At 72.1% G+C, this 57352-nt stretch carries 53 protein-coding genes and 1 pseudogene (2 of these 54 cut by a window edge); 38 read left to right on the plus strand and 16 right to left on the minus strand.

The features are described from left to right. Nucleotides 1-1465: the 5' portion of a C40 family peptidase gene (locus JQX11_RS15915; protein WP_204925741.1), read on the minus strand. Its footprint begins 104 nt before the window's first position; only the first 1465 of its 1569 coding nucleotides appear in the window; its start codon is at nt 1463-1465; the stop codon falls past the left edge of the window. Nucleotides 1466-1712: 247 nt separating this feature from the next. On the opposite strand from JQX11_RS15915, the gene mqnE reads away from it, so the two are divergent. The 3 genes from mqnE (at nt 1713) to JQX11_RS15930 (ending at nt 3785) form a co-directional block, all read left to right on the plus strand. Further along, nucleotides 1713-2882 carry an aminofutalosine synthase MqnE gene (mqnE, locus tag JQX11_RS15920; protein WP_204925742.1) on the plus strand — a complete coding sequence of 390 codons (1170 nt, stop codon included), beginning with the start codon at nt 1713-1715 and terminating at the stop codon, nt 2880-2882. Between the two features lie 23 nt (nt 2883-2905). Beyond that, a complete protein-coding gene (locus JQX11_RS15925; RefSeq protein WP_204925743.1) occupies nt 2906-3346 on the plus strand; it encodes a hypothetical protein in 441 nt (146 codons plus the stop codon). Nucleotides 3347-3512: 166 nt separating this feature from the next. Beyond that, nucleotides 3513-3785 (plus strand): DUF4229 domain-containing protein, encoded by a 273-nt coding sequence (locus tag JQX11_RS15930; protein ID WP_204925744.1) that lies wholly within the window; start codon nt 3513-3515, stop codon nt 3783-3785. A 493-nt stretch (nt 3786-4278) separates the two neighbouring features. On the opposite strand, the gene JQX11_RS15935 is transcribed toward JQX11_RS15930, so the two are convergent. Beyond that, a complete protein-coding gene (locus JQX11_RS15935) occupies nt 4279-5709 on the minus strand; it encodes a C39 family peptidase (RefSeq protein WP_232377960.1) in 1431 nt (476 codons plus the stop codon). 204 nt (nt 5710-5913) lie between these two features. Here JQX11_RS15935 and JQX11_RS15940 point away from each other — a divergent pair. From JQX11_RS15940 to JQX11_RS15955, 4 genes and pseudogenes are all read left to right on the plus strand, one after another. Next, a pseudogene (locus JQX11_RS15940) lies at nt 5914-7221 on the plus strand (M14 family metallopeptidase); the annotation flags it as partial. A gap of 359 nt (nt 7222-7580) precedes the next feature. Further along, entirely contained in the window at nt 7581-8519 is a 939-nt protein-coding gene (locus JQX11_RS15945) for an ABC transporter substrate-binding protein (protein WP_204925746.1), read from the plus strand. 97 nt (nt 8520-8616) lie between these two features. Continuing rightward, the gene (locus JQX11_RS15950) at nt 8617-9651 is read left to right on the plus strand and encodes a FecCD family ABC transporter permease (protein WP_204925971.1); all 1035 of its coding nucleotides are present in this window, start codon (nt 8617-8619) and stop codon (nt 9649-9651) included. Then, complete coding sequence (locus tag JQX11_RS15955) at nt 9648-10439, plus strand: ABC transporter ATP-binding protein (protein ID WP_204925747.1); 792 nt, start codon at nt 9648-9650, stop codon at nt 10437-10439. Before JQX11_RS15950 ends, JQX11_RS15955 begins: the two co-directional genes overlap by 4 nt. Nucleotides 10440-10457: 18 nt before the next feature. Here the strand turns inward: JQX11_RS15955 and JQX11_RS15960 are convergent, their stop codons facing one another. The 6 genes from JQX11_RS15960 to JQX11_RS15985 form a co-directional block, all read right to left on the minus strand. Beyond that, on the minus strand, nt 10458-11219 hold the full coding sequence (locus JQX11_RS15960; RefSeq protein WP_204925748.1) for a VOC family protein: 762 nt from the start codon (nt 11217-11219) through the stop codon (nt 10458-10460). 92 nt (nt 11220-11311) lie between these two features. Beyond that, the gene (locus JQX11_RS15965; RefSeq protein WP_204925749.1) at nt 11312-12049 is read right to left on the minus strand and encodes an ABC transporter permease; all 738 of its coding nucleotides are present in this window, start codon (nt 12047-12049) and stop codon (nt 11312-11314) included. 12 nt (nt 12050-12061) lie between these two features. Beyond that, on the minus strand, nt 12062-12970 hold the full coding sequence (locus JQX11_RS15970; RefSeq protein ID WP_204925750.1) for an ABC transporter ATP-binding protein: 909 nt from the start codon (nt 12968-12970) through the stop codon (nt 12062-12064). Then, the gene (locus JQX11_RS15975) at nt 12967-13278 is read right to left on the minus strand and encodes a winged helix-turn-helix domain-containing protein (protein ID WP_088646174.1); all 312 of its coding nucleotides are present in this window, start codon (nt 13276-13278) and stop codon (nt 12967-12969) included. Before JQX11_RS15975 ends, JQX11_RS15970 begins: the two co-directional genes overlap by 4 nt. Then, entirely contained in the window at nt 13275-13901 is a 627-nt protein-coding gene (locus JQX11_RS15980) for a transporter (RefSeq protein WP_204925751.1), read from the minus strand. Before JQX11_RS15980 ends, JQX11_RS15975 begins: the two co-directional genes overlap by 4 nt. Before the next feature lie 130 nt (nt 13902-14031). Beyond that, nucleotides 14032-16134 (minus strand): HelD family protein, encoded by a 2103-nt coding sequence (locus JQX11_RS15985; RefSeq protein WP_504739413.1) that lies wholly within the window; start codon nt 16132-16134, stop codon nt 14032-14034. Nucleotides 16135-16443: 309 nt separating this feature from the next. Between JQX11_RS15985 and JQX11_RS15990 the strand changes: the two genes are divergently transcribed. The 3 genes from JQX11_RS15990 (at nt 16444) to JQX11_RS16000 (ending at nt 19428) form a co-directional block, all read left to right on the plus strand. After that, nucleotides 16444-17025 (plus strand): ArsR/SmtB family transcription factor, encoded by a 582-nt coding sequence (locus JQX11_RS15990; RefSeq protein WP_204925753.1) that lies wholly within the window; start codon nt 16444-16446, stop codon nt 17023-17025. A 75-nt stretch (nt 17026-17100) separates the two neighbouring features. Continuing rightward, the gene (locus JQX11_RS15995) at nt 17101-18543 is read left to right on the plus strand and encodes an MFS transporter (RefSeq protein ID WP_204925754.1); all 1443 of its coding nucleotides are present in this window, start codon (nt 17101-17103) and stop codon (nt 18541-18543) included. Nucleotides 18544-18576: 33 nt separating this feature from the next. Next, complete coding sequence (locus tag JQX11_RS16000) at nt 18577-19428, plus strand: menaquinone biosynthetic enzyme MqnA/MqnD family protein (protein ID WP_204925755.1); 852 nt, start codon at nt 18577-18579, stop codon at nt 19426-19428. Between the two features lie 96 nt (nt 19429-19524). On the opposite strand, the gene JQX11_RS16005 is transcribed toward JQX11_RS16000, so the two are convergent. Together JQX11_RS16005 and JQX11_RS16010 are read right to left on the minus strand one after the other, a co-directional pair. Then, the gene (locus JQX11_RS16005; protein WP_204925756.1) at nt 19525-20475 is read right to left on the minus strand and encodes a hypothetical protein; all 951 of its coding nucleotides are present in this window, start codon (nt 20473-20475) and stop codon (nt 19525-19527) included. Further along, a complete protein-coding gene (locus JQX11_RS16010) occupies nt 20475-21458 on the minus strand; it encodes a hypothetical protein (protein ID WP_204925757.1) in 984 nt (327 codons plus the stop codon). Before JQX11_RS16010 ends, JQX11_RS16005 begins: the two co-directional genes overlap by 1 nt. Nucleotides 21459-21826: 368 nt before the next feature. Here JQX11_RS16010 and paaA point away from each other — a divergent pair, with 368 nt between their 5' ends. The 25 genes from paaA (at nt 21827) to JQX11_RS16135 (ending at nt 48994) form a co-directional block, all read left to right on the plus strand. After that, nucleotides 21827-22912 carry a 1,2-phenylacetyl-CoA epoxidase subunit PaaA gene (gene paaA, locus JQX11_RS16015; protein WP_204925758.1) on the plus strand — a complete coding sequence of 362 codons (1086 nt, stop codon included), beginning with the start codon at nt 21827-21829 and terminating at the stop codon, nt 22910-22912. Then, nucleotides 22909-23220, plus strand: a complete 312-nt coding sequence (gene paaB, locus JQX11_RS16020) for a 1,2-phenylacetyl-CoA epoxidase subunit PaaB (RefSeq protein ID WP_204925759.1) — start codon at nt 22909-22911, stop codon at nt 23218-23220. The genes paaA and paaB overlap by 4 nt, the downstream gene beginning before the upstream one ends. Beyond that, entirely contained in the window at nt 23217-23942 is a 726-nt protein-coding gene (paaC, locus tag JQX11_RS16025; RefSeq protein WP_204925760.1) for a 1,2-phenylacetyl-CoA epoxidase subunit PaaC, read from the plus strand. The genes paaB and paaC overlap by 4 nt, the downstream gene beginning before the upstream one ends. Nucleotides 23943-23967: 25 nt before the next feature. After that, entirely contained in the window at nt 23968-24444 is a 477-nt protein-coding gene (gene paaD / locus JQX11_RS16030) for a 1,2-phenylacetyl-CoA epoxidase subunit PaaD (RefSeq protein ID WP_204925761.1), read from the plus strand. Next, the gene (gene paaE / locus JQX11_RS16035; protein WP_204925762.1) at nt 24441-25583 is read left to right on the plus strand and encodes a 1,2-phenylacetyl-CoA epoxidase subunit PaaE; all 1143 of its coding nucleotides are present in this window, start codon (nt 24441-24443) and stop codon (nt 25581-25583) included. Before paaD ends, paaE begins: the two co-directional genes overlap by 4 nt. A 203-nt stretch (nt 25584-25786) precedes the next feature. After that, nucleotides 25787-26977 carry a cyclic dehypoxanthinyl futalosine synthase gene (mqnC, locus tag JQX11_RS16040; RefSeq protein ID WP_204925763.1) on the plus strand — a complete coding sequence of 397 codons (1191 nt, stop codon included), beginning with the start codon at nt 25787-25789 and terminating at the stop codon, nt 26975-26977. A gap of 490 nt (nt 26978-27467) precedes the next feature. Next, the gene (locus JQX11_RS16045; protein ID WP_204925764.1) at nt 27468-28715 is read left to right on the plus strand and encodes an LPXTG cell wall anchor domain-containing protein; all 1248 of its coding nucleotides are present in this window, start codon (nt 27468-27470) and stop codon (nt 28713-28715) included. Nucleotides 28716-28893: 178 nt separating this feature from the next. Beyond that, nucleotides 28894-29604, plus strand: coding sequence for a demethylmenaquinone methyltransferase (locus tag JQX11_RS16050; protein WP_204925765.1), 711 nt, complete (start codon nt 28894-28896; stop codon nt 29602-29604). Between the two features lie 67 nt (nt 29605-29671). Beyond that, complete coding sequence (locus JQX11_RS16055) at nt 29672-29893, plus strand: hypothetical protein (protein ID WP_204925766.1); 222 nt, start codon at nt 29672-29674, stop codon at nt 29891-29893. A 135-nt stretch (nt 29894-30028) separates the two neighbouring features. Further along, nucleotides 30029-31303: a geranylgeranyl reductase family protein gene (locus JQX11_RS16060; RefSeq protein WP_204925767.1), complete on the plus strand. Its 1275-nt coding sequence runs from the start codon at nt 30029-30031 to the stop codon at nt 31301-31303. A 135-nt stretch (nt 31304-31438) separates the two neighbouring features. Next, on the plus strand, nt 31439-31804 hold the full coding sequence (locus JQX11_RS16065; RefSeq protein WP_067300536.1) for an NADH-quinone oxidoreductase subunit A: 366 nt from the start codon (nt 31439-31441) through the stop codon (nt 31802-31804). Between the two features lie 14 nt (nt 31805-31818). Beyond that, nucleotides 31819-32496 carry a NuoB/complex I 20 kDa subunit family protein gene (locus JQX11_RS16070; RefSeq protein WP_088646158.1) on the plus strand — a complete coding sequence of 226 codons (678 nt, stop codon included), beginning with the start codon at nt 31819-31821 and terminating at the stop codon, nt 32494-32496. Continuing rightward, the gene (locus JQX11_RS16075; RefSeq protein WP_204925768.1) at nt 32493-33224 is read left to right on the plus strand and encodes an NADH-quinone oxidoreductase subunit C; all 732 of its coding nucleotides are present in this window, start codon (nt 32493-32495) and stop codon (nt 33222-33224) included. The genes JQX11_RS16070 and JQX11_RS16075 overlap by 4 nt, the downstream gene beginning before the upstream one ends. Before the next feature lie 55 nt (nt 33225-33279). After that, nucleotides 33280-34605, plus strand: a complete 1326-nt coding sequence (locus JQX11_RS16080; RefSeq protein WP_204925769.1) for an NADH-quinone oxidoreductase subunit D — start codon at nt 33280-33282, stop codon at nt 34603-34605. A 112-nt stretch (nt 34606-34717) separates the two neighbouring features. Beyond that, nucleotides 34718-35818: an NADH-quinone oxidoreductase subunit NuoE gene (nuoE, locus tag JQX11_RS16085; protein ID WP_204925770.1), complete on the plus strand. Its 1101-nt coding sequence runs from the start codon at nt 34718-34720 to the stop codon at nt 35816-35818. Next, nucleotides 35815-37131, plus strand: coding sequence for an NADH-quinone oxidoreductase subunit NuoF (nuoF, locus tag JQX11_RS16090; RefSeq protein ID WP_204925771.1), 1317 nt, complete (start codon nt 35815-35817; stop codon nt 37129-37131). The genes nuoE and nuoF overlap by 4 nt, the downstream gene beginning before the upstream one ends. Next, nucleotides 37131-39557: an NADH-quinone oxidoreductase subunit G gene (locus JQX11_RS16095; RefSeq protein ID WP_204925772.1), complete on the plus strand. Its 2427-nt coding sequence runs from the start codon at nt 37131-37133 to the stop codon at nt 39555-39557. Before nuoF ends, JQX11_RS16095 begins: the two co-directional genes overlap by 1 nt. Continuing rightward, complete coding sequence (gene nuoH, locus JQX11_RS16100; RefSeq protein WP_204925773.1) at nt 39554-40903, plus strand: NADH-quinone oxidoreductase subunit NuoH; 1350 nt, start codon at nt 39554-39556, stop codon at nt 40901-40903. The genes JQX11_RS16095 and nuoH overlap by 4 nt, the downstream gene beginning before the upstream one ends. Before the next feature lies 1 nt (nt 40904). Beyond that, the gene (gene nuoI / locus JQX11_RS16105) at nt 40905-41543 is read left to right on the plus strand and encodes an NADH-quinone oxidoreductase subunit NuoI (protein WP_204925774.1); all 639 of its coding nucleotides are present in this window, start codon (nt 40905-40907) and stop codon (nt 41541-41543) included. After that, nucleotides 41540-42310: an NADH-quinone oxidoreductase subunit J gene (locus JQX11_RS16110; protein WP_088646150.1), complete on the plus strand. Its 771-nt coding sequence runs from the start codon at nt 41540-41542 to the stop codon at nt 42308-42310. Before nuoI ends, JQX11_RS16110 begins: the two co-directional genes overlap by 4 nt. Before the next feature lie 55 nt (nt 42311-42365). Continuing rightward, nucleotides 42366-42665: an NADH-quinone oxidoreductase subunit NuoK gene (nuoK, locus tag JQX11_RS16115; protein ID WP_067300503.1), complete on the plus strand. Its 300-nt coding sequence runs from the start codon at nt 42366-42368 to the stop codon at nt 42663-42665. Nucleotides 42666-42677: 12 nt separating this feature from the next. Beyond that, nucleotides 42678-44636: an NADH-quinone oxidoreductase subunit L gene (gene nuoL / locus JQX11_RS16120; protein WP_204925775.1), complete on the plus strand. Its 1959-nt coding sequence runs from the start codon at nt 42678-42680 to the stop codon at nt 44634-44636. A gap of 64 nt (nt 44637-44700) precedes the next feature. Beyond that, nucleotides 44701-46233, plus strand: a complete 1533-nt coding sequence (locus JQX11_RS16125) for an NADH-quinone oxidoreductase subunit M (RefSeq protein ID WP_204925776.1) — start codon at nt 44701-44703, stop codon at nt 46231-46233. Between the two features lie 34 nt (nt 46234-46267). After that, entirely contained in the window at nt 46268-47821 is a 1554-nt protein-coding gene (gene nuoN, locus JQX11_RS16130; protein WP_204925777.1) for an NADH-quinone oxidoreductase subunit NuoN, read from the plus strand. Between the two features lie 90 nt (nt 47822-47911). Next, entirely contained in the window at nt 47912-48994 is a 1083-nt protein-coding gene (locus JQX11_RS16135) for a polyprenyl synthetase family protein (RefSeq protein ID WP_204925778.1), read from the plus strand. A 27-nt stretch (nt 48995-49021) separates the two neighbouring features. Here JQX11_RS16135 and JQX11_RS16140 read toward each other — a convergent pair whose 3' ends face one another. Beyond that, complete coding sequence (locus JQX11_RS16140) at nt 49022-50203, minus strand: MFS transporter (protein WP_204925779.1); 1182 nt, start codon at nt 50201-50203, stop codon at nt 49022-49024. Between the two features lie 158 nt (nt 50204-50361). Here JQX11_RS16140 and JQX11_RS16145 point away from each other — a divergent pair, with 158 nt between their 5' ends. Next, on the plus strand, nt 50362-51144 hold the full coding sequence (locus tag JQX11_RS16145; protein WP_088646144.1) for an IclR family transcriptional regulator: 783 nt from the start codon (nt 50362-50364) through the stop codon (nt 51142-51144). 93 nt (nt 51145-51237) lie between these two features. Here JQX11_RS16145 and JQX11_RS16150 read toward each other — a convergent pair whose 3' ends face one another. Then, nucleotides 51238-53364, minus strand: a complete 2127-nt coding sequence (locus JQX11_RS16150) for a PhoX family protein (protein ID WP_204925780.1) — start codon at nt 53362-53364, stop codon at nt 51238-51240. 218 nt (nt 53365-53582) lie between these two features. Here JQX11_RS16150 and JQX11_RS16155 point away from each other — a divergent pair, with 218 nt between their 5' ends. Both JQX11_RS16155 and JQX11_RS16160 read left to right on the plus strand, forming a co-directional pair. Continuing rightward, a complete protein-coding gene (locus JQX11_RS16155) occupies nt 53583-54098 on the plus strand; it encodes a sigma-70 family RNA polymerase sigma factor (RefSeq protein WP_307826223.1) in 516 nt (171 codons plus the stop codon). Then, on the plus strand, nt 54095-54796 hold the full coding sequence (locus JQX11_RS16160) for an anti-sigma factor family protein (RefSeq protein ID WP_204925781.1): 702 nt from the start codon (nt 54095-54097) through the stop codon (nt 54794-54796). The genes JQX11_RS16155 and JQX11_RS16160 overlap by 4 nt, the downstream gene beginning before the upstream one ends. Before the next feature lie 30 nt (nt 54797-54826). Here JQX11_RS16160 and rarD read toward each other — a convergent pair whose 3' ends face one another. The 4 genes from rarD to eccE form a co-directional block, all read right to left on the minus strand. After that, on the minus strand, nt 54827-55750 hold the full coding sequence (gene rarD, locus JQX11_RS16165) for an EamA family transporter RarD (protein ID WP_204925782.1): 924 nt from the start codon (nt 55748-55750) through the stop codon (nt 54827-54829). Between the two features lie 52 nt (nt 55751-55802). After that, nucleotides 55803-56237 carry a GNAT family N-acetyltransferase gene (locus JQX11_RS16170; RefSeq protein ID WP_204925783.1) on the minus strand — a complete coding sequence of 145 codons (435 nt, stop codon included), beginning with the start codon at nt 56235-56237 and terminating at the stop codon, nt 55803-55805. Nucleotides 56238-56358: 121 nt separating this feature from the next. Beyond that, nucleotides 56359-56745, minus strand: a complete 387-nt coding sequence (locus tag JQX11_RS16175; RefSeq protein WP_204925784.1) for a phage holin family protein — start codon at nt 56743-56745, stop codon at nt 56359-56361. 55 nt (nt 56746-56800) lie between these two features. Further along, nucleotides 56801-57352, minus strand: partial view of a type VII secretion protein EccE gene (gene eccE, locus JQX11_RS16180; protein ID WP_204925785.1) — the 3' portion only. 1230 nt of this gene lie beyond the right edge of the window; 552 of the gene's 1782 nt are visible here — the last part of the coding sequence; its start codon lies beyond the right edge, outside the window — the gene reads right to left on this strand; its stop codon occupies nt 56801-56803.

Consider the following 57352-nt stretch of genomic DNA (forward strand, 5'->3'; position numbering starts at 1 on the left):
TGAGGCTCGGCGTCGGGTCGGCGGTCCTGGTCGGCGTGGGGGTCGGCGGCGCGGAGGTGACCGGCGGCCTCGGGGTGGTCGGCGGCTTCGTCGGCCCGGTGGTCGGCCCTCCGGTCGGCCGGGGCGTGGGCGTGGTGGGCTTCGGCGACGCTGTGGTGGGCTTCGGCGTGGGGGTGGTGGGCTTCGGCGACGCCGTGGTGGGCTTCGGGGTGGGCGGCGGGGTGACCGGGGCCCCGGGGCTGGTCACCGCGCCGACGACCCGGGTGGAGGCGTAGAGGCCGGACCACCGCACCTGGGAGATCTTGACCACGTCTCCGCTGCGGGGTGCCTGCACCATCCGCCCGTTGCCGATGTACATCGCGACGTGGTGGATGGTCGTCCAGCTGCTACCCGAGGCGAAGAAGAGCAGGTCGCCGGGGAGCAGGGCGCTCTGCGAGACCGTCCGGCCACGGGTGGCGTAGTACTGGTCGCGGGCGACCCGGGGCAGGTCGTAGTAGCCGGCCGACCGGTAGGCCGCCCACATCAGACCGGAGCAGTCGAACCGGTCCGGGCCCTCGGCCGCCCAGAGGTACGGGTCGCCGAGCTGCGCCAGCGCGTACCGCACGGCGGCGAGCGCCTGCGGGCTGGCGTTCAGGCCGCTGCTGCTCTGTCCCTCGACGTACGCCGACCCGAGCTTCTGCTCGGCGGCCTCCTGCTGCTTCTCCAGGGCGATGAGCTGGGCCTGGTTGTCGGCCCGCAGCTTGGCGATCTTGGCATCGTTGTCGCGCAGCGCCTTCTGCACCGCGGCGAACTGTTCCTCGGCGCGCCGGACCCGGTCGGTGGCGGCGGTGACCGCCTGGGCGGCGACCTGCTCGGCCGTACGGGCGCGGGAGAGTTCGCCGGCCGCCGCCGTGGTCTCGCCCTCGGCCTGCTCGCCCCGGGAGACCCTTTGCAGGACGCTCAGCCCGTGCAGGTCGCGGGCGAACTCGCCGGGCGGCAGGGCGGCGGCGGCCTTGAAGGCGTTCGCGGCGACGGCGTTGGCCTGCTGCTCGGCCACGGTCAGCGCGCCCCGGGCCCGGGTCAGCTCGCTCTGCACGCCGGTGAGCTGCACCCGGGCGTCGTCGCGCTGCTTCTCAAGCTGGAGGAGTTGGTCGGCGAGCTGGCCGTTCTGCGCGGTCAGCGTGTCGATCTGGGACAGCAGCGGGCTGGTCGGCAGGCCGCCGACGGGCGCGGTCGGGCTGCCGGGCTGGCCGACGGTCGGGTAGCCGGGGGCCGCCGCGCCGGGCAGTTGCAGCGAGCCGGTCGCCACCGGTCGGGAACCGGTGTCCGGGACGGTGTTGGGCAGGGCCGGGTCGGCGTAGACCGGGGTGGCCAGGGCCATCGCGGCGACCGCGCCGAGCAGGGCCGACCAGAGCGCCGGACGCAGCACCGGGGAGATCACCGGAACCCGTCGTCGCTGCCGTCGCCTGTGCCCGCTGTCGACCATTCCGCTCCCTGATGCCGCGTGATGGTGCCACCGCGTGAGGTGGGGCGCGGCGACCCGGAACGCCGCCGGTGTGCGCCGCGTCCCATCCTGTCTTACCGCACCGGGACAACGATGTCGATGCGGTGGCAGCTTGGAGAACCCTGGGAGTACGGGTGAGGTAGGTCGCTGGCGGTGCCCGTCCTGCCGACCTGTCGGTCGTCCGACGTAGGCTCGATCGGGACCGCAGGTGGAAGGGACGTGGCTTTCGATGGACGCCGGACTCAAGCGTGAGCTCGAAGAGAAGGTGTACGCGGGGGAGCGACTGACCCGCTCGGACGGGATCGCCCTCTACGAGAGCGACGACCTGACCTGGTTGGGCCGGCTGGCACACCACCGGCGTACCGAGTTGAACGGCGAACGGGTGATGTTCAACGTCAACCGGCACCTCAACCTGACGAACGTCTGTTCCGCCTCGTGTGCGTACTGCTCCTTCCAGCGCAAGCCGGGCGAGAAGGACGCGTACACGATGCGTATCGAGGAGGCGGTCCGCAAGGCCAAGGAGATGGAGGACGAGCAGCTCACCGAGTTGCACATCGTCAACGGCCTGCATCCCACCCTGCCCTGGCGCTACTACCCCAAGGTGCTGCGCGAGCTGAAGGCGGCGCTGCCCAACGTCAAGCTCAAGTGCTTCACCGCGACCGAGGTGCAGTGGTTCGAGAAGATCAGCGGCCTGTCGGCCGACGAGATCCTCGACGAGCTGATGGACGCCGGCCTGGAGTCGTTGACCGGTGGCGGCGCGGAGATCTTCGACTGGGAGGTCCGCCAGCACATCGTCGACCACAACTGCCACTGGGAGGACTGGTCGCGGATCCACGCGCTGGCCCACGCCAAGGGCATGAAGACGCCGGCGACGATGCTCTACGGCCACATCGAGGAGCCCCGGCACCGGGTCGACCACGTGCTGCGGCTGCGCGAGTTGCAGGACGAGACCGGCGGGTTCGCGGTCTTCATCCCGCTGCGCTACCAGCACGACTTCGTCGACTCGGCGGACGGCAAGATCCGTAACCGGATCCAGGCGCGCACCACGATGGCGTCGCCGGCCGAGTCGCTCAAGACGTTCGCGGTCTCCCGGCTGCTGTTCGACAACGTCCCGCACCTGAAGAACTTCTGGGTGATGCACGGCCTGTCGGTGGCCCAGCTCTCGCTCAACTTCGGCGTGGACGACCTGGACGGCTCGGTCGTCGAATACAAGATCACCCACGATGCCGACTCGTACGGCACCCCGAACACCATGCACCGCGACGACCTGCTCAACCTGATCTGGGACGCCGGTTTCCAGCCGGTGGAGCGGGACACCCGCTACAACGTGGTCCGCGAGTACGACCGGGCGCCGTCGCTTTCGTCTCGGCGTGCCGAGCCGCAGCAGGTCTGGGCCTGACCCGGCCGTATGCTCGTCACACCATGACCGGACAGCAGCCGACCGCGCAGCAGCGCAGCGGGTTTCCCCGCCGGGACGCCGAGGGACGCATCCTGACCCTGGGTGACCTGCTCGGGGTGAGCCTGGCCGGTTGGGTGATCGGCGTGCTGGCACTGGTGCTCTTCGACTGGGCGTTCGCGGTGGCCGGCGCGGGCGACTTCGGCCGTACCAACGGCTGGCTTGCGGTGATCCTGCCGGCCTGGCTGTTCTGGGACGACTTCCGGGCCTGGGACTTCGGTGCGGCCCGGGTGGTGGCGGCCCTGTCCGCCGCGGTGGTCGCGGTGCTCGCCGGGCTGCTGGTGGCGGGCCTTGCGTCCGGGCTCGCGCCGCTGCTCACCGGCGGGCTGGCCGCACTCGCGTTCACCGTCGGGTACGCGGTCCTCTGGTTCCAGGGCGTGCACTGGCTGGCCCGACGCACGGGCTGAACCACCGGTGTCGGAGCCCCGACGCAGAAGCAGGAAATGGGGAAAGACATGAGCGCGAGGAGTGAGCGGGTTGTGCGAGCCCCGCAGTCGCGACTTAAGGCGGTCCGGTGAGCGCGAGGAGTGAGCGGGTTGTGCGAGCCCCGCAGTCGCGACTTAAGGCGGTCCGGTGAGCGCGGCGGTCAAGTACACGTTGGCCCGGATCGGGCTGTTCCTGCTGGTCGTGGTGGCACTGTGGCCGGTCGGGATGAACCTGTTCCTCAAGCTCATGGTGGCATTGATCTTCTCGGCCGCCGCGTCGTTCTTCCTGCTTCGGGGCTGGCGGGACCAGATGGCCGAGGAGGTGGCCGCCGCCGCGGAGCGACGTCGGGCGGAGAAGGAACGGCTGCGTTCCGCGCTGGCCGGCGACGACCACCCGGTCGAGGGTGACCCCCGCCCCTGACCTCCCGCCCTCGCCCCCGCCCCTGACCCCCCGCCCGACCCGCGCACTCGTTCGTGCCCTGCGCGTTCGCGCACTGCCCGGCCCGCATCGGTCGCGCGCCCCGCTGCGCGGCCGGGGCGACCCGGAGATCCACTCCAGAGCAGCGAAGTAGCGGTATCACTGAGCAGTGATACCGCTACTTCGGCTCACCTGAGTGGATCTCTCGGCCGACCGGGGCGGATCTGGGCCTGGTCGGCCGAGAAACCACTCAGGGGCGGGCCAGTGGCGGTATCGCCGAGTGGTGATGCCGCTGTTCCGGCCCCTGAGCACATCGCTTCCAGGCTGGCCCGGGTGGATCTGGGCCTTGGCGGCCAAGATCCACTCTAGGGTGGCGAAGTAGGGGTGTCGCCGGGCGGTTATGCCGCTACTTCGGCCCACGGGGGGTCGATCATCCGACCCGACTGCGGCCGCCGCCCACCCGCCCGACGGGATCTCGGGCGGGTGGGGGTGGGGGTCACCAGTTGGTCGAGCCGGGGACGACCGGCCAGGGGCGGTCGGTCGGCTTGATCAGGTAGGCGATGCCGCCCGATCCGCCGGCCACCGTGCCGTCGGCCCGGTGCCGCTTGGTTCGTAGCCAGATCTGCTCGAACTGGTCGCGTCGGTAGACGTTGCGCACCTCGGCGTTGGACGCGGACGCCGGGTCGTTGACGATCACGTCGCCGTCGGCGGTGAAGCCGACGATCACGAACAGGTGCCCGGAGGTGCCGTAGTTCGACCCGTCCAGCTCGGTGTCGAGGAAGGACTGCGAGGTGACCACGGGGATGCCGGCGCGGATGAAGCGTTCCGCCTCGTCGAGGGAGTGCAGTCGGGTGACGCGGGCGTCGATGCCGGGGAAGCTGGCGGCGTACGCGGTGTTGAACGGCCAGTTGCCCGCGCCCTCGTACTCGTTGTCCCAGGTCATCCGGGCGGCGTGGACGACCTGCGGGTCGGGGTGGCCGGGGTCGATCCAGGACAGGTCGGCCGCCGACGGGAGTTTGCCGTAGTACTCCAGCACCATCGTGGTGGACGTCGGGCTGCACCAGACCTGGCCGCCGCCGCCCCACTCGGGGTAGCTGCCCCGGTGGATCATCTGGGATCGGGCCGGCACCGGCAGTTCGGTGCCCCAGGCGATGCCACCCCGGCTCGGCGGGACGGTGAACCGGTCGGGCACGTGTGAACTCATCGCGCCGAGCATCCGGACCCGGGGCGCTGCGGCCTGGCCGGGTGCGCGGTAGAGGGTCAACCGGAGCTGGTACGACCGCAGCAGCACCCCGGCGTCCGCGTCGTCGATGGCGAACGTGTCGGTCCACACGCTGGACCAGGGGTCGCCCTGACCGTCCAGGGTGGCCCTCGCGATGTCCCCGTCGCCGGAGGCCCAGCGGGCCATGACGTACCACGGGGTGTGGTCGCCGGTGGAGTAGGTGCCCTGGAGTTCGACCTGGAGCCAGGTGCCGGCGGGGGTGTCGGCGTTCCAGGAGGCGACCAGTTCGGTGGCGTCGAAGCCGATCGGGGTGGGCGGGGAGGTCCAGGTGGCGTATTCCCAGGTGCGGGTGGTGCCGGTGTGTTCGTCGGTGAACTCGGTGGTGCCGGCGGGGCGACCGATGGTGAGACCGGCGTGGTGGCCGGGTACGGCGTGGGTGCCCCGGTGGGTGCCGGCCCGCCAGTCGGGGTAGCGGGACCACTCCTGGAAGGTGATCTGCTCGTCGTGCCCACCGGCGGGCGGACGGTCCCCGGCGGGCGGACGGTCCTCGGCGGGCGGACGGTCCCCGGTGGGCGGGTGCGTTCCGGTGGGCGGGTGCGTTCCGGTGGGTGACGGGCCGCCGGCCCGGACGGGTGCGGTGCTGGCGAGCAGGGTGAGGGTGGCGACGCCGACCAGGGCGACCGTGCGCAGGACTCTGCTGGACATGGCAACTCCGCAGGGTGGGGAATCGTTGCCGTTCACTGTCCCGCTTGGCAGGAAGTTTCGCCAGAGGGTGTCGTCAGGAAAACCATTGCCGGTATGACGATCCGGTCGGGATGGTTGGAGACAGTCACAGATATTGATATGACCATGTGACTGCTGGTGGAGTGGGCGCACAACGGGATACCCCGTACCCCGAGGAGGATGTCCATGGCCTTCCGCACCTCCCCCTTCCGGCGTCGCCTGGCGCTCGCCGTCGTCGCCGGCCTCGGCCTCACCGCCGTCGCCACCGGGCCGGTCTCCGCCCGCCCGGCCCCGGAGCCCGAGCCCACCGCCGTCAGCTACCGCGTGCTGGGTCCGCGTACCCTCGCCGACCGCAATGCGGTCGCCCGCACCGGCGCGGCCATCGACTCCGCCGAGCACGGCGTGCTGTACGTCTCGGCCAACCGGTCCGAGGCCGCCGCCATCACCCGGCTCGGCTTCCGGCTGGAACGGGAGGTCGAGCCGGCCCCCGCCGAGGGCGCCCGCGCCAACGCCTTCCCGCCGGCCGACTCGAACTACCACGACTACGCCGAGCTGACCACCGTGGTCAACCAGGTGGTCGCCGACCACCCGGCGATCGCCCGCAAGATCAGCATCGGTCGGTCGTACGAGGGCCGCGACCTGATGGCGGTGAAGATCTCGGACAACGTCGGCACCGACGAGGCCGAACCGGAGATCCTGTTCAACTCCCAGCAGCACGCCCGCGAGCACCTGACCGTCGAGATGGCGATCTACCTGCTGAACCTGTTCACCGACAGCTACGGCAGCGACTCGCGGATCACCAGCATCGTCAACTCCCGGGAGATCTGGATCGTCCCCACGGTCAACCCGGACGGCAGCGAGTACGACATCGCCACCGGCTCCTACCGGTCCTGGCGGAAGAACCGGCAGCCCAACAGCGGTGCGGCGGCGGTCGGCACCGACCTGAACCGCAACTGGGGCTACAACTGGGGCTGCTGCGGCGGCTCGTCCGGCGCGCCGTCGTCGAGCACCTACCGGGGGCCGTCCGCCTTCTCCGCGCCGGAGACCAAGGCGCTGCGGGACTTCGTCAACAGCCGGGTCGTCGGCGGGGTGCAGCAGATCAAGGCCAACATCGACTGGCACACCTACTCGCAGCTGGTGCTCTGGCCGTTCGGCTACACCACGGCGAACACCCCCAGCGGGATGACCGCCGACCAGTACAACACCTTCGCCACCCTCGGGCAGCGGATGGCGGCCACCAACGGCTACACCCCCGAGCAGTCCAGCGACCTCTACATCACCGACGGCGACAGCCTCGACTGGATGTGGGCGACCCACAAGATCTGGGCGTACACCTTCGAGATGTACCCCGGATCGTCCGGGGCCGGCGGCGGCTTCTACCCGCCCGACGAGGTGATCCCCGCGCAGACCTCCCGCAACAAGGAGGCGGTGCTGCTCCTGTCCGAGTACGCCGACTGCCCCTACCGCGTGATCAACAAGCAGAGCACCTACTGCTGAGTTACCGGACGTCATTCCGGGTGGGGTCCCGTAAGCCCCCGACGGGGCCCCACCCACCCCCTCCCGTCCGGACGATCTTCGCTGGTGGTGCGCTACCGTGGCACCCGATCGACCGCAGCGAAGCCGGTGCGAAACCGGCGCTGTCCCGCAACTGTGATGACCCACCCAGGCTCCCCGCCCCGCGCCGGAGCCGCCGCGACGCCCGGCCCGACGTGGCCGGCGTCGCCGTGTGTGGGGACGAGCCAGGTCGCCTGCGGTCGGTCGCGACACGCGCTCTCGAGGAAGGGCGCCTCGCGGACGGGCGCGCACCACGCTCCCTGTCGGCGAAGCACGCTCCTCGACCGACAGGAGGCCAGATGTCCCGACGTACCCCCCGGCTGTTCGCCGCGACCCTCGCGGTGGCCGCCCTCGCCCTCGGCGCGTGCGCCGAGAAGACCTCCGACGACACCCCTGCCGCCGGCAGCAGCTCCGGCGCGGCGGCCTTCCCGGCCACGGTGGGCAACCTCACCCTCGACAAGCGGCCCGAGAAGATCGTCTCGCTGTCGCCGACCGCGACCGAGATGCTCTTCGCCATCGGGGCCGGCAAGCAGGTCACCGCCGTCGACGACCAGTCGAACTACCCGGCCGACGCGCCCAAGAGCGAACTGTCCGGCTTCCAGCCGAACGCCGAGGCGATCGCCGGCAAGAACCCCGACCTGGTGGTCCTCGCCAACGACACCAACAAGATCATCGCTCAGCTCACCGCGCTGAAGGTCCCGGTGCTGCTCACCCCGGCCGCCGCCACCCTCGATGACACCTACCGGCAGCTCACCGACCTGGGCACCCTGACCGGCCACCCGACCGAGGCGGCCGACGTCACCGCCCGGATGAAGGACGAGATCGGCAAGCTGACCAAGGACCTGCCGCAGCGGTCGACGAAGCTGACCTACTACCACGAGCTGGGGCCGGAGCTGTACAGCGCGACCAGCAAGACCTTCATCGGCTCGATCTACGCGCTGGCCGGCCTGGAGAACATCGCCGACGCCTCCGACGCCGACGGCAAGAACGGCGGATACCCGCAGCTCTCCCAGGAGGTCATCGTCAAGGCGAACCCCGACTTCGTCTTCCTCGCCGACGTCAAGTGCTGCCAGCAGAGCGCCGACACGGTCAAGGCCCGCAGCGGCTGGGCCGGCGTCACCGCCGTCAAGAACAACCAGGTCGTCGCGCTCGACGACGACGTCGCCTCGCGGTGGGGGCCGCGCGTGGTCGACCTGCTCCGGTCGATCGTCGACGCCACCGCCAAGGTGCCGGCGTGACGGTCCGGTGACCGTGCGGTCCACCACACCCGCACCGGCCGGGACGCGCGACGCGTCCCGGCCGGCCCGCGTCACCGGTACGCCCCGGCCGGCCGGCCTGCGCAAGCGCTGGCTCGCCGCCGGGGTGCTCGCCGTGCTGGTGGCGCTGGTCGCCGGGGTGTCCCTCGGGCCGGTCAGCCTGCCGCCCGGCAGCGTCGCCGCCGAACTGCTCAACCTGCTGCCCGGGGTACGCCTGGACAGCGGGCTCACCGAACGCGAGATCGCGATCGTCACCGAGCTGCGGCTGCCCCGGGTGGTGCTCGGCCTGCTCGTCGGCGGTCTGCTCGCCCTGGCCGGCGGCTGCTACCAGGGGGTGTTCCGCAACCCGCTGGCCGACCCGTACCTGCTGGGGGTGGCGGCCGGCGCGGGGTTCGCGGTGACCGCGGTGATCACGCTGGGCGGCGTCGGGGCGGGCGGGGCGTTGACCGGGATGCCGGTCACCATTCCGCTCGCCGCGTTCGTCGGCTCGCTCGGTGCGGTCGCCCTGACGTACCTGCTCGGGGCGGCCGGCGGTCGGGACCGTTCCCCGGCCACCCTGATCCTGGCCGGGGTCGCGGTGTCCGCGTTCCTCGCCGCCGGGCAGACGTACCTGCTGCAACGGCACTCCGACAGCATCCAGCAGGTCTACTCCTGGCTGCTCGGCCGGCTAGGCACCGCCGGCTGGGGTGACGTGCGGCTGATCCTGCCGTACTTCGTGCTGACCACCGTGGTGGTGCTGCTGCACCGGCGGGAACTCGACGTGCTCTCCGTCGGCGACGACGAGGCGAGCGGCCTCGGGCTGCACCCGCAACGCTCCCGCTACCTGCTGATCGCCGCCGCCTCGCTGGGGACCGCCGCGGCGGTCTCCGCCTCGGGGCTGATCGGCTTCGTCGGGATCATCGTGCCGCACACCGTACGGCTGCTGGCCGGGTCGAGCCACCGGGTGATCCTGCCGCTGTCGCTGCTCTTCGGCGCGGCGTTCCTGGCGCTGACCGACGTGGTCGCCCGGACCGCCGCCGCCCCCGCCGAGATCCCGATCGGCGTGGTCACCGCCCTGCTCGGCGGCCCGTTCTTCGTCCTGGTCCTGCGCACCGCCCGCCGGGTATTTCCATGAGTGCGCCGGCGGTGCAGGTGCGGGGGCTGCACGTGCGGCTCGGTGGGGAGGTGATCCTGGCCGGCGTCGACCTGACGGTCGCCGCGGGCGAGTGGGTCACCGTGATCGGGCCGAACGGCGCCGGCAAGTCGACCCTGCTGCGCGCCGTCGGCGGCCTGCTGCCCGCCCCGGAGGCGGTCTCCCTCTTCGGTACGCCGTCCGGCGCACTGCGTCGCCGGGAGCGGGCCCGGGTGGTGGCGACGGTGGCGCAGTCCCCGGTGGTGCCGGCGGGGATGTCGGTGTTCGACTACGTCCTGTTGGGGCGTACCCCGTACATCGCGCCGCTGGGCCGGGAGTCGGCGGCCGACCTGGCGGTCGTGCACGACGTCCTCGACCGGCTGGACCTGACCGGGTTCCACGGGCGGGAGCTGGCCACCCTGTCCGGTGGGGAGCGGCAGCGGGTGTTCCTGGCCCGTGCCCTCGCCCAGGGCGCCACCCTGCTGCTGCTGGACGAGCCGACCAGCGCGCTGGACATCGGTCACCAGCAGGAGGTGCTGGAGCTGGTCGACCAGCTCCGCCGGACGCACGGCCTCACCGTGCTCGCCACCATGCACGACCTCTCCGTCGCCGGCGAGTACGCCGACCGGATGGTGCTGCTCGCCGACGGCCGGGTCGTCGCGGCGGGCCCGCCCGATGAGGTGCTCACCGAGGAGTTGCTGTCCCGCCACTACCGGGCCCGGGTCCGGGTCGTCCCCGGCGACCACGGCCCGCTGGTGGTGCCCAGCCGCCCCGGCCCGCCGCGTCCCTGACCTGCGGCGTCATCGTCGTCAGGTGGGGTCGGTGGCGGGGCGGAGCAGGGAGAACCGGGCACCTCCGGGGTCGCGCAGGGTGCTCCGGCGGCCCAGCAGGGTGTCCCGGGGCGGGGTGAGGATGGTGCCGCCGAGGGTGGTGGCGCGGGCGGCGGTCGCGTCCACGTCGGCCACCGCGAAGAACACCGACCAGTACGCCGCCCGCGCCGGGCCGGGGGTGGGCAGCATCCCGGCCACGATCCGGGCCCCGCACCGCCAGCCGGTGTAGCCGGGTCCTCCGGCGGGTTGTTCCTCCGGGTGCCAGCCGAAGACCAGTTCGTAGAAGACCTTCGCGCCCTCCGGGTCGGGGCTGACCAGCTCGTTCCAGCACATCGCCCCGGGGGCGTCGAGCAGTTCCGCGCCGGGGGTCCGCATCGGTTGCCAGACGCTGAACACCGCGCCGGCCGGGTCGGCGAAGACCGCCATCCGGCCGGCGTGCAGGACGTCGAACGGGGTGACCAGCACCTGCCCGCCGGCCGCCTCGACCCGGGTGGTGACCAGGTCGGCGTCGTCGGTCGCCACGTACGTCGACCAGACCGGCGCGCGGCCCGGCTCGGCCGGTGGGCCGGCGCCCGCCACCGCCCGGCCGTCCCGGTGGAAGGTGGTGTAGCCGGCCCGCTCGGGTTCGGGTGCGATCCGGCCGGTCCAGCCGAACAGCTCCGGGTAGAACCGCCGGGCGGCGTCCAGGTCGGCGGTCGCCAGGTCGGTCCAGCAGGGCGTACCCGCGGCGACGGTGCGCACGTCGACCCCTCTCGGCTGTGGGGCGTACGGGTGGACGCCCTGCCGGCATCGTGGCACCGGGCGGCGGCCACCGGGCCGAACCGGCGCACAGGTCAACTGAACCGGCGACCCTCGTCCCGGCGGTACGCCCAGCCGGAGACCGTGGCGAGCAGCACGATCCAGACCCCGAGCATGGCCAGGGCGAGCGGGTCGGGCCGCCAGTCGCCGACCGCCGCCCACATCAGCTCGACCGCGCCCCGGGTGGGCAGGAAGGGGGCAATCGTCTGGATGAAGCCGGGCGCGTCGCCCGGCGCGGAGAGCAGGCCGCCGCCGAAGGCCAGCGGGAAGAAGATGACCTGCGCGACGACGATCGCCGCCTTGCTCGGCAGCGAGTAGCCGATGGCGAGCCCCAGCAGGGTGAACGGCACCGACACCACGGCCACGGTGGCCGCGCCGAGCAGCAGCCCGACCGGGGTGACCCGGGCGGCCGTGGCGACCGCCGCGATGACCACGACGGGCAGCATCGACAGGTACGTCAGCACCAGCCCGGCCAGGATCCGCCCGGCCAGCCGGGGTCCCGGCCCGGCCGGCAGGGTCCGGGTGTACGGGTTCCACGGCTGGTCGCGGTCCTCGGCGACGCCGACGCCGTACTGGAAGATGTTGGCGCTCATCACCGCGAAGGTGACCATCGCGGCGGTGGCGTAGGTGGCGCCGGTCGGGTCGTCCCCGGCGAACGGGACGACGAAGAAGAGCATCGCGGCGGCGGGGAAGAACGCGCTGCCGACCACGGCGACGGGGATGCGGAGGGTCTCCAGGAGCTGGTAGCGGGCGTGGACCAGGGTGAGCGGCACGGCGTCGACTCCTCAGGCGGTGGGTCGGGCGCCGACGGCGGCGCTCGTGGTGGTGGCCGGGTCGGCGGTGATGGCGAGGAACGCCTCTTCCAGCGAGGTGGGGCGGACCTCCAGCTCGCGGAACGTCACCCCGGCGGTGACCAGGTCGCGGACCAGTTGGTCGGCGTCGGTGGTGAGCAGGTGGGTACGCCCCTCGGTGTGTTCGGTGGCGACCACGCCCGGCAGCGCGGGCAGGTCGTCGGCGACGAGGCTGACCCGGCGGACGCCGACGATGCCCCTGATCGCGTCGGTGCTGTCGTCGGCGAGCACCCGGCCCTGCCCGAGCACCACGACCCGCTGCGCCAACGCTTCGACCTCTTCGAGGTAGTGGCTGCTCAGCAGCACCGTCCCGCCGTCGGCGTGGAACGACCGGATGGCCTCCCACAGGGTGTGCCGGGCCTCGACGTCCAGCCCGGTGGTCGGCTCGTCGAGGACGACCAGCCGGGGCCGGCCGACGAACGCCAGCGCGACGGCGAGCCGACGCCGCTGCCCGCCGGAGAGCCCGCCGGTCTGCCGTCGCACCTGGTCGGTGAGGCCGAACCGGTCGAGCAGTTCACCCCGGGGCACCGGGTCTGGGTAGTGCGCGGAGACGAAGTCGACCACCTCGCCGACCCGGAGGGTGCCGGGCAGGCCGGTCTCCTGCGGGGTGACCCCGAGTTGTTGTCGGGACGCCGGCCGGCGGGGGTCGCCGCCGAAGAGTTCGACCCGCCCGGCGGTGGGGCGGCGCAGGCCGACCAGCAGGTTGATCAGGGTGCTCTTGCCGGCGCCGTTCGGCCCGAGCAGGCCGACGAGTTCGCCGGTGGAGACGGTCAGGTCGGCCCGGTCGAGGGCGAGGACGTCGCCGTACCGGCGGGTGGCCTGGTCGGCATGGGCGAGGATCATCGGGGCTCCCGGGGGTCGGCGGGGTCGAGCAGGGCGCGGATGTTCTCGGTGTACTCCTCGAACGCCCGCCGTCCGCGCCGGCTGAGCCGGACCAGGGTGGTCGGGGTGCGTCCGCGGTGGGTTTTGTCGATCTCGACGTAGCCGGCGTCCTCCAGCTTGCGCAGGTGGACGGAGAGGTTGCCGGCGGTCATCGCGAGCAGTTCCTGCAGGCGGGGGAAGGTGATCCGGTCGCCGTCGGCGAGGGTGGCCAGGGTGACCACCACCCGCAGCCGGGCCTGGGCGTGGATGACCGGGTCGAGTTCGCTCATCCGTGCCGCCGTCGGGCGAGCGCGCCGGCCACCAGCAGTCCGCCGCCGCCGGCGACCGACACCACCAGGGCGTGCCAGCCGGGGCCGGCGACGACACCGACGATGTTGACGACGGTGAGCCAGACGCCGAGGCGGTACAGGGTGCGGTCGAGCCAGATCGCGCCGCCGGCCATGTGCAGTGCACCGGTCAGCCCCACCGACAGCGCCGACCAGAGCAGCCCGGCGAGGTCGGACGGAAGGCTGTCGGTGACCCGACCGATCACCACGGACAGGCCGAAGAACCCGAGGCCCCAGGCTGTGCCGTACCACCTGCCGCGCAGGGCCGACTCGCCGGCGACGTGCCGGTAGGCGCGCGCGCTGCCCACCCCGAAGACCACGGCGGCGGCGACGAGCAGCACGAAGAGCACGGTCAGCGGCAGCCAGGCGGGCATCGGGACGATGGTGCGGCCGTCGGGGGAGAACCGCAGGAAGTAGACCCCGAAGCCGATCAGCCAGGCGAACCCCCACGGCCAGTAGTGCACCCGTGGGTCGGGTTCGAGCCGGCGGACGGTGCTGGCCCGTTGCTCGCGGATCAGCCGCATCGCGGCGGCGGCGTCGATGGGGGCGTCGTCTTCGGGGGTCATGCAAACTACTTTAAAACACAAAGTCGAGTCGCCGGTCGTCCGGGTCGGCCACCGGACAGCAGGGCCCGACCCGACAACGTTCGGTGGGGCCGTCCAGCGCAGATGCGGTCAGGCCGACGTGCAGGTGCGGTCAGGCCGGCGTCGGGCCGTCCGGCGGGTCGGCCAGCGGGGCGGGCAGCGGGGCGGTGTGCAGCACCGACAACCGCGACACCGCGCGGGTCAACGCCACATAGAGGCGGTGCAGGCCACGCGGCTCGGCGGCCACGATCGCGGCCGGCTCGACCACCACCACATGGTCGTACTCCAGGCCCTTGACCAGGGTCGCGGGGACGACGGTGACCCGCGCCGAGACCGCCACGTCGTCGGCGGTCGCGGTCGGCACCCCGGCGTCGGCGAGCGCCGCCCGCAGCCCGTCCACCGCGTCGTCGGCGGCGATCACCCCGACCGAACCGTCGTGCCCGAGCGCCGCGCGTACCTCGGCCACCGTCGCCGCCACCAGGTCGGTCACGGTACGCACGTCGAGCGCACCGTCGCGGCGCAGTGACACCGCCGGTGGTACGTCGACCGCCAGCGCCGGCAGCAGCCGGTTGGCGAACGCGACCACCGCGGCGGGCACCCGGAACCCGACGCTCAGCGGCACCACCACCGCGTCCGGCTTGCCCAGGTGGGCCAGGGACTCCCGCCAGTCGCTCGCCGCCCACGGCGCGGTGCCCTGGGCCAGGTCGCCGAGCAGGGTGATCGAACCGTGCTCGCTGCGCCGGGCGATGGCCCGGCACTGCATCGGCGAGAGATCCTGCGCCTCGTCCACGACGACGTGCCCGAAGCCGGCGGGCCGTTCGATCAGCCCGGCCGCCTCGTCGATCAGCACCGTGTCGGCGGCGGTCCACCGGGTCGCCTTCGGCGTCCGGCCGAGCTTCGTGCCCGCCGCGCCGGCCCCCGACCGGCTCCTGACCGGCCTGGCACCGGTCGGGTCGGTGCCGGTCGGATCGGTGGGCGTCGCATTGCCGCGCAGCAGGGCCTGCTCGTCGGCGGTGAGCAGGCCCTCGGCGGCGGCGGCGAGGACGGCCGGGTCGCCGAGCACCGAGTGCACCAGGCCCTCCGGGGTGAGCGCCGGCCAGGCCGCGTCGAGGAAGGCGGTCACCGGGCGGGCCCTGCCCATCCGGCGCAGCCAGGCGTCGCCAGGCGACTCGGCCCGGCGGGCCTCGGCCTGGCGCTGCAACAACCCGACCACCCGGGCCCGGACCCGCTCCCGCCCGGTGTCGTACGGCAGGCCCTCCCGCCGCGTCTCCTCGATCACCCGGTGCAGCGGCTCCAGCCCGATCCGCCAACGGAACGACCCGTCCGACACCATGATCGGCTCGGTCGGCGCGGTGATCCGCTGGTCCGCCGCCCGACGCAGCACCCCGGCCATCCGGGGATCGTGCTTGAGGGCGGCGACCGCCGGATCGTCGACCGCCGGATCGTCGACCGCCCGGACGGGCACCCGGGCGACCAGGTCCTCCACGGTGGCCTGGGCCACCTCGACCTCGCCGAGGGCGGGCAGCACCGCCGCGATGTACGACAGGAACGCCCGGTTCGGGCCGACGATCAGCACCCCGGCCTTGCGCAGCCGCTCCCGGTGCAGGTAGAGCAGGTACGCGGCGCGGTGCAGCCCGACCGCCGTCTTGCCGGTGCCCGGCGCTCCCTGGACGCAGATCGAGTCGGCCAGGTCCGCCCGGACCAGTTCGTCCTGCTCGGGCTGGATGGTCGCGACGATGTCCCGCATCGGCCCGACCCGGGGGCGTTCGATCTCGGCGGTGAGGATGCGGCTGGCCGTGCCCAGCTCCTCACCCCGGTCCAGGTGCTCGTCCTCGAAGCTGGTCAGCGTTCCGGCGTTGAACCCGAACCGCCGTCGTACCGCGATGCCCTGCGGGTCCCGGGCGCTGGCCCGGTAGAACGAGCGGGAGACCGGGGCCCGCCAGTCCAGCACCAGTGGTTCGCCCCGGTCGTCGGTGACGTGCCGCCGGCCGACGTGGTAGCCGCGCCCGGCGTGCTCCGGGTCGGCGGGGCCGAAGTCCAGGCGGCCGAAGAAGAGCGCGGTGGTCGGGTCGTCGGCCAGCTCGGCGACCCGTCGGGCCAGGTGCCGGCCGAGCTGCTCGGCGGTGTACGCGTCCCCGGCGACCTTGTCACCGGTGGCGAAGAGCGACTCGGCGCGGTCGCGCATCCGGCGCAGGGCGAGTCGGGAGGTCTCCAGGTGGGCCTGCTCGGTGCTGAGTTCCGTTTCGAGGTGGGTGGGTGCCGGGTCTGCTGGTACGGGGCGGCTTCTGCCGCGTTCGTCGGTTGCGGGCACGGTGATCCTCTTCGGCGGTCTCGATCGGCTCGCCCGCGTATCCAGGACAGGTCCCTGGCGCGTGGGGACGTCCGCTGCGGTGGCTACCTCACCACGGCCGTCGAGCGGTCAATCAGCCTACGCGCCGTCCAGCCCCCGTCTCCACCTGATTCCCCGCCCCGGTGTGGCGGCCGGTTGCTGGCCGGGGTCCCGGGCAGGCGGGATCATGGGGTCATGACCGAGCCGCACCCCGAGCCGCGCCGGATGACGATCAGCGACCCGCAGGTGATGAGGGCGCTGGCCCACCCGGCCCGGATCGCCATCATGGAGCACCTGAGCACCCGGGCGGGGGGCGGGACGGCCACCGAGTTGGCCGAGATCGCCGGGCTGTCGCCGAGCGCGACCAGCTACCACCTGCGGGCGTTGGCGAAGTTCGGCCTGGTCGAGCAGGCGCCCAGCCGGGGCGACGCGCGGGAACGGGTGTGGCGCACGTTCAGCCAGAGTTGGCTGGTCGAGGCCGGGCAGGGGGCCGGCCCGGAGGCGCGGGCCGCCGAACAGGCCCTGGTCGAGGCGCACTCGGCCCGGGACGCCGAGCGGATGCGGACGTGGCTGCGGCACGCTGCCGACGAGCCCGCCGAGTGGTATGGCGGTGCCCTGTTCAGTGACTCGTTGTTGCTGCTCACCGCCGAGGAACTGGCCGGGCTGAACGACGCGGTGATGGCGTTGTTCGAGCCGTACCGGCAGCGGAACCGGTTGGCCGACCCGCCGGCGGACGCCCGGACGGTCGCGGCCCAGTACCGCACGATCCCCCTCTAGGCCCGGCCGGAACCGGGCACCGGTCGGCCGGGGCGGGGCTTGCCGTATCCAGTTGTGAAGGATTATTTTCGAAGTATGTCCTTCACAACTGACGGGTCGCGCTGGTCCGACGTCTGGATCGCCGCCACCGCCCGCGGCACCACGATGTGCGGGGACTTCCTCGCCGCCACCGCCCTGGCGCTGGCTCTCCAGTCCGCCGGGGCGAGCGGCCTGGCCGTCTCCGGGCTGCTGCTGGCGGCCACCCTGCCGCTGGTGCTGTGCGCGCCGCTGGCCGGTCGGCTCGCCGACCGGGTCGACAGCCGTACCCTGCTGGTCACCGTCGGGTCGATCCAGGCGGTGATCTGCGTCCTGCTCGCCTTCGCCACGCAACCGGCGGTCGTCATCGGGCTGGTCGCCCTGCTCGCCTGCGGGCTCGCCGTCACCCAGCCCTGCCTGGCGGCGCTGCTGCCGGCGATGGTCCGCCCCGGCGACCTGCCCCGGGCCAGCGCCGTCAGCCAGACCGCCGGCTCACTCGGCGCCCTCGCCGGACCGGTGCTCGCCGGGCTGCTGGTCGGGGAGTTCGGCACCCGCGTACCGCTGCTGTTGGACGCCGTCAGCTACCTGGCGCTGGTCGGCGCGGGTCTGGCGTTGCGCACCCGGCGGGGCGGCCGGCGGACGGTGACCGCGACGGTCGGCACCGGTCCCGCCCCGGCCTGGCGGCTGCGCGCGGACCCGCTGATGCTGGCCCTGGTGGTCAGCACGGCGGCGGTGATCACCGCGATCGGCGGCATCAACGTGATCGAGGTGTTCTTCATCCGGGAGACGCTGGACTCCTCGGCCACCGTCTACGGCCTGGTCGGGGCCGCGTGGATGGCCGGCATGCTGCCCGGCAGCTGGCTGGCCGCCCGGGTGGCCCGCCGGCTCACCGACGACGGCGCACTCGTCCACGGGGTGCTCGCCACGCTCGCCGGGTGCAGCCTGGTGGTGGTGCTCGCGGCGACCGTCCCGACGGCGGCGCTGCTGGTGCCGCTCTGGCTGATCGGCGGTGCGGCCAACGGCGGTGACAACGTCTTCGCCACCGTGTTGACCGCCCGGCGCGTGCCCGAGCCGCTGCGGGCCCGCGCGTACGCCGTCATCGGCGCGGCGGTCCAGGGCGGCTCGATGGCCGGCTACCTGCTCGGCGGCGCGCTGCTGGCGGTGCTCCCACCGCGCCCGCTGATCGCCGCCGCCGGGGTCGCCGGCCTGCTGGTGGTGCTGGCGTTCGTGCCGGTGGTCACCCGGGCGGTGCGTCACTCCCGCTCCGGCCCGCGCACACCGACGCGGACCGGGGACGGGCCGCCGCTGTCGGAGGCCGCCGGACCGCCCCCGGTCGGGCACCCGGGGTCGGTGCCGGCCGGGGACGCGGACCCGTCGCGGGCCGGGGAGGGTGGGACGGTGCCGGGGGACACCGGGGCCGTGGTTGCCGGCCCGTCGGTCGGGGCAGGCCCTGCGACGAGGGAAGACGGTGCGGGGTTGACCACTGTCCGGGCCTCCCGGTGAGCCGGTACGGGCCGGCGGGGATACGGTCGGGGCATGGTTGAGCGTGTGGCACGTCCCCGGGTCGGGCACATCCAGTTCCTGAACTGCCTGCCGATCTACTGGGGGCTGATGCGTTCCGGCGCGCTGCTCGACGTCGACCTGCACAAGGATTCGCCGGACCGGCTCAGTGCGGCGTTGGTCGCCGGTGACCTGGACATCGGCCCGATCTCCCAGGTGGAATACCTGCGGCACGCCGACGAGCTGCTGCTCCTGCCCGGCCTGGCGGTGGGCAGCGATGGGCCGGTGCTCTCGGTCAACGTGGTCTCCACCCGGCCGCTGGCCGAGCTGGACGGCCGACGGGTCGCGCTCGGCTCGACCTCGCGGACCGGGGTGCTGCTGGCCCAGCTCCTGCTCGCCGACCGGTACGGCGTCCACCCGGAGTACTTCCGCTGCCCGCCGGACCTGACCCAGATGCTGCTGGAGGCCGACGCCGGGGTGCTGATCGGTGACGTGGCGCTGCGCGCCCTCTACGAGGCACCGGGTCGGGGGCTCGCGGTGACCGACCTCGGTCAGGCGTGGCGGGAGTGGACCGGGCTGCCGATGGTGTTCGCCGTCTGGGCGGTCCGCCGGGACTTCGCCGCCGCCCACCCGGGCCTGATCAAGGAGGTGCACGAGGCGTTCCTGCGTTCCCGTGACCTGTGCCTGGCCGAGCTGGACCAGGTGGCGGAGGCGGCGGCCCGCTGGGAGCCGTTCGACGCGGCGACGCTGGCCACGTACTTCCGTGCCCTCGACTTCTCGTTGGGTGAGCGGCAGGTCGCCGGCCTGCGCGAGTTCGCCCGCCGCGCGGCGGCGACCGGCGAAGCTCCCGCCCTGCCCGAGGACGGTCCGGAGTTCTTCGCCGGCTGACCCAGCCGGTGGTGTGGCGATGTAGCGGTATCCCCGGCCGTGGATACCGCTACATCGGCGATCCGGAGTCGATCAACCCGGAGCCGATCAACCCGGTCAGGTGCTGGGGCCGAGCAACGCCTCGGTGATCTTCTGGCAGTTCTTCATGCCGTACTCGTAGCCCATGTTGATCGGGTAGCGGACCATCACGCCCATCGTCCAGGTGTCACCGATGGCCAGGCAGTTGATGTGCATCTCCTGCTCGCGGGTCCGGTCGATCCAGCCGTTCTTGATCGCGATCTTCTTCTGCTGGGCCGCCGGGAACGCCTTGCGGATGCCGAAGTCACCCGACCCCCGGACCAGCCGCATCTCGTTGATCAGCCACTTGGTCCAGGTCGGGCCGGCGGCGCGACCGTCGGCGATGCAGTTGCCGAGCCGGGCGGCGTCGCGGGGGGAGAGGTTGGTCCGGCTCCAGCCTCCGTCGTCGGCCACGCTGCTGTCGGTGAGCTTGCACAGCGAGAGCAGCCGCTTGATCGAGGCGGACCGGCCGACCCCGTTGTAGAACTGCTCGGCCCGGGTGTTGTCGCTGTCCCGGATGATCCGGGTGGCGTCGGCGAGCTTGGCGTCGCTCGGGGTCTGCCCGTTCTCGGCCGCCCGGCGCAGGTAGTCGGCGACGATCCACGACTTGATCAGTGAGGCGGTGGTGCTGGTCTCGGCCATGTTGTCCGAGCCGATGATCGTGCCGGTGCGGCGGTCCAGCACGCTCCAGGCGTACCAGCCCTTGATGTCGAGGTCGATTTCCCGGTCCGCGAAGGGCAGCGGCGCGAGCGACGGGGTCGGCGACGGTGCCGGGGTCGGCCGGCTACGGCGGTCGACGGCCGACCCGGTGGACCGGGACGCGGTGGACGCGTCACCCCAGCGCGAGGCGGCGGTGGACTCCATCGGCGAGCCGGGGAGCAGCCGCAGCGAGACCAGCACGAGGCCGGTGAGGACCGCCGCGACCGCGACGATCTTCAGCGGGCGGTGGTCCCGACGGGCGGAGCGGCCGGGCCGCCGGCTGCCCGGCATCAGAGCTTCCCGATCGGCTGCGGCACCTTGAGCGCGGCGCCGGGCTGCGGGGTGACCAGTTGGGTGGCGACGCTGGCGCACACCTTGGCACCGTAGGTCAGCTGCTGGCGGACCGGGTAGCGCATCATCACGGCGAGGCTCCACTTGTCGGTGACGGCGAGGCAGCTGACGTGCCAGTTGCCGTCGTAGCTGAGGGGGGTCCAGCCGTTCTTCATCGCGACCGGGCCCTGCTTGGTGATCTCGTCGGGCAGGCCGTCGATGATGCCCCACCGGCCGCCGCCGGCGCGGGCCAGCTGCTTGCTCACGCTGCCCCGGACCTGGGCCATCTCGTTGAGCACCCACTTGGTCCAGTGGGGGCCGGCGGCCTTGCCGTCGGCGATGCAGTCACCGAGCCGGGCGGCGTCGCGGGGGGACATCCGGGTGAAGCTCCACCAGCCCTCGTAGCCGGGGACGTTGCCGGGCTTGGTGTCCTTGAGGCCGCAGATGTCGATCGCCCGCTTGAGCACCGGGCCGGGCCGGCCGTTGTCCAGCGCCCGGTACGAGCCGCCCGACTTCGCGTAGATCCGGTTGGTGGCGTCGTCGTTGCTGTCCCGGATGGCCAGGCTCGCGTTCTTCAACATCGATGCCGGCGGTTTCTGGTCGCCGAGCTCGCGCAGGTAGTCGGAGACGATCCAGACCTTGAGCATCGATTCGGTGGAGCTGGTCGAGGTCATGTTCTTCGAGCCGGAGACCTGACCGGTCTTGCGGTCCTGCAGGGCCCAGGCGAAGAACTCCCCCTTGAAGGTCACCGAGACCGGGCCGTCGGCCAGGGTGGGCGCCGGAGGCGCGGTCGGCGCGGGCGCGGGCACCTTCTCCGCCGTGCCGCCGCCGGTGCCGCCGGTCGGGTCGTCGCCGGCGAGCTTGGCGTACGCGGTCGGCACCAGCAGGCCGGTGCCGAGCAGCACCGCCGTAACGGCGAGCACCATGATCACGCGAGATCGCATGCGTGGGTGAACTCCAGATGTCAGGCCGGGGGGACCGGCTGCTTCCGCGGGTGTCGGCTCGACCGCCGAGGCCGGGGGAGTGGCCTGTGTCTCGCTGGCGATCGTCGGTAGCCGATCGGTGGTGACCGGGGAAGTCTACGTCCGGACAGCCGACTCGCCAGAATCCGACGCACGGCAAACTGCCGGTAAGTCGAGATATAGGCACGGTTTGTGCCCCTTGTGGGTATTCATCTTTGATCAGTGACCCAAGTCATATCCGAGGAGGTGTCCTGGTGTCGACCGAGCGCATCCGCCTGGTAACGGAAGCCGCTACTCAAATCCTGTTACACCCTCTGGTGTCAGGGGAGGCGAGCTGTAACACTTGACGAATGTATGGCAACGACTTCGCCCCGGAGCAGGACACGCCCGGTGGTGGCCTGCTCGGTCAGGTCGAGGCCGCCGAGGCGGCGTTGCGCGAGGCGGCGGCCCGCGCCCGGGAGGGCACCCCCACGCCCGGCGCGGACCCGGCGGCGTACTTCGCCGACGTGATCGACGCCGACCAGAAGATCGAACCCCGCGACTGGATGCCCGACGCCTACCGTCGGACGCTCGTCCGGCAGATCGCCCAGCACGCCCACTCCGAGATCATCGGCATGCAGCCCGAGGGGAACTGGATCAGCCGCGCCCCCTCGCTCAAGCGCAAGGCCATCCTGCTGGCCAAGGTGCAGGACGAGGCCGGCCACGGCCTCTACCTCTACGCCGCCGCCGAGACCCTCGGCGTCAGCCGCGACGAGCTGGTCGAGCTGCTGCTCGACGGTCGGCAGAAGTACAGCTCGATCTTCAACTACCCCACCCTCACCTGGGCCGACGTGGGTGCGATCGGTTGGCTGGTGGACGGCGCGGCGATCGTCAACCAGGTCCCGCTGTGCCGCTGCTCCTACGGGCCGTACGCGCGGGCGATGATCCGGGTCTGCAAGGAGGAGTCGTTCCACCAGCGGCAGGGCTACGAGATCCTGCACACCCTCGCGCACGGCACCCCGGCCCAGCGGGCGATGGCGCAGGACGCGCTCGACCGCTGGTGGTACCCGTCACTGGCGATGTTCGGCCCGCCGGACGGTGACTCCACCCACTCCGCGCAGTCGATGGCCTGGAAGATCAAACGGTTCTCCAACGACGAGCTGCGGCAGCGCTTCGTCGACATGTGCGTGCAGCAGGCGGAGGTGCTCGGCCTCCGCATCCCCGACCCCGACCTGCGCTGGAACGAGACGCGGCAGGCGTACGACTTCACCCAGCCCGACTACGACGAGCTGATGCGGGTGATCTCCGGTGAGGGCCCCTGCAACCGGCAACGGATGGAACACCGGCGACGGGCCCACGCCGACGGCGCGTGGGTGCGCGAGGCCGCCACCGCGTACGCCGCGAAGCGGGCCGCGCAGAGCCGGGCCACGGACCAGCGGGAGAAGGTGGCCGCGTGAGCGAGCAGAACGAACCGCCCCGGGCGGCGGTGACCTCGCCGCTGTGGGAGGTCTTCGTCCGGGCCCGACGTGGTCTGTCCCACACCCACGTCGGCAGCCTGCACGCCCCCGACGCCGAGCTGGCCCTGCGCAACGCCCGGGACCTCTACACCCGGCGGCAGGAGGGCGTCTCCATCTGGGTGGTGCCGGCCGGTGCGATCACCGCGTCCAGCCCCGACGAGAAGGACGCCTTCTTCGACCCGGCCGCCGACAAGGTCTACCGCCACCCCACCTTCTACGAGGTGCCGGACGGGGTGGCCCACCTGTGAACGGCCCCTTCGACTTCACCCTCGCCCTCGGCGACGACGCGCTGGTGGCCGCCCAGCGGCTCGGCGAGTGGGCCACCCGCGCGCCCGAGATGGAAGAGGACATCGCGCTGGCCAACATCGCCCTCGACCAGCTCGGCGCCGCCCGCCTGCTGCTGTCGTACGCGGGGGAGCTGGAAGGTGCCGGCCGGGACGAGGACGCGTTGGCGTACCTGCGCGACGACCGGGAGTTCCGCAACTGCCTGCTGGTCGAGCTGCCCAACGGCGACTTCGCGGTGACCATGGTGAAACTGCTGCTGCTCGCGGCGTACCAGGTGCCGCTCTACACCGCGCTGGCCGGCTGCCCCGACGAGCGGCTCGCCGCGATCGGCGCGAAGGCGCGCAAGGAGTCCGCCTACCACCTGGACCACTCCGCGCTGTGGGTGAAGCGGCTCGGCGACGGCACCGACGAGTCGCACCGCCGCGCCCAGGCCGCGCTGGACCAGCTCTGGCCGTACCACCACGAGCTGTTCACGGCGGACCCGGCGGCCCCGGTCGACCCGGCCACCCTGCGGGCCGACTTCGACGCCGTGGTGCACCCGGTGCTCGCCGAGGCCACCCTGACCCGGCCGGAGACCGGCTGGACGCCGGGCGGCGGTCGCGACGGCGTGCACACCGAGCACCTGTCCTTCCTGCTGGCCGAGATGCAGGTGCTGCACCGCGCCCACCCCGGGGCGCGGTGGTGAGCGGGTCGGGCCGGGGACGGCGGCGGTGACCGACCCCAGGACGGCCGTCGCGGCGGTGGTGGACCCGGAGATCCGGGTGATCACCATCGACGAGCTGGGCATCCTGCGGGCGGTCGACGAGGACCCGGCCACCGGGCGGGTGGTCGTCACGATCACCCCCACCTACACCGGCTGCCCCGCCATGGACGTGATCCGGGACGACATCCGGCGGGCGCTCGCGGTCGCCGGGCACCCCGACGCCGAGGTCCGCACGGTCTTCAGCCCCGCCTGGAGCACCGACTGGATCTCCGCCGACGGCCGGGCCAAGCTCGCCGCCGCCGGCATCGCCCCGCCCGCCCCGCGCGGCGACGGCACGGCGGTGCCGGTGACCCTGGCCGTGCGCTGCCCGCGCTGCGGGTCGCCGGAGACCGCACAGCTCAGCCGGTTCGGCTCCACCGCGTGCAAGGCGCTGTGGCGCTGCCGGTCCTGTTCCGAACCCTTCGACCACCTGAAGGCGCTGTGACTGTCACGATCTCCCGCCCGGTCCGTCGCCGGCCGGTCTTCCACCCGCTTGCGGTCGCCGCCGTGGACCGGCTCACCGACGACGCCGTGGCGATCACCTTCGCGGTGCCCGAGGAGCTGCGGGCGACCTTCGCGTTCTCCGCCGGCCAGCACCTGACCGTACGGCTGCCCGCGCCGCCGTCGGACGCGGCCGGCACCGGCGGCGGGCCCGGGGCCGGTGCGGACGTGCGGCGGTCGTACTCGATCTGCTCGACGCCGGACGACCTGGCCCGGCACGGCCGGCTGCGGATCGGGGTGCGGGAGATCCCCGGCGGCGCTTTCTCCAGCTACGCCTGCGGCGCGCTGCGGCACGGCGACACCGTCGACGTGCTGCCCCCGCTGGGGCACTTCACCAGCGCGTTCGCGCCGGACCGGGTGCGGCACTACGGCGCGGTGGCCGCCGGTTCCGGCATCACCCCGGTGCTCGCGCTGGCCGCGACCGCCCTGGCCGTCGAGCCGGCCAGCACCTTCACCCTGGTGTACGGCAACCGCACGGCCGGCACGGTGATGTTCGCCGAGGAGCTGGCCGACCTGAAGGACCGCTACCCGACCCGGCTGCACCTGGTGCACGTGCTGTCCCGGGAGCCGGGCGAGTCGCCGCTGCTGTCCGGCCGGATCGACGTCGACCGGCTGACCCGGCTGCTGGACACCATCGTGCCCGGCGACGCGATCGCCGAGTGGTTCCTCTGCGGCCCCTACCAGTTGGTGCTGGACGCGAAGGCGGTGCTGACCGGCCGGGGCCTGCCCGAGTCGGCGGTGCACACCGAGCTGTTCCACGTCGACACCCCACCGGAGCCGGTCCGCCGCAGCGGCGAGTCGACCGGCGGCGCGGAAGTGACCATCGTGCTGGACGGCCGGTCGTCCCGGTTCACCATGGGCCGCGACGAGCGGGTGCTGGACGCGGCGCTGAAGGTGCGCGGCGAGCTGCCGTACGCGTGCAAGGGTGGGGTCTGCTCGACCTGCCGGGCGAAGGTGGTCTCCGGCGAGGTGACGATGGCCCGCAACTACGCCCTGGAGCCGGACGAGGTGGCCGCCGGGTACGTGTTGACCTGCCAGTCCAGCCCCGTCACCGACACCCTGACTGTCGACTACGACGGGTAGCGTCGTCGGCCGCGTCCCGCCCCGGCCGGCGGGTCTGGGCGGGTGAGGGGTGGGGATGCGTGATCACATTGCTGTTTCGCGCATCTTCGTCGGCGTGTCTTCTCCCTTTTCGCAATTGGATCTTGAGTTGTGTCGGTGCGGGACGCGTCACGGTCGACGCACCACCGGAGGGTGGGACGGCGGTCCGGCGTACGCTCGGTGGTGTGACGAGTAGCCGGGAGATCGACGACATCCTGCAGCGCGGCGCGGACGGCGGGCGGATCACGCCCGAGGAGGCGCTGCTGCTCTACACCGAGGCGCCCTTCCACGCCTTGGGCGAGGCGGCGGACGCGGTACGCCGGCGGCGCTACCCGGACAACATCGTCACCTACCTGATCGACCGCAACATCAACTACACCAACGTCTGCGTGACGGCGTGCAAGTTCTGCGCCTTCTACCGGGCCCCCAAGCACGCCGAGGGCTGGACCCACCCGACCGAGGAGATCCTGCGTCGTTGCGGCGAGGCGGTCGAGTTGGGCGCCACCCAGGTCATGCTCCAGGGCGGCCACCACCCGGACTACGGCGTGGAGTACTACGAGGAGCTGTTCTCCTCGGTCAAGGCGGCGTACCCGCAGCTCGCGATCCACTCGATCGGGCCGAGCGAGATCCTGCACATGGCGAAGGTCTCCGGCGTCAGCCTGGACGAGGCCATCGCCCGGATCAAGGCCGCCGGGCTGGACTCGATCGCCGGCGCCGGGGCCGAGATGCTGCCGGACCGCCCGCGTAAGGCGATCGCCCCGCTCAAGGAGTCCGGCGCGCGCTGGCTGGAGGTCATGGAGCTGGCCCACCGGCAGGGCCTGGAGTCCACCGCCACGATGATGATGGGCACCGGCGAGACCAACGCCGAGCGGATCGAGCACCTGCGGATGATCCGCGACGTGCAGGACCGCACCCGGGGGTTCCGGGCGTTCATCCCGTGGACGTACCAGCCGGAGAACAACCACCTCAAGGGCCGCACCCAGGCCACCACCCTGGAGTACCTGCGCCTGGTGGCGGTGGCCCGGCTGTTCTTCGAGACCGTGCCGCACCTGCAGGCGTCCTGGCTGACCACCGGCAAGGACGTCGGGCAGCTCGCCCTGCACATGGGCGTCGACGACCTCGGTTCGATCATGCTGGAGGAGAACGTCATCTCCTCGGCCGGCGCGCGGCACCGGTCCAACCTGCACGAGCTGATCGGCATGATCCGCTCGGCGGACCGGATCCCCGCCCAGCGGGACACCCTCTACCGTCGGCTCGCGGTGCACCACACCCCCGCCGACGACCCGACCGACGAGCGGGTGGTGTCGCACTTCTCCTCGATCGCGATGCCCGGCGGTGGTGCCGGCCGTACGCTGCCGCTCGTCGAGGCCCGGTGAGCTGCCCCGACCGTCACCCCGAGTAACTGGTCGGGTCGTTGCGGTGACTGGCTGAACGGGTCCGGGTGTCGGCCCGGGGGATATTCGTGGTCGCCGTTCGGCCGAGGCGGTGCGGGACCAGCCCCCACAAGACGCGGCAATTGGGGCGGCGAGCGGCACGCTGGGCGTATATCCCGCTCCCGGCGCTGCGGCGCGGGGGTTGGCGTCGCGTGGCGGTGCCCGCTAACGTGCGCCCGACGTACCTCCGCTGACCGCCTGCGGCGAGCGGATGACGAGTGTCGTACGTCCTCCATCGGCCCGGGAGGGCCGTTCATATAAAACGGGGGCGGGACGGGTGACCGTCCCGCCCCCGCTCCTCCTCCGTTCGGCCCCGTCTCGGACGAAATCGCACGTCACGGCTGGCGTACCGACGTCGATCTCGGATAACGTCCGCTCGGTTCGCCACATCAGCCCCACCTTTCCCAGCAGTCCCTAGCCCCCCGGGGGATCGATGACTCTGTTCCACCGCTCGGCCCTGGCCCGCCTCGGCGCCGTGGCCCTGCTCGCCGTCGGTGGCCTGGCCACCGTCGCCGCCCCGGCCAGCGCCGCCGACCAGGCGCAGCTCGACCTCGTGCCGCTCAGCTCCCAGCTGGCCCTGGGCGTCAAGGAGGCCAAGGCCAAGCCGTTCAAGTTCTCCGTGCAGAACGTCCGTGGCACGGTCGACGCCAAGGACGTGAAGGTCACCGTCGAGACCGCGGGCCTGAGGCCCAACAAGGTAGGGGTGCTCGTGCCGGACGGCTGCGCCGTCAGCGGCACCGCCTTCACCTGCTCCCTGTCCGACCTGGGGGGCACCACCGACGACATCGCCGCCGGCACCACCGAGGAGTTCGGCATCCCGCTGTTCGGCACCGACACGCGCGGCAAAGGTGGCGTGCTGAAGGTGACCGTGAGCGGGTCCAACACCACCTCGGACTCGGTCGACCACGACATCATGGTGGTCAAGCCCGGCTACGACCTGACCACCTGGGTGCAGGACGTCTACGCCGACGTGGTGGTCGACGGTGACGAGGCCGGCGAGAGCGGGCTGACCGGCGTCAAGCCCGGCGGGACCGCCCCGCTGGACTGGGCGGTCTACAACGGCGGCAGCCGTCGGGCCACCGGCATCTTCTACGGCATCGCCCTGCCGGACGGCGCCAGCTTCGTCGACCTGCCGGAGAGCTGCGTCACGCAGGACCTGGGCGGCGTGGTGGCGTACTGCGAGGACAGCGGCGCGGTGCTGCGGCCGGGCGAGTTCTACACCGCCGACGTACGGGTGAAGGTCGGCACGGGCGTCACCGAGAAGGTGCTCACCCCGGGCGTCCTGTTCGCCGCCGGGCTGACCGAGGCCGAGGGCACCCCGGAGGAGGAGCCGCAGGTCGCCAGCAAGGCGCAGCGCAAGGTCTTCACCGAGACCGACGACGGTGACAACACCTCGCTGTTCGACGTGTTCGTCGACCTGAGCACCGGCCCGAGCCCGAGCCCGACCGCTGAGCCGAGCCCGAGCACCAGCGGTCAGCCGAGCCCGAGCACCAGCGTCAGCCCGACGACCGGTGGTGGCACCGGTGGCGGCGACGGCGGTCTGCCGGTGACCGGCGCACAGGCCACCCTGATCGGTGGCATCGGTGCCGTCGTGCTGCTCGCGGGCGGCGCGCTGCTGATGCTCGCCCGTCGGCGTCGGCTGGTGCTGGTGGCACCGGGCGACGAGAAGCCGCGGAGCTGACCGGAGGCAGGTCTTCCGTACCACGGCAGGACGGCGGGCGGGGTGGTCATCCACCCCGCCCGCCGCGCGTCCGTCCCACCCCCGCGCCGGCAGGCCGCCGGCCGACCCGACCCGGGTCGGGTCGGGTCGGGTCGGACCCAGCGGTGGATGGGTGGGGTCAGGCTGGCAGAGTGGAGGGGTGAGTCGCACCCCGCAGGGCCAGCGCGCCGGCCTGGACAAGTCGCCACCCGAGGTCGCCGCGATGTTCGACGGGGTGGCCGCCCGTTACGACCTGACCAACACGGTCCTGTCCTTCGGGCAGGACCGGTCGTGGCGACGGGCCACCCGGGCGGCGCTCGGGCTGCTCCCCGGTGAGCGGGTGCTGGACGTGGGCGCCGGCACCGGGGTGTCGACGCAGGAGTTGGCCCGCTCCGGGGCGTACGCGGTGGGCGTGGACCTGTCGCAGGGCATGCTGCGGGCCGGCCGGCGGGTCCGGCCGGAGGTGCCGCTGCTGGCCGGGGACGCGCTGCGGCTGCCCTTCGCCGACGCCTCCTTCGACGCGGTGACGATCTCCTTCGCCCTGCGCAACGTCAACGACCCCGATGCGGCGCTGCGGGAGCTGGCCCGGGTGACCCGGCCGGGGGGCCGGCTGGTGGTCTGCGAGTTCAGCACGCCGGTGAACCAGGCATTCCGGACGGTCTACCTGTCGTACCTGATGCGGTCGTTGCCCACGGTGGCCCGGACGGTGTCCAGCAACCCCGACGCGTACGTCTACCTGGCCGAGTCGATCCGGGCCTGGCCGGACCAGGCGGCGCTGGCGGCGCGGGTCGGCGCGGCCGGTTGGGGCCGGGTGGCGTGGCGCAACCTGACCGGCGGGGTGGTGGCCCTGCACCGGGCCGTCCGGACGTGACCGAGGGTGAACGTCCTCTTTCCCTGATGTCCGCCTTTGGTGGTTTTTGCGGGGTAAGCTCCCCGGCATGACCGGAGTAGTGCCCACCGACCCGACGGCCCTCGGCGACGACGATGCCGCCGAGCTGGTCGCCCAGCTCAGAGAGTTGGCCGGCGCGGACCCGACCGAGGTCCGTCAGGTGGTGGCCGAGGTGCTGGGTGCCCTCGACCGGGCGGCCGGCGGAGCGCTGCGTGACCACCTGCCGGCGGCGATCCGGCCCGAGGACGGGCTCGACGTCGCCCGGCACTGAGGGACGAACCCACCCCGACCGGCATGTTTCCAGGAAGTTAGGTACCCCTCACCCGGCAGCGGAGTAACCACGGTCATAGACTCCAACCCGATCGGGCTTGTGAAGCATTTCACGAGCGTGCGGGAGGAGGCGCAGATGACTTCGGTGGAGAACGACGCCGACGTGATCGTGGTGGGCGCCGGTCCCGGCGGATCGGCGACGGCGTACCACCTGGCGCGGCACGGCGTACGCGTGCTGCTGCTGGAGAAGACCGAGTTCCCCCGCGAGAAGGTGTGCGGGGACGGGCTCACCCCCCGGGCGACCCGGCAGCTCATCCGGATGGGCGTGGACACCTCGCCCGAGGCCGGCTGGCTGCACAACAAGGGCCTGCGGGTGATCGGCGGCGGGGTACGCCTCGAACTGGACTGGCCCGACCTGGCCAGCTTCCCCAACTACGGCCTGGTCCGCACCCGGCTGGACTTCGACGACCTGCTCGCCCAGCGGGCGGTCTCCGCCGGTGCCGAGCTGCGGACCAACGTCAACGTCATCGGCCCGGTGCTCGACGGCGACGACCGGGTGGTCGGGGTGACCGCCGAGGTCGGCCCCGACCGGGAGCCGGCCACCTTCCACGCCCCGCTGGTGGTCGCCGCGGACGGCGTCTCCGGCCGGTTCCCGCTCGCCCTCGGCCTGGCCAAGCGGGAGGACCGGCCGATCGGGGTGGCCGTGCGGCGTTACTACCGCTCGCCGGCCAAGCACGACGACGACTACCTGGAGTCCTGGCTGGAGCTGCGCAGCAAGGACAGCGACGCGCTGCTGCCCGGCTACGGCTGGATTTTCGGCCTCGGTGACGGCCGGGTCAACGTCGGCCTCGGCGTGCTCAACTCCTCCTCCGCGTTCGGCAAGACGAACTACCGGCGGCTGCTCACCGACTGGCTGGCCAACACCCCGGCGGACTGGGGGATGACCGACGAGGCGAACGCCGACGGCCCGATCCTCGGCGCGGCGCTGCCGATGGGCTTCAACCGGGTGCCGCACTACACCCGGGGGGTCCTGCTGGTCGGCGACTCCGGCGGCATGGTCAACCCGTTCAACGGCGAGGGCATCGCGTACGCCATGGAGTCCGGCGAGCTGGCCGCCGAGGTCATCGTGCAGGCGCTGGCCCGGCCGGCCGGCCCGGAGCGGGAGCGGGCGCTGACCGCGTACCCGCAGGAGCTGAAGGCCCGGTTCGGTGGCTATTACCGGCTCGGCGGGATCTTCGTCAAGCTGATCGGCCGGCCCGAGGTGATGCGGATGGCGACCAAGCACGGCATGCCGCACCCGATGCTGATGCGCTTCGTGCTCAAGCTGCTGGCCAACCTGACCGACCCGCGCGGCGGGGACGCGATGGACCGGGTCATCAACGCGATGACGAAGGCGGCCCCGGCCGTCTAGACCGACCCGCCCGAGGCCAACGGCGGTCGCGGGCGGGACAAGAGATCGACCCCCGCTGACGGACGTCACGGTGGACGTGAATAGTGTGAATTTTGTCAAGCACCTGGGGCAGGGGAAGGACGAGCAGGAGAAAAGATGTCGCTCTCGCCTTACGCACCGATCATCGGGCTGTTCGCCCTCGCCGCGGCGTTCTCGCTGTTCTCCGTGGCCGCCGCCCGCTTCGCCGGTCCCCGGCGCTACAACAAGGCCAAGCTCGAGGCGTACGAGTGTGGGATCGAGCCCAGCCCGCAGCCGGTGGGCGGGGGACGGTTCCCGATCAAGTTCTACCTGACGGCGATGCTCTTCATCGTCTTCGACATCGAGATCATCTTCCTCTACCCCTGGGCGGTCTCCTTCGACGCCCTGCCGATCTTCGGCTTCGTGGAGATGGTCCTGTTCATCGTCGCGGTCTTCGTCGCGTACGCCTACGTGTGGCGGCGCGGCGGGCTGGACTGGGACTGAGGGAGGAACGTCAGATGGGCATCGAGGAGAAACTCCCCGCCGGCGTCCTGCTCACCTCCGTGGAGAAGCTGGTCAACTGGTCGCGGAAGTCGTCCGTCTGGGGCGCCACCTTCGGCCTGGCCTGCTGCGCCATCGAGATGATGGCGGCCGGTGGCCCGCACTACGACATGGGCCGCTGGGGCATGGAGGTCTTCCGCGCCTCGCCGCGCCAGGCCGACCTGATGATCGTGGCCGGCCGGGTGAGCCAGAAGATGGCCCCGGTCCTGCGCCAGATCTACGACCAGATGGCCGAGCCCCGCTGGGTGCTCTCCATGGGCGTCTGCGCCAGCAGCGGCGGCATGTTCAACAACTACGCGATCGTCCAGGGCGTCGACCACGTCGTCCCGGTCGACATGTACCTGCCGGGCTGCCCGCCCCGCCCCGAGATGCTCATCGACGCGATCCTCAAGCTCCGCGAGAAGATCATGTACGAGCCGCTGGGCCCGAACGGCCGCAAGATGCAGGCGGCCCGCCTGGAGCGCGGCGACGTGCCCGTGGTGCCGTACGGCTCGATGCCGTCGTCGTACCGCAACGACAAGGCCCGCCGTGCCGAGTGGACGAAGGCCGTCCGCGAGGGGCGCGAGGAGCAGTTGCGGATCGAGAACTGGATGAACGCCCAGAACCACCTCCAGTCGCAGAGGGGCCCCAAGTGACCGACGACCGCACCAACGACGGCGGGGTGCCGGTACCGGTCACCCCGGCCGGTGCGACCAGCGGTGCTCCCGCCGAGCTGCCGCCGTCCAGCCCCGCCGGGCGTGGCATGTTCGGCATGCAGGGCACCGGCGACGTGTCCGGCTACGGCGGCCTGGTCCGCCACCGCACCCCGATCGAGGAGGCCCCCCGGCCGTACGGGGGCTACTTCGACGAGGTGCGCGACGCGCTGGAGGAGGCGTACCCGCAGTTCGGCGACGCGATCGAGAAGGTCGTCGTCGACCGGGGCGAGCTGACCCTGCACGTCCGCCCGGAGCGGATCGCCGAGGTGTGCCAGGTGATGCGGGACGACCTCGCGCTGCGCTTCGAGCTGTGCTCCTCGGTGTCCGGAGTGGACTACCTCGGTGCCGACGAGCGCCGGCTGCACGTGGTCTACCAGCTCACCTCGATGACCTACCGGCGTCGGGTCCGGCTGGAGGCGGCAGTCTCCGCCGAGCACCCGCACCTGCCCAGCGTCACCGCCGTCTACCCGACGGCCGACTGGCAGGAGCGCGAGGCGTACGACATGTTCGGGGTCATCTTCGACGGCCACCCCAACCTGACCCGGGTCCTGATGCCCGACGACTGGGAGGGCCACCCGCAGCGCAAGGACTACCCGCTCGGCGGCGTCCCCGTCGAGTACAAGGGTGCCGAGATCCCGCCGCCGGACCGCAGGAGGTCGTACCAGTGAGCGCGAGGAGTGCAGCGGAGCGGAGCCCCGCAGTCGCGAACGGAAGGCCGGTGCTGTGACCACGTCCAACTACGCGACCGAGCGGGAGACCACCGAGGGCCGGGTCTTCACCGTCACCGGTGGGGACTGGGACCAGGTCGTCTCCGGCACCGACCCGATCAACGACGAGCGGATCGTCGTGAACATGGGTCCGCAGCACCCGTCGACGCACGGCGTGCTCCGGCTGATCCTGGAGCTGGAGGGCGAGACGGTCCGCGAGGCCCGCTCGGTCGTCGGCTACCTGCACACCGGCATCGAGAAGAACCTGGAGTACCGCAACTGGGTACAGGGTTCGACGTTCGTGACCCGGATGGACTACCTCGCCCCGATCTTCAACGAGACGGCGTACAGCCTCGCGGTGGAGAAGCTGCTCGGCATCACCGACGACATCACCGAGCGGGCCACCACGATCCGCGTGCTGATGATGGAGCTGAACCGGATATCCTCGCACCTGGTCTGGCTGGCCACCACCGGCATGGAGCTGGGCGCGATCTCGATCATGCTGTACGGCTTCCGTGAGCGGGAGTACATCCTCGACATCTTCGAGACCATCACCGGCCTGCGGATGAACCACGCGTACGTCCGTCCGGGCGGGGTGGCGCAGGATGTCCCGGACGCCGCGATCGTCAAGATCCGCGAGTTCCTCGCGATGATGCCGAAGAAGCTCAAGGAGTACGAGGACCTCCTCTCCGGGCAGCCGATCTGGACCGAGCGCACCCAGGGCGTCGCGGTGCTCGACGTGACCGCCTGTGTCGCGCTCGGCGTCACCGGCCCGGTGCTGCGCTCCGCCGGCCTGGCCTGGGACCTGCGTAAGACCATGCCGTACTGCGGCTACGAGACGTACGAGTTCGACGTGCCGACCCACCCGGACGGCGACGTCTGGGGCCGCTACCTGGTCCGGCTCGCCGAGATCCGGGAGTCGCTCAAGCTGGTCGAGCAGGCGTTGGACCGGCTGCGGCCGGGGCCGGTGATGGTGGCCGACCGCAAGATCGCCTGGCCGGCGCAGCTCGCCATCGGCGTGGACGGCATGGGCAACTCGCTGGAGCACGTCGCCAAGATCATGGGTCAGTCGATGGAGTCGCTGATCCACCACTTCAAGCTGGTCACCGAGGGCTTCCGGGTCCCGCCGGGCCAGGTGTACGTCGGCATCGAGTCGCCCCGGGGCGAGCTGGGCGTGCACGCGGTCTCCGACGGTGGCACCCGGCCGTACCGGGTGCACTACCGGGAGCCGAGCTTCGTCAACCTCCAGGCCCTTCCGGCGATGGCCGAGGGCGGCCTGATCGCCGACGTGATCGCCGGTGGCGCCTCGCTGGACCCCGTGATGGGTGGTTGTGACCGGTGAGCGCGAGGAGTGCAGCGAAGCGGAGCCCCAGTCGCCCGCGCGAGGAGAGAGCGCAGCGAGCCCCGCAGTCGGGGGCCGAGGCATGCCCAGTCGCGAACGGAAGGCGACTCTGATGACGACGTTTACTGAAGAGACCCGGGTCCGGGCGCGGGAGATCATCGCCCGCTACCCGGCCGACCGGTCCCGCTCGGCGTTGCTGCCGCTGCTGCACCTGGTGCAGGCCGAGGAGGGCTACGTCTCCCCGGCCGGGGTGGCGTTCTGCGCCGAGGTGCTGGGGCTGAACAAGGCCCAGGTCGGCGCGGTGGCCACCTTCTACACCATGTACAAGCGCCGGCCCACCGGTGACTACCTGGTCAGCGTCTGCACCAACACGATGTGCAACGTGCTCGGCGGGCAGGAGGTCTACGACACGCTCGCCGAGCACCTCGGCGTCGGGCACGACGAGACCACCGCCGACGGGAAGATCACCCTGGAGCACGCCGAGTGCCTGGCGGCGTGCGACTACGGCCCGGTGATGACCGTCAACTACGACTTCTTCGACGGCGTCGACCCGCAGGGCGCGGTCGGTGTGGTGGACGAGCTGCGCGCCGGGGGCCGGCCGATGCCGACCCGGGGTGCCCGGCTCTGCACGCTCAAGGAGATGGCGGTGCAGCTCGCCGGCTTCGCCGACGAGCGTGAGGGCGCGGTCGCCGACGGCGGACCGGGCGAGGCCACCCTGCGTGGCCTGCGCCTGGCCGAGCAGCACGGCATCACGGCACCGGGGTACGACCCGAAGACCCCGATCCGCAGCAAGGCCGAGGCCGACCGGGCCGCCGCCGAGGCCAAGGCGAAGGCCGAGGCCGCCAAGGCTCCCGCGCCGGCCGCCCCGGCGGCGAAGCCGGAGCAGGTCACCGGCAGCACCGCGCCGGACGTGAAGGCCCCGGACGACAAGTCGCCGCAGGTGCGTACCGCCGAGACCCGGCAGCCCGACGCGGCCACCGCCGTGCCGGACGCCCCCGGCACCCGGGTCCCGACCGACGGCGCGCCACCGGCCACCCGCGACGCGCAGGCGGCGCAGGCGGCCGGGGTGGCCGCGAACGCCCCCGCCGGTGACGGCAAGCCCGCCGGCGACGAGGCCGGCGCGCAGGAGCGCAACCTCAAGGAAGCCGAGGCGGAAACGGGCGCTGCGGGCGCGGGCTCCGCCGTCGCGAGCGAGACGGGGGCCAAGAAGTGACCACTCCCCGGCCGGAGACCCTGGCCAAGCTGACCCCGGTGCTGACCCGCCGCTGGCTCTCCCCGGACGCCTGGCGGATCGGTGCCTACGAGAATCTCGACGGCTACGCCGCGCTGCGTAAGGCCCTCAAGGCCCACCCGGACGACCTGATCCAGCTGATCAAGGACTCCGGGTTGCGTGGGCGGGGTGGCGCGGGCTTCCCCACCGGCCTCAAGTGGGGCTTCATCCCGCAGGGTGACGGCAAGCCCCACTACCTGGTGGTCAACGCCGACGAGGGCGAGCCGGGCACCTGCAAGGACCTGCCGCTGATGACCCACGACCCGCACTCGCTGGTCGAGGGGGTCATCATCGCCTCGTACGCGATCCGGGCCAGCCGGGCCTACATCTACATCCGGGGCGAGGCGGTGCACGCCGCCCGCCGGCTGCGTAACGCGGTGGCCGAGGCGCAGGCCAAGGGCTACCTCGGGCGCAACATCCTGGGCACCGGGTTCGACCTGGAACTGGTGGTGCACTCCGGTGCCGGGGCGTACATCTGCGGCGAGGAGACGGCGCTGCTGGACTCGCTGGAGGGGTTCCGGGGTCAGCCCCGGCTCCGCCCGCCGTTCCCGGCCACCCACGGCCTGTACGCCAGCCCGACGGTGGTCAACAACGTCGGCACCATCGCCAGCGTGCCGTACATCGTGCTGGGCGGTGCGGACTGGTGGAAGTCGATGGGCACCGAGAAGTCGTCCGGGCCGATGATCTACTCGCTGTCCGGCCGGATCGTCAACCCGGGTCAGTTCGAGTGCGGCCTGGGCGTCACCCTGCGCGAGCTGATCGAGCTGGCCGGCGGGATGCAGCCCGGTCACCAGCTCCGGTTCTGGACGCCAGGTGGCTCGTCGACCCCGCTGCTCACCGCCGAGCACCTGGACGTGCCGCTGGACTTCGAGGGGGTGGCGGCGGCCGGCTCGATCCTGGGCACCACGGCCACCCAGATCTTCTCCGACCAGGACTGCCCGGTCTACGCGACCTACCGGTGGCTGGAGTTCTACCACCACGAGTCGTGCGGCAAGTGCACCCCGTGCCGCGAGGGCAACTACTGGATGGTCCGGGTCTACCGGCGGATCCTCGCCGGCCAGGGCACCCACGAGGACCTGGACACCCTGCTCGACACCTGCGACAACATCCTCGGCCGCTCGTTCTGCGGTCTGGGTGACGGCGCGACCAGCTCGGTGACCTCGTCGTTGCAGTACTTCAAGCAGGACTACCTCGACTACATCGAGGGGCGTACCGCGCCGAAGCTCTCCGACAAGCAGCTGGTTGGAGCCCACTGATGACCGACGTGGCGAAGGCCGCCGAGACCGTAACGCTCACCATCGACGGCGTCGAGGTCACCGCCCCCAAGGGGGCGCTGCTGATCCGGGTCGCCGAGCAGTTGGGCACCGAGATCCCCCGGTTCTGCGACCACCCGCTGCTGGCCCCGGCCGGCGCCTGCCGGCAGTGCCTGGTGGAGGTGGAGGGGCAGCGCAAGCCGGTCGCCTCCTGCACCCAGACCGTCGCCGAGGGCATGGTGGTCCGTACCCAGCTCACCTCCCCGGTCGCCAAGAAGGCGCAGGAGGGGGTGATGGAGCTGCTGCTGGTCAACCACCCGCTGGACTGCCCGATGTGTGACAAGGGTGGTGAGTGCCCGCTGCAGAACCAGGCGATGTCCACCGGCCGTACCGACTCGCGCTTCCACGAGCACAAGCGGGAGTACGAGAAGCCGATGGAGATCAGCACCCAGGTGCTGCTCGACCGGGAGCGCTGCGTGCTCTGCCAGCGCTGCACCCGGTTCTCCGAGGAGATCGCCGGCGACAAGTTCATCGACCTGATGGGCCGGTCGTCCGCCGAGGAGATCAACATCTACCGGGACGACGCGTACGGCGCGGAGGGCGACTCCGGCGACGTCCCGTTCAACTCGTACTTCTCCGGCAACACCGTGCAGATCTGCCCGGTCGGCGCGCTCACCGGGGCGCAGTACCGGTTCCGGGCCCGCCCGTTCGACCTGGTCTCCAGCCCGAGCGTCTGCGAGCACTGTTCGGCCGGCTGCGCGCAGCGCACCGACTGGCGGCGGGGCAAGGTGCTGCGCCGTCTCGCCGGGGACGACCCGCAGGTCAACGAGGAGTGGAACTGCGACAAGGGGCGGTGGGGCTTCCAGTACACCCGCGCCTTCGACCGGCTCACCTCCCCGCTGGTCCGCGACGAGAAGTCCGGTGAGCTGCGGGAGGCGTCCTGGAGCGAGGCGCTGACCCGGGCCGCCGACGGGCTGCGGGCCGCCCGCGACGAGGGTCGCGGCACGGCGGTGCTGACCGGCGGCCGGCTGACCGTCGAGGACGCCTACGCGTACGCGAAGTTCGCCCGGGTCGCCCTGAACACCAACGACATCGACTTCCGGGCCCGGCCGGTCTCCCGCGAGGAGTCCGACTTCCTGGCCAGCACCGTCGCCGGGGTCACCGACGTGACCTACGCCGACGTGGAGAAGGCGTCCTCGGTGGTGCTGGTCGGGCTGGAGCCGGAGGAGGAGTGCCCGATCCTCTTCCTGCGGCTGCGCAAGGCGTACCTGAAGAAGAAGCTGACGGTCTACGCGATCGCCCCGTTCGCCACCCGGGGCCTGGAGAAGCTCGGGGCCAAGCTGGCCCGGGTGGTGCCGGGCGAGGAGGCGAGCGTGCTCGCCGAGCACGACACGGTGGCCGAGGCGCTGAGCGCCGAGGGCGCGATCCTGTTCGTCGGCGAGCGGCTGGCCGGCGTACCCGGTGGCCTCTCCGCCGCCGCGGACGTCGCCCGGCGTACCGGTGCGAAGCTGGCCTGGGTGCCGCGGCGCGCGGGTGACCGGGGTGCGGTCGACGCGGGCTGCCTGCCCAACCTGCTGCCGGGCGGGCGTCCGGTGACCGAGCCGTCGGCCCGCGCCGAGCTGGGCGAGGCGTGGGACATCCCGGCCGGGGTGATCCCCAGCCAGGCCGGTCGGGACACCGACCAGATCCTGGCCGCCGCCGCTAACGGTCAGCTCGGTGCCCTGGTGGTGGCCGGTGTGGACCCGGCCGACCTGGCCGACCCGAGGCTGGCCGAGCAGGCGCTCGACGCGGTGCCCTTCCTGGTCAGCCTGGAGCTGCGCAACTCGGCGGTGGCCCGTCGGGCCGACGTGGTGCTGCCGGTGGCCCCGGTGGTCGAGAAGGCCGGCAGCTTCCTCGACTGGGAGGGCCGGCTGCGCACCTTCGAGGCGGTGCTGCACACCGCCGCGATGACCGACGCCCGGGTGCTGGACGCGCTCGCCGCGCAGCTCGACGTCCGGCTCGGCACCGGCGACGTGTCGAGCATCCGCCGGGAGTTGGGCGCGCTGCCGCCGACCCGGGCGGACCGGCCGGTCAGCCCGTCGGTAGCCCCGGCGACCGTGCCCCAGCCGGGTGCGGGCGAGGCGGTGCTGGCGACCTGGCACCAGCTGATCGACCTGGGCAGCCTCACCGACGGTGACGAGCACCTCGCCGGCACCGCCCGCCCGCCGGTGGTCCGGCTGGGCAAGGGCACCGCCGAGACGCTCGGCGTGGCCGACGGTGACCCGGTCACGGTGGGCACCGACCGGGGTGCGGTCACCCTGCCGGCGGCCATCACCGAGATGCCCGACGGCGTCGTCTGGCTGCCGACCAACTCGCCCGGTTCGACCGTACGGCGCAGCCTCGGCGTGGCGTCCGGCACGGTGGTCCGGATCTCCGGAGGTGCACAGTGAACACCCTCCTGGCGCAGGACCCGACACTGGCGGACTTCGGCAGGGACCCGTGGTGGCTGGTCCTTATCAAGATCGTCTTTGCCTTCGTCTTCGGTCTGCTCGCCACCCTGCTCGGCGTCTGGTTCGAGCGGCGGGTCGTCGGCTACATGCAGGTCCGGCCCGGCCCCAACCAGGTCGGCCCGTTCGGCCTGCTGCAGACCCTCGCCGACGGCCTCAAGATGGCCTTCAAGGAGGACATCCTCCCGAAGGCCGCCGACAAGGTGGTCTACTTCTTCGCCCCGGTCATCTCGGTGGTCTGTGCGGTCACTGCGCTGTCGGTGATCCCGTTCGGCCCGATGGTGAGCATCTTCGGCCACCGGACCCCGTTGCAGGTCACCGACGTGCCGGTGGCGGTGCTGGTGCTGCTGGCCTGCTCGTCGCTGGCCGTCTACGGCATCGTGCTCGGCGGCTGGGCCTCCGGCTCGACGTACCCGCTGCTCGGCGGCCTGCGTTCCAGCGCCCAGATGATCTCGTACGAGGTCGCGATGGGGCTGAGCATCGTCGCGGTGTTCATGACCGCCGGCACCATGTCCACCAGCGGGATCGTCGCCGCCCAGGGGGACGCCACCCGGCTCACCATCGGCGGCGTCGAGATCCCCGCGCCGGGCTGGTACGCGATCCTGCTGCTGCCCAGCTTCATCATCTTCTTCATCGCCACCGTCGGTGAGACCAACCGGGCGCCGTTCGACCTGCCCGAGGCCGAGTCGGAGCTGGTCGCCGGCTTCATGACCGAGTACAGCTCGCTGAAGTTCGCGCTGTTCATGCTCTCCGAGTATGTCGCCATGGTGACCATGTCCGCGGTCACCACGACGCTGTTCCTCGGCGGTTGGCGGGCCCCCTGGCCGATCACCCTGTGGGCCGACGCCAACACCGGCTGGTGGCCGATGCTCTGGTTCTTCGGCAAGGTGCTGATGCTGGTCTTCGTCTTCGTCTGGCTCCGGGGCACCCTGCCCCGGCTGCGCTACGACCAGTTCATGCGCTTCGGCTGGAAGGTGCTGCTGCCGATCAACCTGGTCTGGATCCTCGTCCTGGCCGGGCTGCGCTCCATCGAGGACTGGCAGTCGCGGGACCGGCTGCTCGCCACCGCCATCGGCGCGGGCGTGCTGCTGCTGGCGACGCTGCTGTGGCCGAGCCGCAAGCCGGCCCCGAAGCCGACCCCGCAGGAACAGGCCGACAACCGGCCGTACGGCAGCTTCCCGCTGCCCCCGCTGGATCTACAGGTACCACCGAGCCCGCGTACCAAGCGCGTGGTCGCCGAGCGGGAGCCGGCCAACATCGCCACCGGCTCGGACTCCAGGGAGGTGTGACGTGGGCACGATCACCGGAACGTTCAAGGGCTTCGGGGTCACCTTCTCGCACATGTTCAGGAAGGTCGTCACCACCGACTACCCGTTCAAGCCGCCGGTCTCGGCGCCGCGCTACCACGGGCGGCACATCCTCAACCGGCACCCGGACGGCCTGGAGAAGTGCATCGGCTGCGAGCTGTGCGCCTGGGCCTGCCCGGCGGACGCGATCTACGTCGAGGGTGGCGACAACACCGACGAGCAGCGTTTCTCGCCGGGTGAGCGGTACGCCAGCGTCTACCAGATCAACTACGCCCGGTGCATCTTCTGCGGGCTCTGCATCGAGGCCTGCCCGACCCGTTCGCTGACCATGAGCAACGAGTACGAGCTGGCCCGGGACAACCGGCAGGACCTCATCTTCACCAAGGAGCAGTTGCTCGCTCCGCTGCTCGAAGGCATGGAGCAGCCGCCGCACCCGATGCGGCTCGGTGACAGCGAGAAGGACTACTACGTCGGCGCGCTGACCAACCCGGGCACGTCGGCAGGTGCCGAGCAGTCGCCGATGGGGCCCGGCCGCTACCAGGTCGAGGAGCACCCCGGGGTGACCTTCCCGGGTGCCGAGCAGGCGGCCCAGCGGGCGGCGGGCAAGGGAGCCGGAGCATGAACACGTCCACGGTGCTCGCCGCGGCGGGCCAGGTGTCCGGGGGCGAGGAGGTTACCTTCTGGATCCTCGCCCCGCTGGCGCTGATCGGCGCGATCGGCATGGTCTGGGCGCGCAACGCCGTGCACTCGGCGCTGTTCCTGGTGCTCACCATGCTCTGCCTGGGCGTGTTCTACGTGCTCCAGGCCGGGCCGTTCATCGGCATGGTGCAGATCATCGTCTACACCGGCGCGATCATGATGCTGTTCCTGTTCGTGCTGATGCTGGTCGGCCGGGACGCCTCCGACTCGTTGATCGAGACGCTGCGCGGCCAGCGGGTCGCCGCGGTGGTGCTCGGGCTCGGCTTCGCCGGGCTGGTCGGCACCGGCCTGTACCGGGCGCTGAACGGGGTCACCGCCGTCGGCCTGGACCAGGCCAACGCGGAGGGCAACGTGCAGGGCATCGCCCGGCTGCTGTTCACCAAGTACGTCCTGGCCTTCGAGCTGACCTCCGCGCTGCTGATCACGGCGGCGATCGGGGCGATGGTGCTGGCGCACATCGAGCGGCGCAAGGAAGACAAGATGGACCAGGTCGCCACGATGAAGGCCCGGTTCCGCCCCGGCAACTACCCGGGCCCGAAGCCCGGTCCGGGCGTCTTCGCCACCTCCTCCTCGGTGGCCACCCCGGCCCGGCTGCCCGACGGCCGGCTGACCGACCGCAGCACCCCGGCGATCCTGCCGCAGCGGGAGCTGACCGCCGAGGAAACCACCCTGAAGGGGACGGAACGGTGAGCGCGAGGAGTGCAGCGAAGCGGAGCCCCGCAGTCGCGAACGAAAGGTCGGTCCGGTGACCCCCGACTACTACCTGATCCTGGCCGCGGTGCTGTTCACCGTCGGCGCGGTCGGCGTGCTGGTGCGGCGTAACGCGATCGTGCTGTTCATGTGCGTCGAGCTGATGCTCAACGCGGCCAACCTGACGCTGGTCACCTTCAGCCGGATCAACGGTGACCTCAACGGACAGATCATGGCGTTCTTCGTGATGGTGGTGGCGGCGGCCGAGGTCGTGGTCGGGCTCGCGATCATCATGTCGATCTTCCGGACCCGGCGCTCCGCGAGCGTCGACGACGCCAACCTGCTGAAGTACTAAAGGGGCCCTGCGGTGGATGAGATTCTGACGTACGCCCAGGCAGAGCCGGCCGGCGCCGTCACCTACGCGGCGGCGGACGGGCTGCTGAGCAGCGTCTGGCTGCTGGTGGCGATCCCGTTGGCGAGCGCGGCGATCCTGCTGCTGCTCGGCCGGCGGGCCGACCGCTGGGGGCACTGGCTGGGCGTGGCCGCGATCGGCGCCGCGTTCGTGCTGGGGCTCACCTCGTTCTTCCAGCTCCGCGGGCTGGAGAACAAGTCCGTCGAGCTGAGCCTCTGGGACTTCATCACAGTCGGCGACCTGCGGGTGGACTTCGGTCTGCTCTTCGACCCGCTGGCCGCGGTCTTCGTCCTGCTGATCACCGGGGTGGGTTTCCTGATCCACCTCTACGCGGTCGAGTACATGGCGCACGACGAGGGCCGGCGACGGTTCTTCGCGTACTTCAACCTCTTCGTCGCCGCGATGCTGCTGCTGGTGCTCGGCAACAACTACGTGATGCTCTACTTCGGCTGGGAGGGCGTCGGTCTGGCGTCGTACCTGCTGATCTCCTTCTGGTACGGGCGGCCGAGCGCGGCCACCGCCGGTAAGAAGGCGTTCCTGATGAACCGGGTCGGCGACGCCGGCCTGGCGATCGGCATCTTCATCCTGTTCGCCACCCTCGGCACCACCCAGTACGACGAGGTCTTCTCCTCCGTCGGCGGGCTGGCCAGCGGCACGGTGCTGGTGCTGGGCCTGCTGCTGCTGCTCGGCGCGGCCGGCAAGTCCGGTCAGTTCCCGCTCCAGGCGTGGCTGCCGGACGCGATGGAGGGCCCGACCCCGGTGTCGGCGCTCATCCACGCCGCCACCATGGTCACCGCGGGCGTCTACCTGATCGCCCGGTCCAACCCGATCTTCTCGGCCAACGAGACCCTCCAGCTCGTGGTGGTCAGCGTCGGCGCGTTGACCCTGCTGATGGGCTGTGTCATCGGCGCGGCCAAGGACGACATCAAGCGGGTGCTGGCCTGGTCGACCGTCAGCCAGATCGGCTACATGTTCCTCGGCGTCGGCCTCGGCGGCGCGGCGTACGCGCTGGCCATCGTGCACCTGCTGGCGCACGGCTTCTTCAAGGCCAACATGTTCCTCGGTGCCGGCTCGGTGATGCACGGCATGAACGACCAGGTGGACATCCGCCGCTTCGGCGGGCTGTCGAAGTACATGAAGATCACCTGGATCACCTTCATGATGGGCTGGCTGGCCATCATCGGCATGTTCCCGTTCTCCGGCTTCTTCTCCAAGGAGCCGATCATCGTGGCCGCGTTCGAACGGGAGGGCTGGACGGCCTGGCTGTTCGGCGGGGCGGCGCTGCTCGGCGCGGGGTTGACCGCCTTCTACATGACCCGGTTGTTCGTGCTGACCTTCCACGGCCCGAAGCGGTGGACCGAGGACATCGAGCACCCGCACGAGTCGCCGAAGCTGATGACCATCCCGCTGATCCTGCTGGCGATCGGCTCGGTCGGTGCCGGTTTCCTGCTCGCCACCTCCGTCCCGGACTGGCTGACCGCCACCGCCGGGCTGGGCGGCGAGCACGCCGAGCACGCGGCGGTGCTGCCGCACTGGCTGCTGACCACGCTGTCGCTGGTGGTGACGGTGCTCGGTGCCGGGCTGGCCTGGGCGCTGTTCCGCAACGGCACGGCCACCGCGCCGCAGCCCGCCGGGGTGCTGGTCACCGCCGCCCGGCGCAACCTCTACACGGACGCCTTCAACGAGGTGGTCTTCGAGAAGCCGGGCATCTTCCTCACCCGGGCGCTGGTCTTCCTCGACAACCGGGGCGTCGACGGGCTGGTCAACGGCCTGGCCGCCGGGGTCGGGGGCGGTTCGGGTCGGCTCCGGCGGTGGCAGACCGGCTTCGTCCGGTCGTACGCCACCTCGATCCTGACCGGCGCGCTGCTCGTGGTGGCGGCGTTCCTGGCGGTGCAGGCGGGGTGGCTGGCGTGATCGACCTCAATGCGACCGCCCCCGCCGGCGGGCCCCGCATCCACGACGGAGGTAAGGCCGCATAATGTCCAACTTCCCGTTCCTCTCGGTGCTGACCGTGGCACCGCTGGTCGGCGCCCTGGTCGTGGCCTTCCTGCCGCGTCGCCGGCCCGACCTGGCCAAGCAGGTGGCTTTCGGCTGGTCGCTGCTGGTGCTGGCGCTGTCGGTGGTGATGTGGGTTTCCTTCCAGGCCGACGGTGACCGGCTCCAGTTCCGCGAGTCGTACCCGTGGATCCCCACCTGGGACGTCAACTTCACCTTCGCCGTAGACGGCATCGCGCTGGTCATGCTGATGCTGATCGCGGTGTTGGTGCCGCTGGTGATCCTGGCGTCCTGGCACGACGCCGACGCGTCGAAGCGGTCGGTGCCCGCCTACTTCGCCCTGCTGCTCGTCCTCGAATCCACGATGATCGGCGTCTTCGCCGCCGCCGACGTCTTCCTGTTCTACGTGTTCTTCGAGGTCATGCTGGTACCGATGTACTTCCTGATCGGCAGCTACGGCGGCCACCAGCGGCAGTACGCGGCGGTGAAGTTCTTCCTCTACTCGCTGGTCGGCGGGCTGTTCATGCTCGCCGCCGTGATCGGCCTGTGGGTGGTCGGCGGCAAGACCTTCGACTGGCAGACGCTGACCCAGGTGGACATCTCCACCGGCACCGAGCGCTGGCTGTTCCTCGGCTTCTTCCTCGCCTTCGCGATCAAGGCGCCGTTCTTCCCGTTCCACACCTGGCTGCCGGACGCCGGTCGGGCCGCCCCGGCGGGTGCCGCCGCGCTGCTGGTCGGCGTGCTGGACAAGGTCGGCACGTTCGGCATCCTGCGGTACTGCCTGCCGCTGTTCCCGGAGGCGTCGAAGTGGTTCGCCCCCTGGGCGCTGGCGCTGGGGCTGATCGGCATCCTGTACGCCGCGTTGCTGGCCGTCGGCCAGTCCGACCTGAAGCGGCTGGTGTCGTACACCTCGATCGCGCACTTCGGGTTCATCGGGGTCGGCATCTTCGCCTTCACCACGCAGGCGGGTACCGGCGCGGTGCTCTACATGCTCAACCACGGGCTCGCCACCGGCCTGCTGTTCCTGGTCGTCGGGATGCTCATCGCCCGCCGGGGCTCGTCGCTGATCTCCGACTTCGGTGGGGCCGGCAAGCTGGTCCCGCTGCTGGCGGGGGTGCTCTTCTTCGCCGGTCTGGCCTCGCTGGCGCTGCCCGGCACCGCGCCGTTCGTCTCCGAGTTCCTGGTGTTGATCGGCACCTTCACGGTGAACAAGCCGGTCGCGGTGATCGCCACCCTGGGCATCATCCTGGCGGCGGCGTACGTGCTGTGGATGGTGCAGCGCACCACCCAGGGCACGCTCAACCCGGAGTTGACCGAGGTCAAGGCGATGCACCGCGACCTCACCCTGCGCGAGAAGGCAGTGGTCGCCCCGCTGATCGCCCTGATCGTGCTGCTCGGCTTCTACCCCAAGCCGGTCACCGATGTGATCAACCCCGCCGTCCAGGCGACCATGCAGGACGTCGGCAAGACCGATCCCGCCCCTGAGGTCGGCAGCGTCCAGGAGGCTGCGCAGTGAGCCCCGCAGTCGCGAACGAAAGGCGGCATCCGCAGTGACCGAACTCAAGTTGCCGTCGATCGACTACGCGGCGATCGCCCCGATCCTGATCATGCTGGGGGTCGCCCTGCTCGGTGTCCTGGTGGAGGCGTTCGTGCCGCGCCGCCGCCGGCACCTGGTGCAGCTCTCGCTGTCCCTGCTGGCGGTGCTCGCCGCGCTGGTGATGGTGGTGCTCAGCGCCGACGTCCGGCGGGTCACGGCGGGCGGGGCGCTGGCGGTGGACGGCCCCACCCTCTTCCTCCAGGGCACCATCCTGGTGCTCGCCGCGATGGCGCTGCTGCTGATCGGTGAGCGGTCGGTGGAGCGCGGCGGCGCGTTCGTCGCCCAGGCGGCGGTGACCGCCGAGTCGGCCGACGACCGGCAGCAGGCCGAGGGTCGCAACGGGGCGACCGAGGTCTACCCGCTGACCAGCTTCGCGATCGGCGGCATGCTGATCTTCGTGGCGGCGAACGACCTGCTGACCATGTTCATCGCGCTGGAGGTCTTCTCCCTGCCGCTCTACCTGCTCTGCGCGCTGGCCCGTCGCCGGCGGCTGCTGAGCCAGGAGGCGGCGATGAAGTACTTCCTGCTCGGCGCGTACGCCTCGGCGTTCTTCCTGTTCGGTGTGGCCCTGGTGTACGGCTTCACCGCCGGCATCCCGGGCCGTTCGGCAGGCGTCGACTTCGCCACCGTGCACGCCGCGGTGAACGAGTCCCCGGCCAGCGAGGTGCTGCTGTTCGCCGGGATGGCGCTGATCGCCATCGGCCTGCTGTTCAAGGCCGCCGCCGCCCCGTTCCACGTCTGGACCCCGGACGTCTACCAGGGCGCACCCACCCCGGTCACCGGCTTCATGGCGGCCTGCACGAAGGTGGCCGCGTTCGGTGCCCTGCTGCGGGTCTTCCACGTGGCGTTCGACCAGGCGGCCTGGGACTTCACCCCGGTCCTCGGGGTGGTGGCGGTGCTCACCATGCTGATCGGCGCGGTGCTGGCGGTCACCCAGACGGACATCAAGCGGCTGCTGGCGTACTCGTCGATCGCCAACGCCGGATACCTGCTCGTCGGGGTGCTCGCCCCGACCGGCGCGGGCGTCTCCGGCACCATGTTCTACCTGGCCGCGTACGGCTTCTCGGTGCTCGCCGCGTTCGCCGTGGTGACCCTGGTCCGGGACGCCGACGGGGAGGCCACCCACCTGTCCCGCTGGGCCGGGCTGGGCCGCCGCTCGCCGTTCTACGCCGGGGTCTTCACCTTCATCCTGCTGGCCTTCGCCGGTATCCCGTTGACCAGCGGCTTCATGAGCAAGTTCGCGGTCTTCGGCCCGGCGTTGGAGAGCGGGCACGCCTGGCTGGTGGTGGCCGGTGTGCTGACCAGCATGGTGCTGGCCTTCCCGTACCTGCGGGTCGTGGTGATGATGTGGCTCTCCGAGCCGGGCGAGAGCACCCCGACCGTCGCGGTGCCGGGCGGGTTGACCGCCACCGCGCTGATGATCGGGGTGGCCGCCACCCTGATCCTCGGCGTGCTGCCGGCGCCCCTGCTCGACCTGGCGACGGACGCCGCAGCATTCGTCAGGTGATCCGTTCCGTTCGGCCGTGGGGCCGGTGCGCTCAGGCGTGCCGGCCCCACGGCCGTATCCCCCGTCCGGAGCAGGTCGAACGGGTGTGGCATGGTTGATGGCGTGGTGATTCCGACGGGGGAGCGTTCAGGTGCCGTCGGCTCCGGTGGTCGTCGGGGCCGGGCGGGCACGGGTCAGATCGGCGCGCTCGGCGTGCACCTGGCCGATCCGCGGGTCGAGGCGTCCGTGCTGGGCCTGCTGGACGACGTCGAGGTGGAGCTGCGGGCCAGCGTGTCCAGCGCCGACCCGCTCGTCACCGAGGCGGCCCGGCACCTCGTCGAGGCGGGCGGCAAACGGTTCCGGCCGTTGCTGGTGGCGCTGGGCGCGCAGTTCGGCGACCCGGGGGGCCGGCAGGTGGTGCCGGCGGCCGTGGTGATGGAACTCACCCACCTCGCCACCCTCTACCACGACGACGTGATGGACGAGGCAGCCGTGCGGCGGGGCGCGCCCAGCGCGAACTCCCGCTGGACCAACTCGGTGGCCATCCTGGTCGGCGACTACCTCTTCGCGCGGGCCGCCGACATCGCCGCCGACCTCGGTCCGGAGGCGGTACGGCTCCAGGCGCGCACCTTCGCCCGGCTCGTGCACGGGCAGATCGCCGAGACCGTCGGCCCCCGCACGGCGGACCCCGTCGACCACTACCTGCGGGTGATCGCCGACAAGACGGGCTCGCTGATCGCCACCTCGGCCCGGTTCGGCGGCATGTTCGGCGGGGCGACCGAGGAGCACACCGAGGCCCTCGCCGGCTACGGCGAGACCATCGGGGTGGCCTTCCAGCTCTCCGACGACCTGCTCGACATCGCCTCCGAGTCGATGCAGTCGGGCAAGACACCCGGCACCGACCTGCGGGAGGGGGTGCCGACCCTGCCGGTGCTCTACGCGCTGGCCGGCGACGACTCCGACGCGGCCTCGGTGCGGCTGCGGGAGATCCTGGCCACCGGCCCGCTGGTCGACGACGCGCTGCACACCGAGGCGCTCGGCCTGCTCCGGGAGTCCCCGGCGCTCAAGCGGGCCCGGGAGACCGTCCGCAGCTATGCCGAGGACGCCCGCGCCCAGTTGACGCCGTTGCCCCGGATTCCGGCCCGGCAGGCGCTGGAATCGCTCTGCGACTACATCGCCGACCGCACCAGCTGAACCCCGCGCCGCCCGGGTCCGGCCCGCTCATGGCGTGGCGGAGCGGCGCAGCAGCCGGCTGCCGGTGAGCATGAGGACGGCGGCGAGGAGCATCGCGACCCCGGCGGTCAGCCACATCACCGGGTAGCCGCCGGCCCCGGCGAGCGCACCGAGCCCGAGCGGGCCGAGGCAGCCGCCGGCGTACACCCCGGTCTGGGTGATCGAGGTGGCGGCGGCCGGGGCCTGCGGGTGCAGCCGGACCACCGCGAAGTTCAGCAGGCCGGGCCACGCCCAGCCCAACCCGAAGCCGAGCACCACCCCGACGGTCAGCGGCACCGCCCCGGCCACCGCCAGCAGCCCCAACCCGACTGCCCCGACCACCAGCATCGCGGCGATCAGCGCGACGTGACCGGTGTCCCGCCGGTCGGCGAGCCAGCCGACGCCGATCCGGGCCGCCACGCAGACCGCACCGCCGAGGGTGAGCACCAGTCCGGCCGGGCCGGGGGCGAGGCCCCGGTGCACCGACGAGTCGACCACGAAGGTGCCCAGCGCGTTGGCTGCGCCCGCCGCGAGGGTGGCCGCCACGCCGACCACCACCAGCGCCGTGGTGGCCCCACCGCCGCGTTCCGCCGCGCGCTCCCGTACCGGTCCGGCCGGCTGCGGGGGTACGGCCGGCAGCGCGGCCAACGCGGCCCCGGCGGCGGCCACGAAGGCCCAGCGCCAGCCGGCGGTGAGGGCGATCGCCGGCACCGCCGCCCCGGCCAGCAGGGTGGACGCGGGGATGGCGGCCTGCTTCACCCCGAACGACAGGCCCTGCCGGCGGGCGGGCACGTGCCGGGCCAGCGCGGCGTTGCTGGCGAGTTGACCGAGGGCGTTGGCGGCGGCGCTGAGCGCGAGCAGGCCGACCAGCACCGGGTAGGAGCGGGCCAGTCCGGCGATGGCGAGCAGGCAGCCGGCGGCGAGTCCGACGGCGGCGCGGGCCACCACGGCCGGGCCGACCCGCTCCACCAGCCGGCCCGACGGCACTGCGGCGAGCGCGCTGACGCCGAAGTAGACCGACACGGCCAGGCCCAGCCCGGCGGGGGAGAAGCCCAGGTCGTCGCCCATCTGCACGGCGAGCCCGCCGACCAGGAAGACCGGCAGGACGCTGGCGATGGTGGTGGCGACCGCCCCGCCGCCGGCCCGCAGGGGACGTACGGCCGGCGTACGGCTGAGGGCGGTGTCGGTCATCGTGGGCCCAACCTACGCGAGTCGTGTTCCTGACAACGCTCGGCGTGTCGCCCGGGAACCCGCCGTATACCGCCTGATCTGGCATCCCCCACCCGAACGGGCGTTCCGTCTTGGCCGGGTTTTTCATATGGTGTAAGTCCCCGGCTGCGGAGGTGGTTGTGCGTGACCCCCTGGCGGAACCTTCGGATCTGATCCGAAGTGTGTCCCGCGCGCTACGCGTGCTCGAGTCGGTCGGTCGTGCCCCGAAGGGCCTGACCGTCAAGCAGATCGCCCGGCGGTGCGAGCTGACCGTCGCCACCACGTACCACCTGGTCCGCACCCTGGCCTACGAGGGTTACGTGATCCGGCGGGAGGACGGCACCTACATCGTCGGCCTGGAGATCGCCGACCGGTACCGGGAACTGGTCACCGCGTTCCGGGGCCCGGCGGCGGTCGGCGAGTCGCTGCGGCGGGCCGCCGTCGACACCGGGTGGAGCCACTACCTGGGTCGCTTCGTCGGCGGCCAGGTGGCGGTCACCGCCGTCGCCGAGGGGGCCCGCTCGCCGTACCTGGAGGACATGGTCCCCGGCTTCGACGAGGGCGCGCACGCCACCGCCCTGGGCAAGGCGCTGCTGGCCACCCTCACCACCGAGCAGCGCCTGCGCTACCTGCGCGACTACGGCATGCGGCCGTTCACCACCGCCACCCTCACCAGCCCCGAGGCGTTCGAGGCGGATCTGGCGGCCGGCGACCGGCGGGGCATGCAGTTGGAGCTGGGGCAGTTCCGGCAGGGGGTGGCGTGCGCCGCCGTCCTGGTCACCCCGGACAAGGACATGGAACGGCGGGTGGTGCTGGCCTGCGCCCTGCCGGCCAGCGAGATGATGACCTCCGCCCGGGTGGTCCGCGCCAAGCTGCTCACCGCCGCCCGCGCGGTCGCCGACGGCATCGCCGCCGACCTCTGACCCGCCCGGCGTACGGGCGAAGGCCCCCTCCCGGACCGAAGCGGGAGAGGGCCTTCGCGGCCGGCCCGGCGGGGCCGACCCGGGACGGGCGCGTCAGCTGCCGATCGGGCCGCCGTCGAGCCGCCAGGTGACCACCACGCCCGGCTTGGCGTAGTCGCCGTCCGGCCAGGTCGACGCCGGCTTCTCCACCGACGCGCCGGTGATCTCACCGGGGTGCTGCACGGCGACGAACACCGACCGGTTGTCGCCGGTGATGAACGGCCCGCAGGTCTCCGCACCCAGCGGCACGGTGAGGAACTGCTTCAGGTGCCCCCGTTCCGGCCCCTCGACGGCGGTGGCGAACAGGCCGTCGTTGCTGCCCAACGCGTTGCCGTCGGTGGAGATCCAGAGGTTGCCGGTGGCGTCGAAGGCGACGTTGTCCGGGCAGGAGATCGGCGACACCTTCGTCTTGTCGTACCCGGCGAAGTAGGTCGACGGGTCGGCCGGGTCACCGGCGACGATCGGCAGCGACCAGGTGAAGGACTCGGCCGTGTTGTCGCCCCGGTCCTCGACCAGCTCCAGGATCTGCCCGTGCTTGTTGAGGTTGCGCGGGTTGATCTCGTCGGCCGCCGGCTTGCCGGCCTTGCCCCGGTCGGTGTTGTTGGTCAGCGCCACGTACACCTTGCCGGTGAGCAGGCTTGGCTCGACGTCCTCCGGCCGGTCCATCTTCGTCGCGCCGACCTTGTCCCCGGCGAGCCGGGTGAAGGTGAGCACGTCGGCGGCGGTCATCCCGTCGACGTACGAGCGGTTGCCGCTGACCAGCCTGATCCACCGGCCGGTGCCGTTGAACGCGCCGTCGGCGGGCAGCTTGCCCGAGCCGTCGATCTCGGCGGCGCTGGTCTGGGCGAACTGCGCCACGTAGAGGGTGCCCGACTCCAGCAGGGTCAGGTTGTTCTTGCGGGCCACCCAGGAGTCACCGGGCATGAACTTCTTGTCGGAGACGAACTTGTAGAGGTAGTCGAAGCGCTCGTCGTCGCCCATGTACGCGACCACCCGCTTGTCGCGGGCCACGATGACGTTGGCGCCCTCGTGCTTGAACCGGCCCAGCGCGGTGTGCTTGCGCGGGCGGCTCTCCGGGTCGAACGGGTCGATCTCGACGATCCACCCGAACCGGTGCGCCTCGTTGGGGTGCTTCGCCAGGTCGAACCGCTCGTCGGCCCGCTCCCACTTACGGCTGCCGCTGGGGTAGCGGGCGGCGGTGGTGATGCCGTACCTGTCGAACTTCGGCTTCAGCTCGGCGGGCGCGGCGTCGGCGCCGACGAAGTACTGGTTGAAGTTCTCCTCGCCGGAGAGCACCGTCCCCCACGGGGTGACCCCACCGGCGCAGTTGTTCAGGGTGCCGACGACCGTGCGGCCCTTCGGGTCGGCGGCGGTACGCAGCCACGCCGAGCCGGCGGCCGGGCCGGTCAGCTCGAACTTCGTGGCCAACGCGGTGACCCGCCGGTTGTACGGCCGCCGGCCCTGACCCACCGGCCGCCACTGCCCGGTGCCGTCGACCCGCTCCAGTTCCACCACGGACATGCCGTGCGCGGCCATCGCGGTACGCAGCTGCTCGACGGTGAGGTTGTCCAGGCCGGTGAAGCCGGGGAACATCAGGTCCTCGTTGGTGTACTCGTGGTTGACCACGAGCAGCGCCCGCCTGCCCCGCCGGTCCAGCGGCAGCACCCCGACGAAGTCGTTGTTGTAGCCGAACTGCTTGGCCTGGGCGGCGGCGGTCTGCCCGTGCAGGTCGAACCGGGGCGCACCGGGCAGCACCGGGTCGCCCCAGCGGATGACCACGCTGTGGTCGTACCCGTTGGGGACGACCAGGGTGTCGAGCTGGTTCGGCGGGATCGGCTTGAAGGTCAGCGCGCCGTTGCCGACGCCGCGCTGCGGCGCGGTCGGGTCGGCCACCTCCGGCACCACCGGGGTGGCCGGCGCGGCAGCGGCGGGGGCGGCCCCGGCCAACGCGCCGGCGGCGGCACCGCCGAAGCCGAGCACCAGCGCGCCCACCGCGCCCGCCCGGACCACGCCCCGCCGGGTCACCTCCCCCTCGACCAGGTCGCCGAAGTAGGTGTTGTCGGAGGTGTTGGGTACCGGGTGGTCGCAGGCGTTGCCGCAGCGGTACAGGCAGGTCATCGCATCGCGGCTGCCGTGCCGGGTGGTACCGAGCAGCGGGAGCAGCCGGGGACGGTCGCTCATGGAAGAAAGCCTCCTGGAAGCAGGTCGGTGGCACGCCGTTGTCACCTGCGCGACGTGCGTACCGGCCGGACGCTGCCAGGACGGGGTGAGCGGCCACCGGACTCGGTGTGAACCGGATGTGAACAGCAGTCACCGCTGAACCGTTCGGGGTCACGGCGCGTAATAACCGGCGGACACGTTTTCGCCGGACCTGTCGGGCGGGAAGCGAGGGGATCACCATCAGCGACCACGACGCCCAACTGCTGCGCGCCCTGCACGACGAGCACGCCGAGGCGCTCTACGCGCACGCGCTGCGACTGGTCAACGGGGACCGCACCCGCGCCGAGGACCTGGTGCAGGAGACCCTGCTGCGGGCCTGGCGGCACCCCGAGTCGCTGGACCCGCGCCGCGGATCGGTCCGCGCATGGCTCTTCACGACCGCCCGTAACCTGGCGATCGACGCCTGGCGGCGGCGGTCGACCCGGGTCGGCGAGGTGTTCACCGACGACCTGCCCGAGCCGCCCGAGACGGTGGACGAAGCGGAGCGCGCGGTGGAGGCCTGGACCATCGCCGAAGCGCTGAACCGGCTCAGCCCCACCCACCGGGAGGTGCTGGTCGAGTGCTTCTACCAGGGCCGTTCGGTGGCCGAGGCGGCGGCCCGGCTGGGGGTGCCACCGGGGACGGTCAAGTCCCGCACCCACTACGCACTGCGTTCACTACGGTTGGCCCTGGCCGAGATGGGGGTGACCGGATGACCCGCTGCGAGTTCGCACACGACGACGGCGCGTACGTGCTGGGTGCGCTCGCCCCCGCCGACCGGGCCGCCTACGAGCGGCACCTGGCCGGGTGCGCGGCGTGCCGGGACGCGGTGGCCGAGATCGCCGTGCTGCCGGGCCTGCTGGGCCGGCTCGACCCGACCACGCTGGAGGAGTTCCTTCCGCCACCGCCCGAGGTCAGCCGGGTGCCCGACCTGATCGCCACCGCCCGGGACCGTCGCCGCCGGGAGCGGACCCGCAGCCGCCGACGGTACGCGCTGACGGCCCTCGTCGCCGCCGGGTTCGCCCTGGTGCTGGGCGTTGCCGGGGCGTCCGCCCTGCGTCCGGCCCCGACGACCGCGCCGACCGCCCAGGCGGTACGGATGGTGTCGATGGCGCCGGTTGCGGCCAAGACCCCGGCGGTGCACGCCGAGATCGGGCTGAGCGGCACCAAGTGGGGCACCGAGGTCACCATGCACTGCGGGTACGACGCGACGGCCGGCTACGGCAAGGCGTACACGTTCCGGCTGGTGGCCCGGGGGCCGGACGACGCGACGGAGCAGATCGCCTCCTGGCTGGCCGCCCCCGGCGACGACGTGAACCTGCGCGGGGCGACCCGGTTCACCGACGCCGAACTGGTCCGCCTCGAACTGCTGCGCGCCGACGGGACGCTGGTGCTCAGCTACGACGTCCGCTGACCCCCGCAGGCCGCGCGGCGGTCCGGTGGTTCAGTGGGCGGCGGCGGGCAGCGGATCGGCGGCGCGGGCGGCGGCCCGGGTGCGTCGACCGGTGCGCAGCGCGTCCAGGCTGAAGATCACCAGGGCCAGCCAGACCAGGGTGAAACCGGCCAGCCGGGCCGGTGGCATCGGCTCGTGGAAGATCAGCACGCCGCAGCCGAGCTGGAGGACCGGGGCCACGTACTGGAGCATGCCGAGCGCGGTCAGCGGCAGCCGGTTGGCCGCGCCCGCGAACAGCAGCAGCGGAACGGCCGTCACCGCTCCGGCCGCCACCAGCAGCGCGGTGTGCCCGGCCGAGACCTCGCCGAACGTCGACCCGCCCCGGCTCGCCAACCAGCCCAGGTAGGCCAGGGCGGGCAGCGCCAGCACCGCCGACTCGACGAACAGCCCCTCCGCCGCCGGCAGCCCGAGCCGCTTCTTGGCCAGCCCGTAGCCGGCGAAGCTGGCCGCCAGAATCAACGCCAGGTAGGGCAGCCGACCGTAGTCGACGGTGAGCACCGCGACCGCCGCCGCTCCCACCCCGAGCGCCACCCACTGTGCCGGGCGTAGCCGCTCCCGCAGCACCAGCACCCCGAGCAGCACCGACACCAGCGGGTTGATGAAGTAGCCGAGGGCGGTCTCCACCACCCGGGCGGAGTTCACCCCGTAGATGTAGGTGCCCCAGTTCACGGCGATCAGCGCCGCCGCGACGACGATCCCGGCCAGCGTCCGGGGGCGGCGGGCCAGCGACCGCAGGAAGCCGACGTTGCGCAGGGCGGCGAGCAGCAGCGCGACGAACACCACCGACCAGATGATCCGGTGGGCGAGGATCTCCATCGGCCCGGCCGGCCGGAGCAGCTTCAGGTAGATCGGGATGAAACCCCAGAGCAGGTACGCGCCGAAGCCGTAGAGGTAGCCGAGCCGTAGCGGAGTCACGATCCCACCGTAAGGGGTACGGCCGGAGCAGGCTCCTTTCCGGTGAGCGGGGTCACCGCTGGTCCACCCACTCCATCCACTGCGCCGCCGAGGCCGGGGTGAAGCCCAGCTTCGCGTACACCCCGTGGGCGTCGGCGGTCGACAGCGCGATCCGGCGTACGCCGTACCCGGCGAGATGGTCGCGGATCGAGCCGGCCAGCCAGCTGCCCACGCCACGACCCCGCGCCTGCGGGGCGACGTAGAGGTCGCAGAGCCAGCCGAAGGTGGCCCGGTCGGTGACCACCCGGGCGATCGCGACCTGCCCGCCGTCCTGCGGTCGGTAGACGCCGTACGGGGTCGAGCCGGCGAGGGCCCGCTCCGTCGTCTCCCGGCTGCGCCCCAGCGCCCAGTAGGCGTCGGTGGAGAGCCAGTGGTGCACCAACTCCCGGTCGATGCGCTCCGGGTCGGTGTCGAGCTGCCAGCCGTCGGGGTGGGTCAACGAGAACACCCCGCCACGCTAACCCCACCCGGTGGCCGTCCCGCCAGCCAATTCCCGTCCGGTGGCCGTCCCGGCGGGGCGAGCCGGCCGGCCGCCGCCCCGCTGGAGCGGCGGCCGGCCGGCCACCGGGTCAGTCGCGGTCGAGGATCGCCCCGAGGATCCAGGTCACGATGCCGACCAGGAGCGCGCCCAGCACCGCCTCGGGCCAGAACCCGTCCACGTGGAACGGCAGGTCCGCCTGCTCGGCGATCCAGCTGGTGAGCAGGAACAGCAGCCCGTTGACGACCAGGGCGATCAGCCCGAGGGTGAGCAGGTAGAAGCCGCAGCCGACGGTCTTGATGATCGGCTGGAGCACCGCGTTCACCACGCCGAAGATCACCGAGACCAGCACCAGGGTGACGATCGCCTCGCCGGCCGAGCCGGTGTCGAGCGTGATGCCGGGGATGAGCAGCGTCGCCAGCCAGAAAGCCACCACCGTGGAGCCCAGCCGGATCAGAAGGCCCTTCAGAAAATCCATGGCCGGGATCGTGTCACGTGCCGTCCAGCCAGGGAACCCACGGTGACCCGTGCGGTCAGCGCCGGCCGGGGCGACCGACCAGTTGCGACTCGATCGGGGTGGGCGAGAGCAGCGCCCAGCGCAGCGCCCGCCGGTTGACCACCGCGACCATGTCGTCCCGGATGCGGGTCAACCACTCCGCCGCACCGCCCAGCCCCAGCGCGGTGCCCGCCAGGGCGGCCTCCGGTGGGTCGAGGGGTTGCAGCACCGCCAGGTCGGCCCGGCCGAGGGTGTCGACGTCCGCCGGGGTCAACCCGTCCCGGACCACCAGGGTGGACACCCACCCCGCCCCGGGCGGCGGTTCGCCGGCAGCCGTACCCGCGTCGGCCACCACCAGGAGCGGACGCAGCGGGGAACCGGTGACGCCGACCGCCCGCCCGCTGGGGACCACCACCACCCCGCCCTGCTGCCCGCCGACCCCGCGTACGAACGGCTCCCAGGCGCGTGGCCGACCGGTCTGCACCAGCACCCCGGCTCCCAGCGCCAACGCCCGCAGCACCAGCAACTGGGCCGCCGCCAGCCCGCCGACCAGCACCAGCCTGGTGCCCTCGGCGCGGAACAGCCGGAC

This window comes from Micromonospora humida, from assembly GCF_016901255.1.
In the GTDB taxonomy this organism is placed as follows: domain Bacteria; phylum Actinomycetota; class Actinomycetes; order Mycobacteriales; family Micromonosporaceae; genus Micromonospora; species Micromonospora wenchangensis.

Coding starts and splice junctions, on each gene's coding strand:
- mqnE (WP_204925742.1), top strand. CDS start 1,713: ATGGACGCCGGACTCAAGCGTGAGCTCGAAGAGAAGGTGTACGCGGGG.
- JQX11_RS15925 (WP_204925743.1), top strand. CDS start 2,906: ATGACCGGACAGCAGCCGACCGCGCAGCAGCGCAGCGGGTTTCCCCGC.
- JQX11_RS15935 (WP_232377960.1), bottom strand. CDS start 5,709: ATGTCCAGCAGAGTCCTGCGCACGGTCGCCCTGGTCGGCGTCGCCACC.
- JQX11_RS15945 (WP_204925746.1), top strand. CDS start 7,581: ATGTCCCGACGTACCCCCCGGCTGTTCGCCGCGACCCTCGCGGTGGCC.
- JQX11_RS15955 (WP_204925747.1), top strand. CDS start 9,648: ATGAGTGCGCCGGCGGTGCAGGTGCGGGGGCTGCACGTGCGGCTCGGT.
- JQX11_RS15970 (WP_204925750.1), bottom strand. CDS start 12,970: ATGATCCTCGCCCATGCCGACCAGGCCACCCGCCGGTACGGCGACGTC.
- JQX11_RS15975 (WP_088646174.1), bottom strand. CDS start 13,278: ATGAGCGAACTCGACCCGGTCATCCACGCCCAGGCCCGGCTGCGGGTG.
- JQX11_RS15980 (WP_204925751.1), bottom strand. CDS start 13,901: ATGACCCCCGAAGACGACGCCCCCATCGACGCCGCCGCCGCGATGCGG.
- JQX11_RS15990 (WP_204925753.1), top strand. CDS start 16,444: ATGACCGAGCCGCACCCCGAGCCGCGCCGGATGACGATCAGCGACCCG.
- JQX11_RS15995 (WP_204925754.1), top strand. CDS start 17,101: ATGTCCTTCACAACTGACGGGTCGCGCTGGTCCGACGTCTGGATCGCC.
- JQX11_RS16000 (WP_204925755.1), top strand. CDS start 18,577: ATGGTTGAGCGTGTGGCACGTCCCCGGGTCGGGCACATCCAGTTCCTG.
- JQX11_RS16005 (WP_204925756.1), bottom strand. CDS start 20,475: ATGCCGGGCAGCCGGCGGCCCGGCCGCTCCGCCCGTCGGGACCACCGC.
- JQX11_RS16010 (WP_204925757.1), bottom strand. CDS start 21,458: ATGCGATCTCGCGTGATCATGGTGCTCGCCGTTACGGCGGTGCTGCTC.
- paaA (WP_204925758.1), top strand. CDS start 21,827: ATGTATGGCAACGACTTCGCCCCGGAGCAGGACACGCCCGGTGGTGGC.
- JQX11_RS16045 (WP_204925764.1), top strand. CDS start 27,468: ATGACTCTGTTCCACCGCTCGGCCCTGGCCCGCCTCGGCGCCGTGGCC.
- JQX11_RS16055 (WP_204925766.1), top strand. CDS start 29,672: ATGACCGGAGTAGTGCCCACCGACCCGACGGCCCTCGGCGACGACGAT.
- JQX11_RS16060 (WP_204925767.1), top strand. CDS start 30,029: ATGACTTCGGTGGAGAACGACGCCGACGTGATCGTGGTGGGCGCCGGT.
- JQX11_RS16065 (WP_067300536.1), top strand. CDS start 31,439: ATGTCGCTCTCGCCTTACGCACCGATCATCGGGCTGTTCGCCCTCGCC.
- JQX11_RS16070 (WP_088646158.1), top strand. CDS start 31,819: ATGGGCATCGAGGAGAAACTCCCCGCCGGCGTCCTGCTCACCTCCGTG.
- nuoE (WP_204925770.1), top strand. CDS start 34,718: ATGACGACGTTTACTGAAGAGACCCGGGTCCGGGCGCGGGAGATCATC.
- JQX11_RS16095 (WP_204925772.1), top strand. CDS start 37,131: ATGACCGACGTGGCGAAGGCCGCCGAGACCGTAACGCTCACCATCGAC.
- JQX11_RS16110 (WP_088646150.1), top strand. CDS start 41,540: ATGAACACGTCCACGGTGCTCGCCGCGGCGGGCCAGGTGTCCGGGGGC.
- JQX11_RS16125 (WP_204925776.1), top strand. CDS start 44,701: ATGTCCAACTTCCCGTTCCTCTCGGTGCTGACCGTGGCACCGCTGGTC.
- JQX11_RS16135 (WP_204925778.1), top strand. CDS start 47,912: ATGGTTGATGGCGTGGTGATTCCGACGGGGGAGCGTTCAGGTGCCGTC.
- JQX11_RS16140 (WP_204925779.1), bottom strand. CDS start 50,203: ATGACCGACACCGCCCTCAGCCGTACGCCGGCCGTACGTCCCCTGCGG.
- JQX11_RS16150 (WP_204925780.1), bottom strand. CDS start 53,364: ATGAGCGACCGTCCCCGGCTGCTCCCGCTGCTCGGTACCACCCGGCAC.
- JQX11_RS16160 (WP_204925781.1), top strand. CDS start 54,095: ATGACCCGCTGCGAGTTCGCACACGACGACGGCGCGTACGTGCTGGGT.
- JQX11_RS16175 (WP_204925784.1), bottom strand. CDS start 56,745: ATGGATTTTCTGAAGGGCCTTCTGATCCGGCTGGGCTCCACGGTGGTG.